The following is a 57,671-nucleotide window of genomic DNA, read 5'->3' as shown; positions in this document are numbered from 1 at the left end:
TGATCTCCTTCTCCCGACCCTCGAACTGGGCGGCGACCTTCTCCGCCGCGAGCCCGCGGACCCGGTCGAGCTCGGCCTCGCGCTCGGTCTTGCCGGCGATACGCAGCGCCGCGCCCAGCTCGTCGCCCACCGCGGCGGACAGCGCGTCGAACACGTCGTCCTGGTGGTCGACGAAGACCGGGAACTCCCGGATCGGCTTGCCGGCGGCCGCGGCCAGTTCGCTCTGCGCCCGGCACAGCTCGCGGATGGCGGGCTTGGCGGCCTCCAGACCCGCGGCGACGACCTCCTCGGTCGGCGCGGGAGCGCCCCCGGCGATCAGCTCCACCGTGCCCGGGGTCGCCTCCGCCTCCACCATCATGATCGCCACATCGCCGCCGTCGACGACCCGGCCGGCGACGACCATGTCGAAGGTGGCCCGGGAGAGCTCCTCGTGCGTCGGGAAGGCGATCCACTCACCGTCGACGTAGCCGACCCGGGTCGCACCGATCGGACCGGAGAACGGCAGACCGGACAGCGTCGTCGACGCGCTCGCCGCGTTGATCGCGACCACGTCGTAGAGGGTGTTCGGGTCCAGGGCGAGCACGGTGGCCACGACCTGGATCTCGTTGCGCAGGCCCTTGGCGAACGACGGGCGCAGCGGCCGGTCGATCAGCCGACAGGTGAGGATCGCGTCCTCGCTGGGCCGGCCCTCACGGCGGAAGAACGAGCCGGGGATGCGCCCGGCGGCGTACATCCGCTCCTCGACGTCCACCGTCAGGGGGAAGAAGTCGAGCTGTTCCTTGGGCTGCTTGCTGAACGTGGTCGCGGACAGCACCATGGTGTCGCCCAGGAAGGCGACCGCCGATCCGGCGGCCTGCCTGGCCAGCCGGCCGGTCTCAAAACGCACCGTGCGGGTACCGGCCGGGGTCGCGATGACCGCCTCTGCCGCATGTGTCGAGTCGTCCACTCGAAGCCACTCCATCCTCGTCGTCGGCCGGGTCCACGCAGCCGATCGTGTGTTCCGGCCGGGTCCGCGTTTCGAGGATGCCGGTGCTCAGTCGAGGCCCCCGGGAGCACGAGCGGAAAGCTCGCACCCGGCGACCACGACCGAGGACCGGCGGATCCCGCCGTCACGGACCCGGTCAGGTCCTTCATCGTGCCGGCGGGAACCCCGCCGGCACCTGCCGCACCAGGTACCTACCCCCCGATGCGGCAGAGGGAGCGTCCCGGGCGGGTCCGCTCCCTCTTGGGCGCTATCGACGTAGCCCGAGTCGCTCGATCAGCGACCGGTACCGGTTGATATCGGTCTTCGACAGGTAGTTCAGCAGCCGGCGCCGGCGCCCGACCAGCAGGAGCAGGCCGCGGCGGCTGTGATGGTCGTGCTTGTGCACCTTGAGGTGCTCGGTCAGGTCGCTGATCCGCCTGGTCAGCATCGCGACCTGGACCTCCGGCGAGCCGGTGTCCCGCTCCACGGTGGCATAGTCCGACATGATCTTCTGCTTGACGTCGCTCGCGAGCGGCACGCTGAACCCTCTCCTCTGCTTCGGGACGGCGTGCGTCCGGGGTCTTCACCACCCGGATCGACAGCCGGTCCGCGGCCACCTCGCCGCTGGATCCGGACACGCCACTCCCGCCTGACCCCGAAGCTTATCAACCGACGGCGAACCCCCCGGTCACCGGCCGGCCATCCGCGCCCGACCGCCCTCGCCCGTCCGACCTGGGCTCCCCCCATCGAGGCTCCCAGCAACCTGGACTCACACCGGCCTGGGCTCCCATCGACCGGGCTCACCGACCGGGCTCACACCGACAGGGTCACCGTCCGGGTCGTCTCGACGTCGGCGGCCATCTGGGTGACCAGTTCGTCCACCGAGTCGAAGCGCAACGTCGGACGCAGCCGATGGGTGAACTCGTACGCCATGTACGCGCCGTAGAGGTCGCCGTCGAAATCGAGCAGAAACGCCTCCACCCGGCGCTCTCGCCCGGCGAAGGTCGGGTTCGTGCCGATGGAGATCGCGGCCGGCTGGCGATGCTCCCCCCAGCAGGCGAACCCGGCGTACACGCCGTCGGCCGGCACCGCGGCCCACGGAGTCGCGTCCATGTTCGCGGTCGGATAGCCGATCGTGCGACCGCGGGCGTCGCCGTGCACGACCTCACCCTCGACCCGGTGCGGGCGACCGAGCGCCGCCGCGGCCGACTCGACGTCACCGGCCGCGACCAGACGGCGGATCTCCGTCGAGGAGAGCACCCGCTCCCCCGCCCGGACCAGCGGCACGCCGCGCACCTCGAACCCGGCGGCCGCGCCGTCGGCGATGAGCGTGCTCAGCCGCCCGGCCGCCCGGTGGCCGTAGCTGAAGTTCTCCCCGACCACCACGACGCTGGCCCGCAGCCGCCGCAGCAGGATCTCGTGGACGAAGTCGGATGCCGACACCTGGCTGAACCCGGCCGTGAACGGCTGCACGCACAGCGCGTCGACACCGATCTCGGCCAGCAGCTCGGTCTTGTACCGCAGGGTGGTCAGCAACGCCGGATGGCTGCCGGGACGCAGCACCTCGCCGGGATGCGGATCGAAGGTCAGCGCCAGCGCCGGCTGGCCGCGATCGTGCGCCCGGGCCACCGCCTCACCGATGATGCGCCGGTGGCCCCGGTGCACGCCGTCGAAGAAACCGATCGTGACCACCCCGCCGCCCCACTCGGCCGGTGTGTTCTCGGCGCCCCGCCACGTATGCACGCAGGGAAGCCTAGGACATTCCCGCGCTGCACCGTCCGGGCGGCACCACCACCGGTGGCGGCACCGGGCCACGCGGCCCTCGGCGCCCCGGTCACCACGACCGGATATCCACCTCAGGCCGGGGCGAACACGACCAGCGAGCGGACGGTGTCGGCGGTCTCCTCCACCAGCGCCAGCACCGTCCCGTCCGGGTCGAACACCCCGTAGGTACCGGGCTGTCCCAGCGGCGTCAGGCGCCGGCCGTGGGTGACGTCGACAGCCTGCGCGCCGGCGACCTCACGGCGGGCGAAGCTGGTCGACACCGCCTCCCCCAGCGGTGTGAGCGCCGCCGCTCCCCGCTGCGCGAAGGTGTCCAGACTCACCGCCGCCGCCAGCGCGAAGGGACCCACCACGGTGCGCCGCAGCGCCACCAGATGCCCCCCGCATCCCAGCGCCGACCCGAGATCACGCGCGAGCGCCCGGATGTAGGTACCGCTGGAGCAGTCCACCACCACGTCGAGGTCGTCGCCGCGGCGCGCCAGCAGGTCGAAGCGGTGCACCGTGACCCGCCGGGCGGCGAGTTCCACCTGCTCCCCGGCGCGGACCCGGGCGTAGGCCCGCACACCGTCGACCTTCACCGCGCTCACGCTCGAGGGCACCTGGTCGATCGCACCGGTGAGCGCGCCCAGCTCCCGGAGCAGCGCCACGTCGTCGACGTCGACCGGCCGGTCCACCAACGGCTCGCCCTGCGCGTCGTCGGTGGTGGTCGTCCGGCCGAGGCGGATCGTCGCCGTGTAGGTCTTGTCCGTCAGCGCGAGATGGCCCAGCAGCCGGGTGGCGCGTCCGGCGCCGAGCAACAGCACCCCGGTGGCCATCGGGTCGAGGGTGCCGGCGTGACCGATCCGGCGCTGCCCCAGAATCCGTCGGGCCCGCGCGACCACGTCATGGGAGGTGCAGCCGGCCGGCTTGTCGAGAACGAGCAGGCCGTCCACCTGCGGGCCGGTGCCGCGTCCGTGCGGACTCACCGGGCGCCCAACGCCGTGGCCGGTGCCAACGCCGCGCGTACCTGGTCCATCAGCGAGACGAGTTCGGCGGTGGAGCGAAAGCCCGCGGCCAGCCGGTGCCCGCCGCCGCCGAGGGTCACGCACACGGCGCCGACGTCGAGGCCACCGCGTGAGCGCACCGACACGTTCCAACCGGTGCTGTCCTGCCGGCAGATCAGCGCGACCTCCGCGTCCGACACCGAGCGCAGGATGTCGATGAACCCCTGGATCTCATCCGGGGCGAGGCCGGCCGCCAGCAGATCCCGCTGCTCACACCAGCTCCAGACCAGGTCGTGCTCGGGTTCGAGGCGGGCCCGCCCGAGCACCGAGCCCAGCAGCTGGACATAGCCGAAGGGATGGTCGTCCCACAGGTCCCGGCCGATCAGGTCGTGGCGGATGCCGGTCTCCAGCAGGCGGGCGGCCAGCCGGTGCTCCGCGGCCGTCGTCGCGGCGGAACGAAACGATCCGGTGTCGGTGACCAGGCCGGCGTAGAGGGCGGCGGCCATGTCGACGTCCAACGGCACGCCGAGCGCGTCGATGACGTCGACGGCCAGCACGCTGGTCGCCGCGGCCGTGCTGTCGACCAGGTTGACGACGCCGAAGCGGGTGTTGGACGGATGATGGTCGATCACCACGGTCCGGGTGCCGGGTGCCGTGGCCGCTGCGGCGAGCCGACCCAGGCGTGCCGGACTGTCGGCGTCCAGGGTGACGACCAGGTAGGGGGCGACGCCGATCGCGGCCGGGTCGACCAGCAGCTCCTGGCCGGCGAGGAAACGCAGCGTGCGGGGCACCGCGAACGGTTCGGCGTCGAAGGACACCCGGACCCGGGCGCCCAGACGGCGCAGCGCCAGTCCCAGGGCCAGCGCCGAACCGAGGCTGTCGGCGTCCGGAGCGACGTGCGCCGCCAGCAGGATCTCCTCGCCGGCGGCGACGGTTTCGCGTAGCAGCCCGACGAGTGCCGTCCGGTCCGCCGCGGGGCCGCTCCGATCGATCATCGCCCGTCTCCCTCGCCGTGCCCGCCGACCCGCGAGCCTTCCTCTAACGGCCTGTCACATCAAGGTCGCCGACTGCGCCGCGATCCCGATCGTCGAGGTACCCTCGGCTGTCGTCGGTACCCTCGTCCACGGGGTCATCATCCTCGAAGGGGCTGTCCTCGAAGGGGCTGTCCTCGAAGGGGCTGTCCTCGAGCGGGTCGTCCTCGTCGATCACCCGCGGACGTCGATAGGGATCGTCCTCGCCGGCTGGGCGCGCGTCCCGACGGACCTCCACCAGCCGGGCGTCCCGTGCCCGCGCCACACTGATCAGATCCTCGAGATGACGGGCGTCATCGGGCAGCCGGTCGTGCACGAAGGTCAGGGTCGGGGTGTTCTTCACCCCGGTGGCCCGGCCCACCTGGCTGCGCAGCAGTCCGCGGGCCGACTCCAGCGCCTCGGCCGAGGCCTGCCGGTCGGCCTCGCCGCCGTAGACGGTGTAGAAGACCGTCGCGTCCACCAGGTCCGGGCTGACCCGGACATCGGTCACCGTGACCATGCCGAGTCGAGGATCCTTGACGCCGCGTTCCAACATGGACGCGACCACCTCACGGATGCGCACCGCCAACCGGCGCGCCCGGGCTGGATCCGCCACCGTCCACCTCCTCGTTCACATGTCCGTCGTCGTTCCCGCGGGCCCTGTCCGCTACCGGACGGCCGGATCCGGGAAGGACGCACCATCCGCGTCGTCCTCGGTGAACACCCGTTCGCGGGCGGCGAGAACGTCGACTTCCGGGCGCTGCGCGACGAGCTGCTCGCAGGCGCGCAGTACCTCCATGCAGTGGCCACGGTCCGCGGCCACGACCGCCACGCCGATCTCGGCGCGACGATGCAGGTCGAGCTGACCGGTCTCGGCCACACTGACCGCGAAGCGACGGCGCAGCTCGGCCACGATCGGCCGCACCACGGACCGCTTCTCCTTCAGGGAGTGCACGTCCCCGAGAAGGAGATCAAGGCTCAGGCTTGCGATCCACATGACATCCCCGTCGGACGGGGCGCCACCACCGCCGGGGCCGGCCGATCCGACCGGCCCCGGCGACGTGTGGTGCCTCAGGTGCGGGGAACCTCCCGCTGCTCGAAGGCCTCGATGATGTCGTCCACCTTGATGTCGTTGAACGACCCGAGCCCGATACCGCACTCGTAGCCCTCGCGCACCTCGGTGGCGTCGTCCTTGAACCGCTTGAGCGACTCGACCGTGAGGTTGTCCGCCACGACCACGCCATCGCGGATGAGGCGGGCCTTGACGTTGCGCCGGATGATCCCGGAGCGGACCAGCGAACCCGCGACGTTGCCGATGCGCGGCACCCGGAAGACCTCCCGGACCTCGGCGGTGCCGAGCTGGGCCTCCTCGTAGACCGGCTTGAGCATGCCCTTGAGCGCGTTCTCGATGTCCTCGATGGCCTGGTAGATCACCGAGTAGTAGCGGACCTCGACGCCCTCGCGGTCGGCCAGCTCCGTCGCCTTGCCCTGCGGCCGGACGTTGAAGCCGATGATCACCGCGTCGGACGCCGATGCCAGCATCACGTTCGTCTCGGTGATCGCGCCGACACCGCGGTCGATGATCCGCAGACCCACCTCGTCGCCCACATCGATCTTGAGCAGGGCGTCCTCGAGGGCCTCGACCGAACCGGAGACATCGCCCTTGAGGATGAGGTTGAGCTGGGTCTTCTCGCCTTCCTTCATCCGCTCGAGGATGTTCTCCAGCGTCGGACGGCCACGGCTGAGCGCGAGCTCGGCGTTGCGCTCGCGGGCCTGACGGCGCTCGGCGATCTGACGGGCCACCCGGTCCTCGGGCACCACGAGGAAGTTGTCCCCGGCGTCGGGAACGCTCGTGAAGCCGAGCACCTGCACCGGACGGGCCGGACCCGCCTCGGTCACCTGGTCGCCATGCTCGTCGAGCATGGCGCGCACCCGGCCGAACGCCTCGCCGGCGACGACCGAGTCACCGACGCGCAGCGTGCCGCGCTGGACGAGCACCGTAGCCACCGGGCCGCGACCACGGTCGAGACGACCTTCGATCGCGACACCCTGGGCCTCGCTGTCCGTCGGCGCCCGCAGGTCCAGCGAGGCGTCGGCGGTGAGCACGATGGCCTCGAGCAGACCGTCGATGTTGACCCGGTTACGGGCGGAGACGTCGACGAACATCGTGTCGCCGCCGTACTCCTCGGCGACCAGGCCGTACTCGGTGAGCTGGCCGCGGACCTTGGCCGGGTCCGCGCCCTCCTTGTCGATCTTGTTGACGGCCACGACGACCGGCACGTTCGCCGCCTGGGCGTGGTTGAGCGCCTCGATGGTCTGCGGCTTCACGCCGTCGTCCGCCGCGACGACCAGGACCACGATGTCGGTGACCTGGGCGCCACGGGCACGCATGGCGGTGAAGGTCTCGTGGCCCGGGGTGTCGATGAAGGTGATCGGCCGGTCGGAACCGTCGACCGTCGCCCGCACCTGGTAGGCACCGATGTGCTGGGTGATGCCACCGGCCTCACCCGCGACCACGTCGGTGAACCGGATGGCGTCGAGCAGCTTCGTCTTACCGTGGTCGACGTGGCCCATGACGGTCACGACCGGCGGCCGGGTGACGAGCTCGACGTCGTCGCCGTACGCCCCACCGAAGGACAGGTCGAAGCTTTCCAGCAGCTCCTTGTCCTCGTCCTCGGGGCTGACGATCTGCACCTCGTAGCCGAGGGTGACACCCAGCAGCTGCAGCGTCTCGTCGGTGCAGGACTGCGTCGCGGTCACCATCTCGCCGAGCTGGGTGAACACGACCTGGACCAGCGCACCGGGATTCGCGTCGATCTTGTCAGCGAAGTCCGCCAGTGAGGCGCCGCGCGGAAGACGAATGGCCTGCCCGTTGCCACGGGGGACCATCGCGCCCATCCGCGGCGCCTCCAGGCCGCTCTCCCATTCCTGCCGCTTCGCCCGCTTGGACTTGCGCTGGCGTCCGGGACGCCCACGCCCACCGGGGCCGAACGCGCCCGCCGTGGTACCGCCGCGACCGCGACCGCCGGCCGCCGGCCGACCGCCACCGCCGCCACCGGGACGACCCGGCGCACCGGCACCGGCACCGCCGCCGCCACCGCCACCGGGACGACCCGGCGCACCGCCACGCCCGGCGAAGCCGCCGGGACGTGCGCCGCCGCCACCGCCACCGGGACGCCCGGGAGCGCCGCCGCCACCGCCACCACCACCGGGACGCCCGGGAGCGCCGCCGGCCGGACGAGGCTGGAACATGTTCGCGTTCGGGCGCGGACCACCGCTGCCACCCGGACGCGGGCCACCGCTGCCACCCGGGCGCGGCGGCATGCCGCTGCCCTGGCCACCGGGGCGCGAACCGGGCCGCGGCGGAACCGAGCCGGGCGAGGGACGAGGCCCACCGGGACCGCCGGGGCCAGCGCCACCGGGACGCGAGCCACCGGGGCGCGGACCCGGCCGCGGACCACCGGCACGCGGCGGCGAGGCCGGGGACTGACCACCGGACTGAGCGCCCGACGGGCGGGGCCCGGCGGACGGTGTCGTGTAGGGGTTGTTACCGGGCGAGCTCGGCCGGGGACCCGGACGCGGGCCTGGCCGGGGCGTGCCACCAGCCGGGGCACCACCGGGCCCGGCCGGAGCCGAGCCACCGGGGCCACCCGGACGGGACCGGCCACCCGGGGCCGCCGGCGTGCCGGGGCGCGGACCTGCCGCCGCCGGAGTCGACGCGGGTGCCGCGGGCGCGGACGGTGCCACGGGTGCCACGGGCGCCACCGGTGCGGCGGGCGCCGCGGCGCTGGCCGCCACGGGACGAGGTGCCGCCACCGGCGCCGGGCTCGGCGGACTCACCGGTGCCACGACGGGGCTGGGCGCGGACTGCACCGACGGCGCGGGCGCCGCGGGCGCGGACGGCCCGGACGCGGGAGCCGGTCGGGCCGGAACGGGACCAGGGCGACCGGGAACCGGCCGGGGGCCGGGACGCGGTGCGGGGCCGGGACGCGGCGGCGGGCCTGGACGGGCTCCGTTGCCGGCGGGCCGGCCACCGGGGCGACCGCCACCGGCGGCACCACCCTCGGCCGGGAACGCCTCCTTGAGCTTGCGCACGACGGGTGCCTCGACAGTGGACGAGGCGGACTTCACGAACTCACCGAGATCTTTCAGCTTGGCGAGAACGGTCTTGCTGTCGACACCAAGCTCCTTGGCGAGCTCGTGTACGCGGGCCTTTCCTGCCACGGTGCTCCTTCTATCGGCCCGCGGTCCGTGCCCGCGTGACCTCGTTACCTGCCGGTCGTGATCATGGCTGGGTGCTCATTGAGCGATCATCGCTGTCTCGACCTGCTTCCATGTCGACGTCATGTGGCGCCGCCTGTGTACCTGGCCGGATGCCGGCTACCGCCGATGCCCGAGCCCTCCCTGCCGACACCCCGCTGCCGCGCGGTGCCCCTCTTTCTTTACCCGATTTCTCGGCCAGCCGGGACCCCGACGGCCGCTCCGGGCGACCAACCCGCGTCACCGGGTCGACTGCCCCGGAACCGAGCTGCTCCAGGTACCGCCTGATCCGCTCCGCCTCCAGTGGACCCGGCACACGCAGGGCCCGCGGGAACGCCTTGCGACGCTCCGCGAGCTCGAGACATGCCTGATCCGGATGCAGGTGCGCACCCCGGCCACGCAGCCGACGACGAGCATCCGGCAGGAGCTCGGCACCGTCCACGACGATACGCAGGAGGTCGGAACTCGGCGCGCGGCTTCGACATCCAATACAGGTACGGATGGGTTCCGCACGGCACGCCATCACCAGTCTATCCCGCCCGCCCCCGGGAGGGGCCGCCCGCCGCGGAAGATCGGCGCACGGCCGGGGCGTCGCCGGTCGGCTCCGCCTCCGCCGTCGGACCTTCCGCGTCGGAGTGGATGTCGATACGCCAGCCGGTCAGCCGGGCGGCGAGCCGGGCGTTCTGCCCTTCTCGACCGATCGCCAGCGACAGCTGGTAGTCGGGAACGACCACCCGGGCCGAGCGACTGGCCAGGTCCGTCACGTCGACCCGGGCCACCCGGGCCGGTGACAGCGCGCTGCCGACGAACGTCGCCGGGTCCGCCGACCAGTCCACGATGTCGATCTTCTCACCGCGCAGTTCGGCCATGACCGCGCGCACCCGGGCGCCCATCGGCCCGATGCACGCCCCCTTCGGGTTCACCCCCGCCACCTTCGACCGCACGGCGATCTTGCTGCGGTGGCCGGCCTCACGGGCGATCGCGGCCAGCTCCACCGTCCCGTCGGCGACTTCGGGGACCTCGAGCCGGAACAGACCCTTGACCAGTTCGGGATGGGTGCGCGACAACGTGACGGTCGGCCCGTGCATGCCCCGGGCGACGTGCACCACATAGCACTTGATCCGGTCACCGTGCTCGAGCCGCTCGCCGGGCACCTGCTCGGCCGGCGGCAGCACGCCCTCGATCGTGCCGAGGTCGACCAGGACCACCTTGGAACCGGCGCGCTGCTCGTGGTGCTGCACCACACCGGAGACGATCTCGTGCTCCCGATCGGCGTACTGGCCGTAGGTCGCCTCCTGGCGAGCCTCCCGCAGCCGCTGCATGATGACCTGCTTGGCGGTCATCGTGGCGATCCGGCCGAAGTCGTCCGGTGTGTCGTCGTACTCCCGGCTGGCGCCGTCGGGCCCCTGCTCGCGGGCGAGCACCGCCACCTCGCCGCTGGTGCGGTCGATGACCACCCGGGCGTCCGGCGCGGAGCCCGGGGTGTGGTGGTAGGCCGTGAGCAGGGCGGTCTCCAGCGCCTGCAGCAGGGTTTCGAAGGAGATCTCCTTCTCCCGCTCGATCCCGCGCAGTGCGGCCACGTCGAGCTTCACCGGGTCATCTCCTCACCGGCCGCGCTCTCGGCGCCGACCTGACGGCCCTCGTTGCTGGTCATCGGATCCGGATCGGCCTGCGGATCGAGATCGTCATCCGGTGCCGAGGACTGCGCATCGGTAAGATCATCGTACTCGGTGGCGGAGAACTCCACCTCGACGGTGGCCCGGGCCACCCGCTCGAACGCGATCCGGTCGATCCGGCGCGGCTGGGGACGACCCCGCCTGGCCGGCCCGACCGCCACCGAGAGCTCTGCCCCGGTCTCGTCGGCGGACACCACCCGACCCGAGACCTCGACGTCCTCGAGGTCCCGCACGGTCACCAGCCGACCCACGGCCCGCCGCCAGTGCCGCGGCCGGGTCAGCGGACGATCCACCCCGGGCGACGTGACCTCGAGCACATAGGCGCCGCCGGTCAGTGGCTCGCCGGCCGCCTCGGCCGCGTCGAGCAGCTCCGAGACGGCCCGGCTGGCCTCGGCCACCGCGTCCAGATCGATGCCGCCGTCGCGGTCCACCACCACCCGGACCACGCTGCGCGCACCGGCCTTGGTCACCACCACATCTTCGAGATCGAAACCCGCCTCGGCCAGGCTGGTCTCCAGCCTGGCCCGCACCTGCGGACGCACCACCGCACCGGAGCGCCGGCCCGCCCCGGCCGCACCCCGCCCTTTCCCCCGCCCGGAACCGGAGTCCCCCGCGCCTGACACCTGCCTTGTCCCTTCCCGCATCCGTTCATCCGATCATCTCGCCGACCCGGCTCACGGACCGCTCGACGCCGTCGACGCCACCGCCGCACAGGGCGGCGGAGCACTCGTGGCGGCCGCACGCCCGGACCGGGACCCGCGCCCCGCCGATACGCCCTGGTTCGTGACGCTCCGCGCCCAGGACCCGCCCAACCGTGCAGGGCGGGTCGCACCGGCACCGTCACAGGGCGCCGCCACGCAGCTCATGTCACGGGACACGGGACGGCCATTGAGGTGACACCCGCGCCTCATGCGCGGTGGTCGGCGTCAACGAATGAGATCCCCAGGGTACGTCCCCCCGCGGACGGGCCATCCGCCGCCCACCCGAGGCGGAGATCGGCCGGCTCACGGGGGCACTCGCGTGGGGTTCGAACACACCATCACGGGTCGCCGACGTCGGCGTGCGCGGGGCATCACCCGTGCGGTGTGCGAAGCTTGCTGACCGTGGACTCCGCGCAGCGCACACCCGCCTCCCGGCGGCGGGTTCTGGCGGGGCTGGGCACGATCGCGCTGGCCGCGGTCGCCGGTGCCGGCTGTTCCCGGACCGGATCGACCGGAGCCGGCGTGCCCGGGCGGGCCCTGTCGGCCGCGGATGTGGCCGCCGCCCGGGCCGCGGTCACCCGCGCGGCGGCGCTCGCGGTCGCCTACGGCGCGGCAGCCCAGCGACATCCGGCGCGGCGCGCCCTGTTCGAGACCCTGCGCGACCATCACGAGGTCGCTGTCACCACCGTCGCCGCGCAGGTCCCTGCGGCCGCCCCCACGACCGCCCCATCCGCCACGGCGACCGGACCCACCGGGCGCCCCACCACCGCGGCGCCGACCCAGGCGAGCGGCGAGGTACCGGCTGACCTGCTGCCGGCCGGCACCGACGACTCGCCCGCCGCGCTCCACGCCACGATCGAGACCCTGTACGGCGCCGAGAGCGCCGCCGCCACCACGGCCCGCGGCGACGCCCTCGAGGTCAGTGGGCTGCTCGCCCCCCTGTTCGCGAGCCTGTTCGCCGCCGGAAACGCCCAGAGCGAACTGCTCGACCGGGACGGCGACCCCGCCCTGGCCACGGCGACGATCACACCGACGGCCTCGCCCGCCGCGACCGCATCGGCGACATCAGCGGCCTCGGCGGCGAACCCGACGGCGGCGCGGGTGGCCGCACCGCCACCGCAGGCAGCCATCCTGCGGGCCCTGACCACCATGCTCGCGGCCAGCCATGGCGCGATCTATGCGACCGCCACGGCCGGCGGGGCGCTCGCCCCACAGGCGGCGACAGCGGCGGGCGCGCTCGCCCGCCAGCGCGCCCGCGAGGGCTGGCTGGCCCATCTGCGGCTACGCGACCAGCTGATCGCCCAGATCGAGGCGCGCGGTGGCGCGCCGGTGCCGGCGCTGGCCGCCTACCGGCTGCCGACCACACCGGTCGACGTGCCCACCGCCCTGCGCCTGCTGAGCCAGGTCGAGGACGTCTGCGCCGCCACCGCCCACGACGCCACCGCGCAGGTCGGCACCGACCTGCGGGCACTCACCGTCGACGCGCTGGCCGGGATGGCGCTGCGGGCCCAGCGGGCCCGGCTGGCCGCCGGCGCGTCGCCGGCCACCGCCAGCCGTGCCCTGCCCGGTGCGACCTGACCGGTGTGACCTGACCGACGGGCCCGGACCACCGCGTCCGCCGCGGTGCGGATCTCACCTGGTCGCGGTCGCGGCTCGGTAGAGGTGCTGGCGCGGGCGTGGTCTCAGCGCGCGCTCCACGCGCCGGGCTCACCGCTGAGCGAGGTGACGATCTCGGGCAGCCGGCCACCGGCGACGTCCGCGAGGGTCACGTTCTCCAGCACCCGGCGCAGGTTCACCCGGACGGCGATCCACACGTCCTGCAGGTTCTTGGCGGCGCCCTCGTAGTGGGCGTCCTCCGGACGTCGGCCACGCACACTGGCCAGCGGACCGTCGGTCACCCGGATCACCGAGGCGATCGTGATCTCGTCGGCGGGACGGCCCAGCTGATAGCCGCCGTCGGCCCCGCGCCGACTCTGGACGAACCCCGCCCGACGCAGGTCGGTGAGGATGTTCTCGAGGAAGCGCAGCGGCAGATCCTGGGCCTGGGCCAGCGACTCGCCCTTGACGAGTTGCCCGTCACTCGCCGCCAACGTCAGGAGTGCGCGCAGCGCGTAGTCGGCGCGAGCGGAGATCTGCATGCAGCCATTGTGCCGGCGACGTGCGCCGACGTGCCGACCGGTCAGGATTGACCGGCGTCACCACCACCATTCGCACCGCCGCCGTCGTGGCCGATCGCGCCCGGGCCAGCCGGCGGGTAACCCGCGGCTGTGGCCTCGGCGGACCCGGGCGCCGCCGTGTCCGCCGTGTTCCTCGACCGGCCGCGCTGCGCGGCGCGCACCGCCGAGTTACCCTCGGCCACCAGCCCACGACGGGCCCGCAGCTGACGATCGGCGGCGTTGAAGGCGGCGTCGACGAGCACACCGATGAAGAAGATGGTGATCATCGAGGCCATCACGCCGACCGCGTCGGTCAGATCGCGGGAGTTCTGCAGGTCCGCCCCGATCGACGGATGCCCGGGCACGATCACCAGGAGCTCACCGGCCATCAGACTGCGCCAGGCGAAGGCCCAGCCCTGCTTGAGCCCGGCCAGCACCGAGGGCAGCGCCGCCGGCGCCACGACGTACCGGTAGAGCGAGAACCCGCGGGCACCCATGCTGCGGCCCACCCGGACCAGCAGCGGCGGCACATAGTCGACGCCGTAGATCACGCCGTTGGCGATCGAGGGGGCCGCGCCGAGGATGACCACGAACAGGATCGCCGACTCGCTCAGCTGGAACAGCAGGATGGCCAGCGGGAACCAGACGACCGAGGGCATCGTCTGCAGTGAGGTGATGAACGATCCGATCGCCGTGCGCAGGATGGTGAACCGGGCGACCGCCAGACCGACCACGCCGCCGATCACCACGGCGAGCGCGTAGCCCTTGAGCGCCCGCACGATGGTGCGGACCAGCGCGTCCCAGAAGTGGCCGGTGCCCAGGCGGCTGCCGAACTCCCGCAACGCCGACACCGGGCCGGGCAGCACGTAGGTGGGCTTCCAGCCCGACCAGACCACCAGCTGCCAGACCAGCAGGAACACGACGAGCGCGCCGATCTTCGGCCAGGCCGCCGCCCAGGCCCGACCCGCCAGCGGTCGGCTCTGCGCGGTCGGGATGTCCAGCGCGTCCAGACCGGCGAGGACACCCGGGTCAAGGTCGTCCGCCGCGGTCCGGGTGTCACCCGGCGCGCTGGTGTCGCCCTTGGTCAGGGAACTCCGGTTGATGCCGATGTCAGTGGCCATGACGGCCGACCTCCTCACGCAGCCGAGTGGTCACCCGGGTGGCGAGTTCGGCCACCTGGGTCGAGTCGATCCGTCGTGGTCGGTCGATGTCGACGTCGAAGACCTCGGCCACCCGCCCGGGCCTGGACGACAGCAGCACGATGCGGTCCCCGAGCCGGACGGCCTCCCGCACGTCGTGGGTCACGAAGATGACCGTGACCCCGGTCTGCCGCCAGATCCGTTCGAGCTCGTCGTGCAACAGGTCCCGGGTCATCGCGTCGAGCGCGCCGAACGGCTCGTCCATGCACAGGATGTCGGCCTCCTGGGCGAAGGCCCGGGCGAGGCTGACCCGTTGGCGCATCCCACCGGAGAGCTCGTGCGGGCGACGGTCCGCCATCCCGGCGAGGCGGACCATCGAGAGCAGCTCGTCCACCCGGGCTCGACGTTCGGCCCGGCGGATGCCGCGCAGCCGCAGCGGTACCTCGACGTTGCCGCCGGCGGTCAGCCACGGCAGCAACGCGGAGTCCTGGAACATCATCCCGGTCCGCCGACCGGCGGTGTCCACCGTGCCGGTCGACGGGGCGTCCAGGCCGGCGATCAGCCCGAGCAGGGTCGACTTACCGCAGCCCGACGCGCCGAGCAGACAGAGGAACTCCCCGGACCGGACGTCCAGGCTCACGTTGTCCAGGGCCTGCACCTGGGCTGCGCCGGTGCCGAAGAACCGGCTGACGCCGTCGATGCGCAGGGCCGTGTCGGGCAGGACTGCGGTCATGGGTTGTTCCCCCGGTCGAACTGGTCGCGGGCCCCGGTGCTGACCGGGGCCCGCCCTACGAATGATCAGGAATCGGCGACGGTGGCCTTGCCCTGCTTGGTCAGGACGTCGTTGAGCGTGGTGAGGTCGAAGATCCCGTCCAGCTTGGCGCCCTTGAGCAGGCCAAGCTCCTCCTGGTGCTGGGCCGACAGCAGCAGCGACTTCGCGATCGGGTCCGGGGTGAAGGTGAGCGACTTCCAGGCCGAGGCGAGCACCTTGTCGGGCAGCGGCTTGCCGGTGAGCTTGCCCAGCGCGGTGTTGGCGACCGTCGCACCCGCGGCCAGGTCGGCGTTGAGCCCGTTGATCGACTCCACGTTCGCCGTGATGAGGCGCCGGACGATCTCCGGGTTCTTCTTGAGGTAGGCGGTGCGCACGATCAGCAGCGTGGTGACGAACTTGCCGTTCGTCTCGGGCCACTGGTCGGCCTCGTTGACGAGCACCTTGCCGCCGACGGCCACCAGCCGGGACGCGGTCGGCTCGGGCACCCAGGCGCCGTCGATCGCCTTGTTCTGGAAGGCGTCCACCGTCAGGGAGTTGTCCTGCGGCTTGATCGAGACGTCACCGCCGCCCTGGGTGTCGGTCCTGAGGCCGTTCTTCTTCAGGAAGTAACGCAGCGCCACGTCCTGCGTGTTGGCCAGACCCGGGGTGGCGATCGTCTTGCCCTTGAGGTCGGCGACCGAGGCGATCTCGGGCCGGACCACCAGGGACGCGCCACCGGAGGTCACCCCGGAGATGATCCGGATCGCGTCACCGTTGGACTTGATGAAGCTGTTGACCGCGGGGTTCGGGCCGATGTAGCCGGCGTCGATCGCGCCGGAGAGGATCGCCTCGGCCTCCTGCGTACCGGAGTTGAACGTCGCGGGCTTCAGCGTGACCCCGGGGCCGAGGTCCTTGGTGAAGATGCCCTTCTCGACCCCGTACAGCGCCGGCGCGTGGGTGAGGTTCGGGAAGTAGCCCAGCCGGAGCGTTCCGCTGACCTGGCCGGGCGTGGAGCTGGTCGAGTCGACCGACGAGCCGTCGCTGCCCGAACTGGAGCAGCCGACCAGCGCAAGCGCCACGGCGCCCACGGTGATCAGTGGCGTCAGAGCACGCCACAAGCGGCTCGATTTCATGTAAACCCCCAGTTCACGCGGGCGACGGCCCGCGCCATGCAAGTCGATCGAAGTCATCGGGATGGTAAGCATGCCAGATGACCCCGATGCTGGCCATGTGCGGCCATCGTCCGGACATGGTTGCGCAACAATTCACACCACATCACCACACATTCAGCGCAAAACGGACGACGCTGGCGGTTCGGGGGGTCGGGCACGGGGTCAGAACAGGAGCGCGGGGTCAGAACAGGATCGAGGCGAAGGTGTCGACCCGCTGGAAACCGACCCGCTCGTAGACCCGCCGGGCGGCATGGTTGAAGTCGTTCACGTACAGGCTGACCTTCGGCGCCAGCGCGGCGCGGGCCAGCGCGACGACACTCGCGGTGCCGGCCGCGCCGAGCCCGCGGCCACGCAGCGCCGGGTCGACCCAGACCCCCTGGATCTGGCAGACGTCCCCGGCGACCGCGCCGACCTCGGCCTTGAACAGCACCCGGCCGTCGACGATGTGGGCGAACGAGCGGCGTTGGCCGATGAACTCGGCGACGCGGGCCCGGTAGAGGGTGCCGCCGTCGGCGAGCACCGGCGACACGCCGATCTCCTCGGTGAACATGGCGATGCAGGCCGGCAGCAGGACATCCAGCTCGTCGGGCCGCACCGGCCGCACGAGCGGATCGGGGGCGACCAGCGGCGGACCGTCGATGACCAGCAGCGGCTGGTCATCGCGGATCTCGCGGGCCCGGCCCCAGACCGGCTCCAGATAGCGCCACATCGTCATGACCGACGAGGAGAGACCGACGACGGAGGAGCATCTCCGGCCCTGGCGGCGGGCCCGTTCGGCGAACAGTCTCGCCGACACCGGACCCGCCGCGACGGGCCAGAGATTGGCTCCGGAGTAACACACCGCGGCCAGATGTCCGTCCACCAGGTGGCCCCACATCTCGGCGCCGAGGCGCCAGGGGTCCAGCCCGGCGGCCTCGACTCGCGAGGCCACGAAGACATCGGCGACGGGATTGCGGGCCAGCAGCTCACGCACCGCGGGAAGATCGCGGTCATCGAGCAGACGCGTCGGCGCGGAACGCAGCGGCAGGCCCATCCGGCGGACCGACTAGCTGACGGAGACGGTGGGCTCGCCGGAGGCGGTGCCCGCGTCCGTCATCTGCTCGGCCAGGCGCATGGCCTCCTCGATGAGGGTCTCCACGATCTGTGCCTCCGGCACCGTCTTGATCACCTCGCCGCGGACGAAGATCTGGCCCTTGCCGTTTCCGGAGGCCACGCCGAGGTCGGCCTCACGCGCCTCGCCCGGCCCGTTCACCACACATCCCATCACGGCGACGCGCAACGGGACCTCCATGCCCTCCAGGCCGGCGCTGACCTGGTTCGCGAGGGTGTAGACATCGACCTGGGCCCGCCCGCAGGACGGGCAGGACACGATCTCGAGCTTACGCTCGCGCAGCCCCAGGGACTCCAGGATGGCGGAGCCGACCTTGACCTCCTCCACCGGCGGTGCGGACAGCGACACCCGGATGGTGTCGCCGATCCCCTCCGACAGCAGCGCGCCGAAGGCCACCGACGACTTGACCGTCCCCTGGAACGCGGGGCCGGCCTCGGTGACACCGAGGTGCAGCGGGTAGTCGCAGGACTGGGCGAGCAGGCGGTAGGCCTGGATCATCACGACCGGGTCGTGGTGCTTCACCGAGATCTTGATCTCGCGGAAGTCGTGCTCCTCGAACAGCGAGCACTCCCACAGCGCCGACTCGGTGAGCGCCTCCGGGGTGGCCTTGCCGTACTTGGCCAGCAGGCGCTTGTCGAGCGAACCGGCGTTGACGCCGATCCGGATCGGGACGCCGGCGCCCTTGGCCGCGCGGGCGATCTCGCCGACCTTGTCATCGAAGGCCTTGATGTTGCCGGGGTTGACGCGGACCGCGGCGCAGCCGGCATCGATCGCGGCGAAGACGTACTTCGGCTGGAAGTGGATGTCGGCGATGATCGGGATCGGTGACTTGCGGGCGATCTCCGGCAGGGCGTCGGCATCGTCCTGGCTTGGTACCGCCACCCGGACGATCTGGCAGCCCGAGGCGGTGAGCTCGGCGATCTGCTGCAGGGTCGCGTTGACGTCCGAGGTCAACGTCGTGCACATGGACTGAACGGAGACCGGAGCGTCACCCCCGACCGGGACGTTGCCCACGTGGATCTGCCGGCTCTTGCGCCGCGTACCGAGCGGTCGCGCCGGAGCGGATGGCATGCCCAGAGTAACGGTCACGTTGTCCTCACTGGCGAATCGAGAAAAGGGATCGACGTTCGACTGATTCGGCCTGTCGACTGCGGGACGCAGGGCAGTAAGACGCAGCGCGGCGGACTGCCCGGGTCGCGTCGGACCCGCGTCGGGCCACTGGTGCGCGTCACTGGTTCAGACGGATGGGATTGATGATGTCGGCGGACAGCAGGAGCAGGCTGAACCCGAACAGGACGACGACCGTGGCGTACGTGGCCGGTAGCAGCTTGGCGAAATCCACCCTTTTGACAGGTCCACGGTATCCCCGCAGCCGGCGCAGGCCATGTCGGGCCTGTTCGAAGCCCAGGACGGCGATGTGGCCGCCGTCCAGCGGGAGCAGTGGCAGCAGGTTGAAGATTCCCACCGCCAGGTTGATCGCGGCGACCAGAACGAGGAACTGACGCAGCCGGTCAACACCGGAACTGTCCGGCGCCGACACGACATCCCCGCCGATGCGAGCCGCGCCCACCACGCTGATGAAACCCTCTGGGTCCCGGTCCTTGTCGAAGATCTTACCCAGGTCGTCGAGGCGATGAGTCAGCGTGTCATACATCCCGGTGAACCCGGAGCCGATCACCGAGAACGTGTGCGGCACCGCAGCGAGCGGGCCGTAGTGCACCGTTTCGGTCCCCGGACGCACACCGAGCGCACCGACCGGATCGTTGCCGGCGGCGCCGGTCAGCCGGTTGCGCCGGACCTCGACGAGGTTCGGGGTGAGCGTGAGGTCGCGCCCGTCGCGGCGGACGACCAGCGTCGCCGGGCCGGCGCCGTGCTCGCGCACCTGGCGGGTGAACTGGGCCCAGCTGTCCACGGCCACGCCGTCGAAGCTGCGCACCCGGTCGCCGGGACGCAGCCCGGCCGCCGCGGCGGGGCCGGGACCCGCGCAGGTCGCCGTCGCCGCCACACAGCTCGTCGACCCGATCTTCGACTCGCTGATCTGCGTGGTCCCCATCGTGACCAACACCCCGTAGATCAGCACCATGGCGATGACGAAGTGCACGAACGACCCGGCTGACATGACCACGAGGCGGGCCCGGGCCGGCGCGTTGTAGAACGCCCGCGGCTCGTCCGCCGGATCGATCTCCTCCAGCGGCGTCATTCCCTCGATCTTCACGAAACCGCCGGCCGGGATGGCCTTGACCCCGTACTCGGTCTCGCCGCGGCGACGTGACCACAACGTCGGACCGAAACCCACGAAGAACTTCGACGCCTTCATGCCGTAGTGCCGCGCGGTCACGAAATGACCGGCCTCGTGCGCCACCACGGACACGAGCAGTGCGGCGGCGAACGCCACGATGCCGAGAATCTCCATCAGGCCGGCCTCCGCCGACAGGGACAGCTCACACTGCCTCCCGCTCGCTGTTGCGCCGGATCAGCCGCTGCGCGGTCTCGCGGGCGTCCCGCTCGGTGGCGAAGACCTCCTCGAGCGAAGGGTGATCGATCACCTGGTGCTCGGAGATCACCTCGGCCACCAGATCGACGATCCGGACGAAGGGCAGGCGACCGGCGAGGAAGGCCGCGACCGCCTCCTCGTTGGCCGCATTGAACACCGCGGGCGCCGTTCCGCCCCGGCGACCGGCCGTACGGGCCAGGTCCACCGCCGGAAAGGCCGTGGTGTCCAGCGGCTCGAAGGTCAGGGCCTGCGCACGGGTCCAGTCCATCGGCGGCTGCGCGTGGGCCACCCGGTCCGGCCAGCCCAGGGCGAGCGCGATCGGCAGGCGCATGTCCGGCGGGGAGACCTGGGCGATGGTGGAACCGTCGGTGAACTCGACCATCGAGTGCACCAGCGACTGGGGGTGCACGACGACCTCGATGTCGTCGTAGGGAACGCCGAAGAACAGGTGGGCCTCGATGAGCTCCAGACCCTTGTTCATCAGGGTGGCCGAGTTGATGGTCACCACCGGCCCCATGTCCCAGGTCGGATGGGCCAGCGCCTGCTCCCGGGTGACCGCGGCGAGCTCGTCGCGCCGACGGCCGCGGAAGGGCCCGCCGCTGGCCGTGAGGACCAGCTTGCGCACCTCCTCCTGCCGGCCGCCGCGCAGGCACTGGGCCAGCGCCGAGTGCTCGGAGTCGACCGGGACCAGCCGGTTCGGGTCGCCGCCGAGCGCGTCGAGCACGAGCGGACCGCCGGCGACCAGCGACTCCTTGTTCGCCAACGCCACCGTGTGCCCCGCGGCCAGCGCCGACAGCGTCGGAGCCAGACCCACCGACCCGGTGATGCCGTTGAGCACCGTGTCGCACGGCCAGGCCGCGATCTCACTGGCCGCGTCCGGCCCGGCGAGGATCTTCGGCACCGCGAACTCGCCCTTGCGGTAACCCCGCCGACTCGCCTCGGCGAAGAAGGCGAGCTGCAGGTCCTGGGCCGCCGATGCCGCGGCCACACCCACCGCCTGCACGCCGAGATCGAGAGCCTGGGCCGCCAGCAGGTCGACCCTGGACCCGCCACCCATCAGCGCCACCACCCGGAAGCGATCCGGATTGCGTCGCACGACGTCTATGGCCTGGGTTCCGATCGAGCCGGTGGACCCGAGCAGAACAACTTCACGCAGGTTCGAAGCCTCCACCACACCCACATTCTCGCAGGCCGCTCGCCGGGCCGGAGCCCCCCTGTTCGGTTCATGACAGGTACCACCCGATGATGCGCAATCGGTCCGAGGGGTAACCGTGATCGTGACGTCCGGGTCCACCCGCCCCTGCCGGTCGGCCCGACCCGTCCGGGCCGACCGGCAGGGGCCCCCTTCGCCGCCTGCCGCCGGCCCCGTTCAGCGGGCGCGCACGGCCCCGTTCTGGACGGCCGTGGTGGGCGTGACCTGCTGCGCGGGGGCGGTGGTCGCGGGTGTCTGCCCGTCGCCGTCCACCGGTGGGGCCGTGGACCCGCTCGCCGTCGGCGCGGGCGCGGTGGGCGGCGCGCTCGCCCCCGCCGGGCCGCTCGGGGCGGTCGGGGTGGGGGCCTGCGGGGCCACCGACGGGCCCGGCACCGTGGTGCCACCACCGGCGGCGGCGTCACCGCCCAGGTCGGCCGCCGTCGGCGTGTAACCGAAGAAGGTGAGCGCGACGATGGTGGCGTTCAGCGCCATCGACGTCGCACCGCGCTCCGGGCGGGCCTGGGCGCCGGGCCAGGTGTGCCCGCCGGCCTGCATGACCAGCAGCCCGACGTCGCGGTCAGCCGGGCAGCCCGACCACACCGTGCGGGACCAGTCAGCGGTGTCGACGGCCGAGGAGCGGGCACCCGAGCAGCCCAGCGCGGAGGCGTACCGGGCCAGCCGGTCGGGCGCCGGCTGGGCGACGCTGCCGGTGTACGGCGCCGCCCGCGCCGGCCCACCACCGTTCAGCGGCGCGATCGGGTCCCCCGCCCCGTGGATCTCCAACAGGCTGGCGGACGGCCGAGCGCACGACGTCGGCAGCACACTCGCCGCCACTGCCACGGCCGCGACGAAGCGACCCGGCAGCCCGCACAGCGCGGTGAGCACCATGTCCGCGCCGTCGGCGTAGCCCACGGCGAAGATCCGCTTGACGTCCAGGCACATCCGGCCGGTCAGATCGTTGAGCAGCAGCCCGCTGAACAGCACGTCGTCGGGCCCGACCGCCGCCGAACGCGGGAAGTTCCACCGGGCGCGCTCCCCGACCGGGAAGGCGACCACGAACCCCGCTCTGGTGCCCTGGTCGGCCAGGTGCGTGTACGCCTCGAGATCGAACGCGCTCTGACCGGTGTCGTGGTAGCCGACGAGCAGCGGCAGCGGCCGGGCCGCGCCACCGGCCGCGCCGGTGGGCACCGCGAGCACGTAGGACCGGGTCACGCCGGCGACCTGCAGCGTGCGGGTACTGACCCCCGAGGGCAGCGTCCGACCGGTCACACAGCCACTGGTCGGCGGCGGGGGAACCGTCGGCGTCGGTGCGGCGGACGACGCCGCGGCCGCCCGCGGACTGTCCGAACCCGCCGGGCCGCCATCGGCCGCGGTCGTCCTCGCCGGGCCCGGCCCGCGCGACATCGCGTACCACAGCAGCACCAGCAGGACGCCCACAGCCGCGACGATCGGCAGCCACACGGTGTTCGTCGTGCGGGTCCGGTGCCGCAGCGCCGCGCGACGTCGGCCCCCCGGCGGACTACCGGAGACCACGGCGCTGGGCCGGTTCGGCGGCCAGTTGGCCGCAGGCGGCAGCGATCTCCCGCCCCCGGGTGTCACGCACCGTCGTGGCGATGCCGCGCTCGCGCAACCGGCGAACGAAGGCCCGCTGTCCGGACTCCGCGCTGGCCCGCCAGGACGAGCCGGCCGTCGGGTTGAGTGGGATCAGGTTCACGTGCGCCAACTGGCCGGAGAGCAGGGTGGCCAGGGCGTCCGCCCGAGGCACGTCGTCGTTGACGCCATCGATCAACGCGTACTCGATGCTGACCCGCCGCCCGGTGCGCTCGGCGTAGGCCCACGCCGCGGCCAGCACCTCGGCCACCGGCCACCGGTTGTTGATCGGGACCAGTTCGTCGCGCAGTTCGTCGTCCGGCGCGTGCAGGGACACCGCGAGCGTCACCGGCAGTCGCTGCTCGGCCAACCGGTGCATCGCCGGTACCAGGCCCACCGTGCTGACCGTGAGGCCACGCGCGGACAGCCCGAGCCCCTCCGGCGGCTCGGCCACCAGACGGTGCAGCGCCGCGAGGAGAGCGCCGAAGTTGGCCAGCGGCTCCCCCATCCCCATGAAGACGACGTTCGACAGCCGCCGGTTGCCCTCGCCGAGGTCGCCGCGGCGCAGCGCCCGCGCCGCGTGGACGACCTGCTCCACGATCTCCCCCGTCGACAGGTTGCGGGTCAGCCCGCCCTGACCGGTGGCGCAGAACGGGCAGCCCATCCCGCAGCCGGCCTGGCTGGAGACACAGACCGTGGCCCGATCCGGATAACGCATGATCACCGACTCGATGAGCGCGCCGTCCCCGGTCCGCCAGGCGATCTTGCGGGTCTGGCCGTCATCGCAGGTCAGCGTCTTGGCCGGGGTGAGCAGCCGCGGCAGCAGCGCCGCGAGCAGCGGCTCACGGATCCGCTCGGGCAGGTCGGTCATCTGCGCGGCCGTGTCGGCGTCGAGCAGCCGGGCGAAGTAATGCCGGGAGAGCTGGTCGGCACGGAAGGCCGGCAGGCCCAACGAGACGGCGACCGCCCGACGATCCTCCCGGGAGAGATCGGCCAGGTGTCGGACGGGCCGCCCCGTCCGCCGCGACAGGGTCAGGCTGACCGACCGGTCGGCTGGTGCGGATGCCTGCGCCGTGGGGGCTGCTGGCGTGGGGGTCGCCGGCCCGGGTTGGGCTGACCCGGGTTGGGCTGACCCGGATGGGGCGGTCGAGGAAGTCATAGCGGCTCCAGTGTGCCAGCCAGCCGCTGCCCAGACGAATACGGTGATTCGCCCCGGACCCGCGGGGCAGCCCGGACGTCCAGGTCAGCCGACGTCAGTGCAGGAAGGCTGTCAGCAACAGCCAGGAGACGGGAGCGGTGCACAACAGCGAGTCCAGCCGGTCCATGATGCCGCCATGGCCGGGTAGCAGACTGCCCATGTCCTTGATACCGATGTCCCGTTTGAGCAGCGATTCGCCGAGATCCCCGACGGTGGCGGTGGCGGCGGTGGCCAGCCCCAGCAGCATCCCCTGCCAGGCATGCGCCCCCAGCGGCCAGGCGACGACCACCGCGGCGACGGTCACACAGGCGAACACGGAACCGGCGAAACCCTCCCAGGACTTCCCCGGTGACACGCTGGGTGCCAGCTTGTGGCGACCGCCGGAGAGCACGCCGGCCGCGTAGCCACCGATGTCGCTGGCCACCACCGTGCCGATGAAGGCCAGCACCCGAAAGCTGCCCTGGGACGCCCCGGTCAGCAGCGCCGCGAACCCGGCGGGGAAGCCCACATAGGCGGCGACGAACACGATGCCGGCCAGATCACGCAGCAGTCCGTCGCTCGGCCCGAGGACCCGCATGACGATCGCGGCCGCGATCGTCACCAGCACCGCGGCCAGCAGGCCGTCCAGCCCACCGAGGAAGGCGACGGGGGGGATCACGAACGCACCCACGGCCAGCGGCACGATCGGGATGCGCCGTCCTGTCAGGCGCAGCGCGCGGATGACCTCGACCGTCCCGATCGCGACCGCGGCACCGACCACGACGGTGAACGCCGCACGGACGGTGAACAGCGTGACCAGGATGATCGCACCCAGCAACGCGCCGACGCCGATCGCCGCCGGTAGGTCGCGTCCCGCTCGGGACCGCCGGGGCGGGGCCGTCATCGGTGCTTCGGGGTTCGCGCTCTGCCCGCCGTCAACCACGGTCGGGCCGTTGACTGCCGTCATGAAGGCTTTCATCCCGACGCAGAAATCCGGTTCGAACAGGGCGACCCGCGCGGATCACACTGACAGCAGATCCGCTTCCTTGAGTCGGAGCAGCTCGTCGACCTGCCCGACATAGCGGTGCGTGGCCTCGTCGAGGTCCTTCTCCCCCCGGCGGCCCTCGTCCTCACCGGCGTCGCCGTCGCGGACGATGCGGTCGATGGCGTCCTTGGCGTGTCGCCGCACGTTACGGATGCTGATCTTGGCGTCCTCGGCCTTGCCGCGCGCGACCTTGACCAGGTCCCGGCGACGCTGCTCGGACAGCTCCGGGAAGACGATCCGGATGATCGTGCCGTCGTTGCTGGGGTTGACGCCCAGATCCGAGTCCCGCACGGCCTTCTCGATCGCCGCCAGTGACGACTTGTCGTACGGCGTGACGATCACCATGCGTGGCTCGGGGATGTGGAACGACGCGAGCTGCTGCACGGGTGTCAGGGCACCGTAGTAGTCCACCACGATCTTGGAGAAGACCGCGGGGGTGATGCGGCCGGTACGGATGTTCGCGAAGTCCTCCTTGGCGACCGTGACGGCCTTCTCCATCTTCTCCTCAGCATCGAGAAGTGTGTCGTCGATCACCGCAGTTCCTTCCGTCCGCTGCTCGCTACGATCACGATGCTCGCACAGCCGTCCGACGCAGTGTCCCGTACCGGCTCACCGCCGGGTGGCCCGGGGTGGCACGCCACGGTCGATGAATCCCACCCGCCGGTGGGTGCCGGCCGGTGCTCCGGCTGGAGGCCCGACCGGAGTACCGGCCAGGGCCCGGCAACGCGAAACCGGCGGGTGGTCAGGTCGACCACCCGCCGGCTGGTCCGGTCTGATCCGATCCGCGGTTCCCCGCGGCCGACCGGATCAGCGCGACCGGTGTGCCCGTGCTCAGGCCTGCCGGATGTTGAACCGGGAGAACCTGGCGATCTCGATCTTCTCGCCCAGTGTCGCGCCGGCCTGGTCGACCATGGCCCGGATCGTGAGCTTTCCGTCCTTCACCCAGGGCTGGTCCAGCAGGACGCTGGCCTTCACGTAGCCGTTGACCCGGCCCTCGACGATCTTCGTGATCGCGGCCTCGGGCTTGCCCTCTTCCCGCGCGGCCGCCTCGTAGATCTTCCGCTCGGCCTCGAGCACCTCGTTGGGGATCTCGTCGGCGTTCACGTACAGCGGGTCAGCCGCCGCGATGTGCTGCGCGAGGTCGCGGGCCAGCTGCTTGAAGCCCTCGGTCTTGGCCACGAAGTCCGTCTCGCAGCGCACCTCGACCAGCACACCGAGGGTCGGCGGGAGCTGCGGGTCGGTCCGGTGCAGGTAGGACTCGACCAGGCCGTTGGCGGCGCTGCGGGCGGCACGCTTGGCGACCTGCGCCTTGCCCTTCTCCCGCAGCCAGGCCTTTGCCTTCTCGAAGTCGCCGTCGTGGTCGACCAGCGCCTTCTTGACGTCGCTCATCCCGGCCCCGGTCAGTTCGCGGAGCTTGCGGATGTCAGCAACGGGGATGTCTGCCATGGTGCTCTTCTCGTCGGTGAGATCGAATGCTGTCGTTGTCCAGACCGGGGCGCGCGGCACCGCGGGGTCGGATCAACGGTCTCACGAGCTGTCCGCCCATGCCGCCGTGGGCCGACCCGCCTCGGAGCCGCCCGGCCCCGAGGGGGATCAGACCGCCGAACCGACCGGGGCCTGGGGCTCGCTCTCGGCGGCCACGGCAGCCGCGTCGTCGACCACGGGCGTCTCGGTGGCCGCGCTCGCCTCGGTGACCGCGGGCGTCTCGGTGGCCGCAGGCGCGTCGCTGGCCGCCTCGGCATCGGTGGCCGGGGCTGCCTCGGCATCGCCGGCCGGGGCCGCGTCGGCCTCCGGCGCCGCGCCCTCACCGCGCAGCACCGCCTGCTCCCACTCGGCCAGCGGCTCGTTGCCCGTCGCCGGCTCGGGCTTGGCGTCCGCCGAGCTCGAGGCCCCGGCCCGGGACATCAGACCATCGGCGACCGCGTCCGCGACCACACGGGTCAGCAGGGCGGCGCTGCGGATGGCGTCGTCGTTGCCCGGGATCGGGTAGTCGACCTCGTCGGGGTCGCAGTTGGTGTCGAGGATGGCGACCACCGGGATACCCAGCTTGCGCGCCTCACCGACCGCGATGTGCTCCTTCTTCGTGTCCACGACCCACACGGCGCTCGGCACCCGGCTCATGTCACGGATACCGCCGAGGGTCCGCTCGAGCTTGGCCTTCTCCCGGCTCAGCACGAGCTGTTCCTTCTTCGTGCGGACCTCGGTGCCGCCGGTGACCTCGATCTCCTCCAGCTCCTTGAGCCGCTGAAGCCGCTTGTAGACGGTGGAGAAGTTGGTCAGCATGCCACCGAGCCAGCGCTCCTTGACATACGGCATCCCGACCCGCGCGGCCTGCTCCTCGATGGCCTCCTGCGCCTGCTTCTTCGTGCCGATGAACAGCACCGTGCCGCCGTGGGCCACGGTCTCCTTGACGAAGTCGTACGCGCGGTCGATGTACGAGAGGGTCTGCTGCAGGTCGATGATGTAGATGCCGTTACGCTCTGTGAAGATGTAACGCTTCATCTTCGGGTTCCAGCGCTTGGTCTGGTGCCCGAAGTGAACGCCGCTCTCCAGCAGCTGCTTCATCGTGACGACGGCCATGGCACGTCGCTCCTCTCCGCCCGGCCGCAGCCGGACGCCTCGGTTGTGACGGCGCCGCCCCGCGGCTGGCGCCCCTGACGCCCGTGGTCATGGCCGTCGCAGGTGCGACGGACCGAGGCGACCCTCCCGAGAACCTGCCCCGCGGGCTGTTCCGCCAGCAGCGATACCGGCGGTCAGACCAGCTGCGGGCCGGTCGGAAGTGGGCGTGCGAACTGGGTTCGGAGACCGATCCCTGTGGTCATGGTACCCGCCCGAGCGCCGAGGTCTCAGCGGCTGTCACCCCACGCCGGGACCCCCGTCACCGGCCGCGCGGACCGGCACGTCGGCGCGGCCGGCGCGACCGTCGAATCGATCTTCGACCCGGCGGCATACCAGCCCCGTCCCCAGTCTCCCCCGGGACGGCGACCCAGCCGCTGTCGCGCAACGGTTCGTCCCACTGTCGCCGCATCGCAGGTCAGCGGCGTGACCGCGGCCTTCCCCGCGCAAATTGTCCACAGCGCGAAACATCGTGCTTTCCAAGCCGTGGAATTACCCGCACCGTGGAACGCGGTCGACCCGCCGCTTCGCGGGTCGACCAGCGGCGGCCGGGAGCACCCCGGACCATCCCGGCCGCCGCGCCTCCCCCGACCCCGGAGGTCGTTGCCCATGCCCCGCACGCCCCGTCCCGATCCGTGGTGGTTCGTCGTGCCGACGTTGGCCATCCTGATCGCCCTGGGCTGGCCTTCGCGCCTGCCGGTCAACCCTCGAGCGGACCCGCGAGCCACCGTCCTGTCCGGGCGGCCGGCACTCGCGGAGGCGCCGGGCGCCGAGGTGGCCCCGCCGGCCCGGCCCGGCCCGCCGCGTGGCGCTGTCGCCGTGGTCGATCCGATCCGTCAGGCCCTCGCGCCGCTGGCCCATCCGGCCGTGCCGAACGCGATGCCAGCCACGATGCCGGTCGCGACGGCCACCCCAGGTGGCTCGATCACCCACCTGACCCCCGATCCTCTCCCCGAGCCGAGTGCCACCAGGCCCGGGGCTTCCAGGCGACCGGCCCTGCCCCCGCCGGTCGCTACCCGTCCGGGCGGCGGCGCGACCTCACCCGCCGCGTCGCCGCCCGGCACCGGGCATCCCCTGGGCGTCACCGCCTCGCCGACGGTCGGGATACCTGCACCGGCCGCGAGCGGCTCGGCTACGGCTGCTGGCGGGTCCCGACCCAGGTTGGGATGGCCGCTACCCGGGCCGGTCGCCGTCAGCCGCGCCTTCGAGCGACCGGCGACGCCGTTCGGGCCCGGGCACCGCGGCGTTGATCTTCCCGCCCCGCCCGGCGGCCCGGTGATCGCGGCCGCCGACGGCACGGTGAGTTTCGCCGGGCCGGTGGCGGGCCGCGGCGTGGTGACGGTCACGCACGGCGAGCTGCGTACGACCTACGAACCCGTGCTTCCCACCGCCCAGGTCGGCGCGGTGCTGCGCGCCGGTGAACCGCTGGGCACCCTGCTGGCCGGTCACGGCGGCTGCCCGGCTCCAGCCTGCCTGCACTGGGGGCTGCTCCGCGGCAGCGAGTACCTGGATCCGCTGGGCATGTTCCGTCGCGTCCCACCCCGCCTGCTACCGCTGGGCGGCGTCAACGCCAGGTAGGAGCACCGCCTCGTCAGGCGGCGCGGAACAGGTCCTCTCATCCCCGGGTCGGTCAGGCCCGGGGATGCGCCTGTTCGAAGGCCGCCCGGAGCCGTTCGGGCGTCACATGGGTGTAGATCTGCGTGGTCGCGAGACTGGCATGGCCGAGAAACTCCTGGACCGAACGCAGGTCGGCGCCCCCCTCGAGCATGTGCGTCGCCGCCGAGTGGCGCAGCCCGTGCGGGGTCAGCCCCGCGGGCAGGGCGGCGTCAGCCATACGTAGCCGCAGCACCCGCCGGACGGCGCGCGGATCGAGGCGTCCACCGCGCTGACCCAGCAGCAGGGCGGCCCCCGCGGCACCGGTCGACAACCACGGTCGCCCGGCCCGCAGCCAGGCGCGCAGGGCCGCCGCGGCTGGCACCCCGAAGGGCACACTGCGTTCCCGGCCGCCCTTGCCCCGCACCCGCAGCAGGCGCCGCTCATCGTCCACGTCGCCGAGGTCGAGGCCACACAGCTCGGAGACCCGCAGCCCGCTGCCGTACAGCAACTCCAGCACCAGGTCATCGCGCAACGCGACAGCGCGCCGGGTCCGCGCCGCCGCCTCACGCTGCTGGCCCACCCCCGCGGCCGATGCCGACGCCGCCGGCGGCGAGGGCGGGGGTGCCGATGCGAGCAGGGTTCTGGCCGCCTCGGCGCTGAGGATCTGCGGGACCTGGCGGACCGTGCGCGCACCGACCAGGCGGGCGGCGACATCCTCGGTGAGGTAGCCACGGCGTGCGGCGAAGGCGCAGAAGACCCGCGCCAGTGAGGCCCGACGCGCCAGCGTGGCCGGGGCGACCCCGGCCACGCGCATGGCGGCCAACCAGCCGCGCAGAAGATTCAGATCCAGCTCGGCGAGATCGGCGGCCCCGGCCCGCGCCGCGTGCGCGCGCAGACCCGCGAGGTCACCCAGATAGGCCCGGACGGTCTGCGGGGACCGGTTGCGCTCGGCGATGAGATGGCGCCGGAAGGCCAGCGTCACCTCGGCCCAGCCCTGGCCGCCGTCACCCGCCTCCGCGGGTTCCTGTCCTGCCGTCACGTCCTGTCCTGCCGTCACGTCCAGGACGGTGCCGGTGCCGGGCATACCCGTCAAGGCCTGCGCGCGGGCCGGCCGAACCTCACGGCCGGCGGGTGGTGGACGGGGCCCGGCCGAGTTCGGTGAGCCGGTATCCCCCGGGCACCGCGTCGACGAGCCCCTCGACGACCAGCGGCCCCAGCATCGCCAGCACGTCCTGGGGTCGCAGGCGCAGCGCACCGGCCAGTGCGGACAGTCCGATCGTGGCCCGGGCGGGCATCGAGTCCAACAGCTCCCGGACGATCGCGGACAGCCCGTCGCGGGCGTCGCGGGCGTTCTCGCGCCCGGCGAACGAACCGACGTCGGCGATCTCCTCGCAGATGTCGTCGGCACTGGTCACGAGGGTGGTCTGTTCCCGGAAGTCGCGTAGCAGCCGATGACAGCCGGCGCTGGTGGAGCTGGTCACCGGACCCGGCACGGCCAGCACCTGACGCCCGAGCCGCCGCGCGTGCGCGACGGTGTTCAGCGCCCCGCTGCGCAGCCCCGCCTCGACGATCACCGTTGCCCGGCACAGCGCGGCGATCACCCGGTTGCGGGTCAGGAAGCGGCGTCGAAACGGCGGTGTGCCCGGCGCGATCTCGCTGATGACGGCGCCGACGTCGGCGATCTCGGCCAGCAGCCGCGCGTGCGCGCCCGGGTAGGGCACATCGACACCACCGGCGAGCACCGCGATCGTGCGGCCGTGGGCGGCCAGCGCCGCCCGGTGGGCGGCGGCGTCGATGCCGAAAGCGGCTCCTGACACGATCGTCCAGCCGCGTTCGGCCAGGTCGAAGGCGATCTCGCCGGCCAGATGGAGCCCGTAGCTCGTCGCCGCCCGACACCCCACCACCGCGACGCTCCTCGCCGCGAGCGCCTGCGGATCCGCCGGACCACGCACCCACAGACACAACGGCGCGCCCGGCAGCGAGCCGCCCCGCTCCCCGGGCAGGCGATCCAGGGCGTCCAGCGAGGTCGGCCACTGCGGATCACCGGGGCACACCAGGCGGGCCCCCACCCGGGCGGCGGCCTCCAGATCGCGGTGTGGGTCGACCCCCGGGTGCGCCGCCCGGGCCCGCTCCCACACGGCCGCGGCACCGAACCGGCCCACCTCGAGAGCCACCGCACGCCGCTCCGGGCCGTAGGCGCGGGACAACGCGACCCGAGCGAGCCGCTCCGGGCTCGACGCGTCGCCACCGGCCGCCTCGATCGGCCCCGGCCGGACCGGGCCCGGCTCGGCGGACTCGCCGCGCGCACTCATCTCGCCCACCCGGGCAGCCGCAGATCGAGGGCCGCCCCGACCTGCTCGGCTCCTGGCTGCGACCGATCGGCGAGATCGGCGAACGTCCAGGCCAGGCGCAGCACGCGGTCGAGCCCGCGCAGGGTCAGCAGGCCCCGTTCAAGGGCCCGTTCGGCCGGCGCGACCACCCCGCGGGGCAGCGGCCAGTCGCGGCGCAGCACCGGACCGGGCACCTGGGCGTTGCACCGCCATGGGGTGTCGGCCCATCGGGTGGCCGCCCGTTCGCGGGCTCGCGCGACCCGGGCGGCCACCGTGGCTGTCGGCTCGCAACGCCGCGCGTCGGCGCGCAGCTCGGCCCGACTCGGCACACTGAGCGCCACCTGGATGTCGATGCGGTCCAGCAACGGCCCGGACAGCCGGGCGAGGTAGCGCCGACGGACCAGGCTCGGGCACTCGCAGGCCGCCGAGCGCGACCCCTGCGCCTTCGCGCACGGACATGGATTGGCCGCGAGAACGAGCTGGAACCGCGCCGGGAAGCGGGCGGTCACCCGGGCCCGGGCGATCTCGATCGTGCCGGTCTCCATCGGCTGGCGCAGCGCGTCGAGGCTTGACCTGCCGAATTCCGGAGCCTCATCGAGGAACAGGACGCCGTGGTGCGCCTGGCTGGCCAGGCCTGGTCGTACCACCGCCACACCCGAGCCGACCAGCGCCGCGGGCGTGGCACTGTGATGCGGGTTGCGATAGGGCGGCCGGGTGATCAGCGGGGCCTCGACCGGAAGCTGCCCGGCCACCGAATGGACCGCGGTGACCTCCAGGGCTGCGCCGCGGTCGAGATCGGGCAGCAGGCCCGGGAGCCGGTCGGCGAGCATCGTCTTGCCGCTGCCGGGTGGGCCCTGCATGTACAGGTGGTGGCCGCCCGCCGCGGCGACCTCCACCGCCAGGCGCCCCCGGCTCTGCCCGACCACCTCGGCCAGGTCACCCGCCTCGTCCACCGGCATGCCGGGTGGGGCCGCCGCGGCCCTCGGGCTGCGCGGTGAAGCCTCCCGGACCGGGACGGGCTCCGCTCCCCGGAGCATGGCGAGCACTCCGGCGAGATCCTCGGCCGGCTCCACCCGGGCGCCAGGCACGAGTGCGGCCTCGGCGGCGTTCGCCGCCGGCACGACCACCCGCTCGATGCCAGCCCGGGCCGCGCGGAGCACCGCTGGCAGCACCCCCGGCACCGCCCGCACCCGCCCGTCAAGGGCCAGTTCCCCCAGGAAGAGCCACTCGCGCAGGGCGTCACGGGGCACCACGGCGGCCGCACCCAGCACCGCGACCGCCATCGCCAGGTCGAACCCGCTGCCCGCCTTGGGCAGGGTCGCGGGAAACAGGCCGATGGTGATGCGCCGGTCCGGCCAACGTTCGCCGGAGTTGACCACGGCGGCACGAATCCGGTCCCGTGCCTCGTGCAGGGCCGCGTCGGGCAGGCCGACCAGGGTGAGGCGGGGCAGGCCGGCGGCCAGATCCGCCTCCACCTCGACCAGGTGACCCTCGACACCCAGGACGGCCACCGCCTGCGTGCGTGCGAGCGCCATCAGAACGCCCCACGCAGGTGCTCGACGCTGACCGGACCCTGCCGCGGCCGGAACACCAGCACCACGTCGAAGCGCACCGGGGACGGCGGATGTGGATGCTCGGCGAGCCAGCGTGCCGCCAGCCGGCGGATCCGGGCGGCCTTGGGGCCCACCACCGCTTCCGCCGCGGACCCGAACCTGGTGCTCGACCTGGTCTTGACCTCGCAGAACACCAGAGCACCACCGTCGCGCACGACGATGTCGAGCTCGCCGTCGCGGCAGCGCCAGTTGCGGTCGAGGATCGCCGCCCCGGCCTGGGCCAGGTGCCGGCAGGCGACCTCCTCGCCGAAGCGACCCAGCTCGTCCTTAGCCCGCATCGTCGCGCTCCCGTCCGCGGCGGGGCATTCGCCCGCCCGTCGGACCTCAGCGTCCGCGCGATCCGGGGGCCGAACCAGCGACGGTCACCCGCCTGTGGACACCGCGACACTGTCCACAGGCCCGCTCCCGGCACACGGACCGCCGCAGGACGAATCCGACCCGCAGAGCCAGATCAGACAGGTGCGACCACCCGCGGGACGACCATCCGCGGGGCGAGCATCGGGAGCGGACGGTTCAGAGCTCCGCCTTGGTCAGCTCCTCGACGTTGATGTCCTTGAACGTCACAACTCGGACGTTCTTCACGAATCGGGCTGGACGGAACATGTCCCAGACCCAGGCGTCACGCAGGGTCAGCTCGAAGAAGACCTCTCCGTCCCCGCTGTTCCTGATCTCGATCTGGTATTCGTTCGCGAGGTAGAACCGACGCTCCGTCTCGATGACGTACGAGAACAGGCCGACGACATCGCGATACTCGCGATAGAGCTGAAGCTCCATCTCGGTCTCGTACTTTTCGAGATCTTCCGCGCTCATGCGTACTCCGTGACGCCGGGCAGGCTGGTCGCAAGCACCGTGTCCTCCAGGCGCGAAGATCGGGCGTCCCCCGTCGGTGTCGCGTGCGCAGCCACGTTCACGTACGACTTCCGATGCTCGTCACACGGCCCGTACCGCGCCAGCGCCGCCGTGTGGGCCGCGGTGACGTATCCCTTGTGTTGCGCGAAATCGTACTCGGCATAACGCGTGTGCAACGCCCGCATGATCCGGTCCCTCGTCACCTTCGCCACGATCGAGGCCGCCGCGACACACGCGGCGACCCGATCCCCCTTCACCACCGCCAACGACTCCGTGCCGAAGCCGGCGACCGGAAACCCGTCGGTAAGGACATAACCGGGCCGCTGGTCCAGGCGGGCGACCGCACGGCGCATGCCGGTGATGTTCGCCGCGTGCACACCGACCTGGTCGATCTCGGCCGCGGAGATCACGATCGCGGCCCAGGAGACCGCTGCGAGCATGATGTCGTCGAACAGCCGCTCCCGCACCGTCTCGGTCAGCAGTTTCGAATCCGCCAGCCGTCCCAGTCGCCGTCCGCCGTCCGCCGGCAGCACCACGGCGGCCACGACCAGCGGGCCGGCACAGGCACCCCGCCCGGCTTCGTCGACTCCCGCCACCGGGCCCAGCCCACGGCGCGTCAGAGCGCGTTCATAGCCGAACAGGCCCGCGTCACGGCGCACCGTGGCCCGCCGCGGTGTCATGGACAACAGCGTCACCCGTCCCGGCCCCGACCTGCGACCTGGGCCGCCTGGTCCCAACGCCGCCGCGAGCGCCATGCCGGCGCCACACCGATGGACAGCGCCACCAGCGTCGGCCCGTCGGCCGAGATCGGCTCCGAGCCGGACGGCTCCGCCGGGCCGGCCGAACCGGCGGCCGGCCCCAGGGCGGCGGGACTGGGCGCGCTCGGCCGCGGCGTGACACGCGAGGACGATGACGTCGCCGCGGCGGGGATGTCGCTGAACGTGCCGGGGACACCCAGGAAACCGAACCGGTTCAGAGGCCAGACCCGCACGAACGCCCGTCCGACGACCTTGCTCTGCGGGATGGGTCCGTTCTGCCGGGCGTCCGAGGACGCGCCGCGATGGTCACCCATCACCCACAGGTAGCCGTCGGGCACCTTCACCGGGCCGAAGCGCTGGTAGTCGTTCTCGTAGACGTAGGACTCGTCGAGGGGATGGCCGTTGACCGTCACCCGGCCCTCCGCGTCACAGCAGGCGACAGTGTCCCCACCCACGCCGATGACCCGTTTGATGAAGTCCGTCTCGCTCGGGGCGCCGAGGCCCAGCAGGCGCTGTACATCCCGAACCAGGCGACTGACGACGTTCGTCGGCTTGGGAACGATCGACTCCTGATGGTCGAATCCGGTGCCCTTGCCGTTGAAGACCACCACCTCGCCCCGATGGACGTCGCGGAAGTGGTACACCACCTTGTTCACCAGGACGCGGTCGTTGATCAGCAACGTCCGTTCCATGGACTCGGACGGGATCCAGAAGGCCTGGACCAGCAGCGCCTTGATGAGCAGCGCCAGCAGGAAGGCCACCAGCACCAGAACCGGCAGCTCGCGCAGGAACGAGCCACGCCCACGCGGACCGGAGCCACGCGGGTCGGAGCCAGGGCGTCGATCCGCGTCGGTCGTACCCGTGTCGCCCGCGCCCGAGCCGCCCGCCTCCGAGCCGCCCGCGGGGGGACGCCCACCTGGGCCAGCCCCGGCGTCGTCGGTGGCGGACAGCGAACCGCTCGGGTGTGGGGGCGCGGGCGCGCCCCAGGTGGGCGCGCTCTGCTCCGGGTCGCGCCGAGCGGCCGACGGCGACGGCAGCTCGGCGGCGAGCGGGTCCACACCCACCCAACCATCGGCGTTCGACTCATCACCGTCCGCATGTGAATGTGGACGGTGACCACCCGGGCTCGCTGCGTTCACTCCGCCACCTCGCTGGTTCGGCCGTCAGAGCTCATCGGACCGGCCGACGTGCCAACAGCCGCCCTCGCGACGACGTTGCGGACCGTGACTCCCATCTTGGTCCAGAAACGAGGTCAACACGCGGACGGAGTGCCGGCAAGTCGCCAACCAGGACCCAGACGGGACACGGAGGATCGAGATCCTCAGCGCGCGATCGGCTCGCGCTTCTCCTTGATCTTCGCGGCCTTGCCGCGCAGCTGGCGAAGGTAGTAGAGCTTGGCGCGCCGCACGTCACCGCGCGACACGATCTCGACCTTGGAGACGATCGGGCTGTGCACCGGGAAGGTGCGCTCCACCCCGACACCGAAGCTCACCTTGCGCACGGTGAAGGTCTCCCGCACGCCACCGCCCTGGCGGCGGATGACGGCCCCCTGGAACACCTGGATGCGCTGACGGTTTCCTTCGACCACCCGCACGTGAACCTTGAGGGTGTCGCCCGGCCAGAACTCGGGCACGTCGGTCCTCAGCGACTCGGCGTCGAGGCTGTCCAGGGTGTGCATGGCAGTCGCTTCCTGAAGAAAGTGGGGGTGGATCGCCCGGCGGCCGATGGCCGCAGCGAACGATCCGTGTTCGAGCCCGACCCGGACCACACGTCGACCTACGCCACCGCGGGCATCCCGCGGGGAGCGACCAAGCAGGGGTCACCGAGCCGGCCACGAACCGGCGGACACTGCATTCTACTGTGCCACACGCGCGGGCGACCCGACCGTGCGACCCAGAGTGGTCGCGCTTCGTGGCGAGGTCAGTCGGCTTCGCGATCGGCCCGGCCGGCGCCGTCACCGGCGGCTCCGGCGGCTCCGGCGACCTCAGCGGCGGCACGGTTCGCTGTCCCGGTCCGGGTGGCCTCGGCCAGCAGGTCCGGGCGGCGCTGGCCGGTACGCGTGAGTGACTGCTCCCGCCGCCAGCGCGCCACCGCGCCGTGATCGCCCGAACGCAGCACGGCGGGAACCTCCATGCCCCGCCAGACCTGCGGCCGGGTGTACACCGGCGCCTCGAGCAGCCCGTCGGAGAACGAGTCCTCGGCGGCCGACGCGCTGTTGCCGAGCACACCGGGCAGCAGCCGAGCCACCGCTTCCAGGATGACCAGGGTCGCCACCTCACCGCCGGCGAGCACGTAGTCCCCGATGGAGATCTCGTCGTCGGCCCAGGCCTCGACCACCCGGGAGTCGATGCCCTCGTAGCGACCGCAGCAGAACACCAGCCACGGCTCCCGCGCCAGCTCCTCGGCCTTGCGCTGGGTGAAGGGCACCCCGGCCGGGGTGGGGACGACGACGCGCGGCCGGGACCCGGGGACGGCAGCGGAGATCTCGGTGAGCGCGGCGTCCCAGGGTTCTGGGCGCATGACCATCCCCGGCCCACCCCCGTAGGGCGCGTCATCGACGGTGCGATGCAGATCGCTGGTCCAGGTGCGCAGGTCGTGCGCCCGCACGTCGAGCGTCCCGCGTTGCTGGGCCCGCCCTACCAGCGACAGCCGCAACGGCTGCAGGTAGTCGGGAAAGATGGTGACCACATCGGCACGCATCACGAGGCTCCGCTGGGACGTGGACTGGCCCGCCAGCCCGGATCAGTCGAGCTCCAACAGACCCGGCGGCGGGTCGACCACGATGCGCCCGGCCACCGGATCCACCGTCGGGACGATCTCTCGAACGAACGGGACGAGATGTTCGCCGCCGCCAGGGCGTGCGATGGCGAGCAGGTCTCCCGCCGGGGAGTGGATGATGTCGGTGACCCGCCCGAGCGGCGCGTCGGTGGTCGTCACGGCCGCGAGGCCGACCAGGTCGCGATCCCACCAGAGATCAGCGGGATCGCCGTCGGCGCCACCGTCGGCATCATCGTCGTCGGCCGGCGATCCGGCGTCGGAGGCGTCGATGGTGAGCAGCACGTTGCGCAGGGTCTCGGCCGCGACACGATCGCCGATGCCCTCGAAGCACAGCAGCAGACGGCCCGAATGCCACCGGGCGTCGGTGACGGTGAGGGCCGCACCGCCGCCCGCACGCCCGAGGACCGCACCGACCGTGAACCGGCGCTGCGGCAGGTCCGTGCGAACCTCGATCGTGACCTCGCCGCGCACGCCGTGCGGTCTACCGACCCGTCCGACGACGATCGGGTCGTCGGCGCCGGCCATCAGCCGGCGCCGATGACAGGACGGGGGGCGCCGCGCGGACGACGGCTAGCGGTCCACATCGACGACGTCGATCCGCAGCCCGCGGCCACCGACACCGCCCATGACGGTGCGCAGGGCGCGGGCGGTGCGCCCGCGCCGACCGATGACCTTGCCGAGGTCATCCGGATGCACCCTGACCTCAAGAGTGCGGCCACGGCGGCCGTTGTTGAGGTCCACGCGGACATCGTCGGGATGCTCGACGATGCCGCGCACGAGATGCTCGAGGGCAGCTTCCAGCACCTACTGCCCCGCGGTCGTCGACGCGTCTGCGGCCGGAGCCTCGGCACCTTCCGCCGGCGCGGCCTTCTTCGCCTTCTTCGGAGTGGTCGCCGGACGGTCCTCGGCACCGGCGGCGGCCCGGGCGGCGGCCTGGAAGACCTCGCGCTTGTCGGGCTTGGGCGCGGCGACCAGCATCGGCGGAGGTGCCGGCAGGCCCTTGAACTTCTGCCAGTCACCGGTGACCTTGAGGATGGCCAGGACCGGCTCGGTGGGCTGGGCACCGACCGACAGCCAGTGCCCGACCCGGTCGGCGTCGACCTTGATGATGCTCGGGTCGGACTTGGGGTGGTACTGCCCGATGGCCTCGATGACCCGACCGTCCCGCTTGGTGCGGGCGTCGGCGACGACGATGCGGTAGTGCGGCTCGCGCATCTTGCCGAGGCGCTGCAATTTGATCTTGGTTGCCACGGTGGTCGTACGACTCCAGACGTATCGGTGACCGCCGGGCCCCACGTGGGTGCGGAGAAATCGGCGGCGGGGAGAGCACCAGCGCCGGAACGGCCACTCGGACGACGTCACCCTACGCGGGGAAGCTCTGCGGGTGGACCAAGGATCATCCACGCAGGGTCATCCACTCAGGGTTCTTCCGGGGCAGCCACACCGACGCTGGTAGGCAGGGCCTGCACTAGAGCTTACAGTCTGCCAGACCTCGTGCGGGTCGGGTGCCACCAGCATCGCGGCACCCGACCCGGGGCACCGTCACGGATGCCACCCGGGCTGGTCAGCGACCGCCACGACGCGAACCTCGCGGCGCCGGTCCACCCGGCCCGCCACCCGGCCCGCCGAGCCCGCCCTGCCCTCGCATGAGGGCGGCGAGATCCGGCATGCCGTCCGGCAGGCCGCCGGGCAGCGCGGCGCCCGGGGCGAACGGGTCGGCCGGGGTCGCCTTCGGGTTCTGCGCCCTGGTGGCCTCGGCCGCGCGCGCCGCCGGGTTGCCCTTGCGGTTGGCCCCCTTGCCCTTCTTGGGCGCCTTGCGTGCCGAGGCCTTGCCCCGGCCCCCCAGCGCCCCGGGCAGGCCCATGCCCCCGGCCATCTGGCGCATCATCTTGCGGGCCTCGGCGAACCGGTCGAGCAGCTGGTTGACCTCGGTCACCGTCACCCCGGAACCACGGGCCACCCGGGCCTTGCGCGACGCCTGCAGAATGCGGGGATCCTGGCGCTCGGCCGGTGTCATCGACCGGATGATGGCCACCACCCGGTCGACGTCACGGTCGTCGACCTGCGCGAGCTGCTCCTTCATCTGCCCCATTCCGGGGAGCATGCCGAGCAGGTTGCCGATCGGACCCATCTTGCGTACGGCGAGCATCTGGTCGAGGAAGTCCTCGAGGGTGAACTCCGAGGCGGCCATCTTGGCCGCCATCGCCTCGGCCTGTTCGACCTCGAAGGCCTTTTCGGCCTGCTCGATCAGGGTGAGGACGTCACCCATGCCGAGGATGCGCGACGCCATCCGCTCCGGGTGGAAGACGTCGAAGTCGTCCAGTGCCTCACCGGTGGAGGCGAACATGATCGGACGGCCCGTCACCTGGGCGACCGACAGCGCCGCGCCACCGCGGGCGTCCCCGTCGAGCTTGGTGAGCACCACACCGGTGAACCCGACCCCGTCGGCGAACGCGCTGGCCGTCGCGACCGCGTCCTGGCCGATCATGGCGTCGAGCACGAAGAGGATCTCGTCCGGGGAGACCGCGTCGCGGATGTCGGCGGCCTGGCGCATCAGCTCCTCGTCGACACCGAGGCGACCGGCCGTGTCGACGACGACCACGTCGAACACGTGTCGGCGGGCGTGCGCGAGGGCGTCCCGGGCGACCCGGACGGGGTCGCCGACGCCGTTGCCGGGCTCCGGGGCGTAGACCTCCACCCCGGCCCGGGAGCCGACCACCTGCAGCTGGTTGACCGCGTTCGGTCGTTGCAGGTCGGCCGCGACCAGCAGCGGGCTGTGCCCCTGGTCCCTGAGCCAGCGGCCGAGCTTGCCGGCCAGGGTCGTCTTACCGGTGCCCTGGAGACCGGCCAACAGAATGACCGTCGGGGGGGTCTTGGCGAAGCGCAGCGTCGTCGTCCCGCCGCCGAGGATCGCGACGAGCTCCTCGTTGACGACCTTGATGACCTGCTGGGCGGGGTTCAGCGACGTGCTGACCTCGGACCCGCGCGCCCGCTCCTTGACCGCCGCCACGAAGGCGCGCACCACGGGCAGGGCGACGTCGGCCTCGAGCAGGGCGATTCTGATCTCGCGGGCGGTCGCGTCGATGTCCGCGTCGGTCAGGCGACCCCGACCACGCAGCGACGTGAAAACCTTGTCGAGGCGGCTGGAAAGGGTGTCGAACACGCGCACACTCCGAGATCGCAGGCGGACCGCAGGCACCAGCGTACGCACCCGACGACGAGGACAACACACCCGCGGCCGATCACCCGTCGCGGACACCGCCGCCGCGGACGCCCGGTCGCCGCGGGACGCGCGCGACCCGGCGAGGCACACCCGCACGGACCCCGACCTGGTCGGCACCGGCCGGATCCGCCCTCTGCGCTGAGGACGGCGAGTCGCCTCGCCGGACGCTGACCCCCCGGCCCGTACCGCGCTGGGGACGCCTGTCGCGACGCGCCGGGAAGCCTCCCGACTGCGCTCCGCGATGAAGCGTAGATCACATCGACGGCGACGGGAAGTCCTTGACCCACGCCACTTTGTGGTCCCCGCGGGTGGCCTGGTCGGCCGGGTTCAGGCGGGGTCGCCGAGCAGGGCGTCCACGAACGCCTCGGGCTCGAACGGCGCCAGGTCGTCCGGACCCTCGCCCAGGCCGATCAGCTTCACCGGCACCCCGAGTTCGCGCTGCACCGCGATGACGATGCCGCCCTTGGCGGTGCCGTCCAGCTTGGTCAGCACGACCCCGGTGAGATCCACCGCCTCGGTGAAGACCCGGGCCTGCACGACCGCGTTCTGCCCGGTGGTGGCGTCCAGCACGAGCAGTACCTCGTCGACCGGACCCTGCTTGCCGACCACTCTTTTGATCTTGGTGAGCTCGTCCATCAGGCCGGCCTTGGTGTGCAGCCGGCCGGCGGTGTCGATCAGGACCGTGTCGGCCCCCGAGGTGATGCCGGTGCGGACCGCGTCGAAGGCGACCGACGCCGGGTCGCCGCCCTCGGCCCCACGCACGGTCCGCGCGCCGACCCGTTCACCCCAGGTCTGCAACTGGTCCGCCGCCGCGGCCCGGAAGGTGTCGGCGGCGCCGAGGACCACCGATCGCCCGTCCGCCACCAGCAGACGGGCGATCTTGCCGCAGGTGGTCGTCTTGCCGGTGCCGTTGACCCCCACCACCAGCACCACGGCCGGCCGGTCGGGCACCGCCGTGAGCAGGGTGCGGTCCATGCTCGTGCCGACCTGGGCCAGCAGTTCGTCGCGCAGCATCTGGCGGGCCTGCGCTGGTGTGCCGGCACCCAGCACCCTGGTCCGTTCGCGCAGGGCCGCCACGAGTTCGGTGGTCGCCGCCACGCCGACGTCCGCACCCAGCAACGTCGCCTCGACGTCCTCCCAGGTCTCCTCGTCCAGCCGGTCGCCGGACAGCAGCGACAACAGACCACGGCCCAGCGCGTTCTGCGACCGGGACAGCCGCAGTCGCAGCCGGACCAGGCGACCCGCGGCCGGCTCCGGAACGTCCGTCGGGGGACGCTGCTGGGGCGGGCCCACCGGCGTGGCCGGCTCGGCCGTCGTCGCGCCACCGCCCGAAGCACCGGAGAGCAGATCAGCGGACGGCGGGGAACCGGCCGCCGCGGGCTGCGCGACATCGGCATCGGCACCGGCACCGGCCTCGGGACCGCTGTCGGGGGGCGCGGTGGCGGATGTCGGTGCCCCCGTGTCCGGCCCGGTCAGCGTCAGGTCGGCGGAATCGGCTCCCGGTCGCGTCAGAAGGTCCGGTCCGGAACCGGTCACCCCCGGCCGCCGACGGGGGCGCCTGCGCACCGCGCTGCCCACCGCGAGCCCCGCGGTGGCCACCACGACGACGGCGAGAACGACGATCAGGATGAGGAGCTCCACACCCCGATCCTGACAGATCCGCGGACCGACCCGGCACGCTCACCCGGGTGGGACACCCGCCCGGGTGGCCTCAGACCGTGGCTCGCTCCCGCAACCGCTGACTGATCACCGTGGTCACACCGTCGCCACGCATCGCCACGCCGTACAGGGCGTCGGCGATCTCCATCGTGCGTTTCTGGTGCGTGATGATGATGAGCTGGGACTTCTGCCGCAGCCCTTCGAGGGCTTCCAGGAGCCGACCGAGGTTGCGGTCGTCGAGCGCGGCCTCGACCTCGTCGAGCACGTAGAACGGCGACGGGCGCGCCCGAAAGATCGCCAGCAGCAGGGCGAGCGCGGTCAACGACCGTTCGCCGCCGGACAGCAGGGACAGCCGTTTCACCTTCTTTCCCGGCGGGCGCGCCTCCACCTCGATGCCGGTGGTCAGCATGTCGTCCGGCTGGGTGAGGATCAGTCGGCCCTCCCCACCGGGGAACAGCGTGGCGAAGACGATCTCGAACTCCCGAGCCGTGTCCGCGAACGCGGCCTCGAACACCTCCCGCACGCGGAGATCAACCTCCTCGACCACCTGCAGCAGGTCCCGACGGGTGGATCGGATGTCCTCCAGCTGGGTGCTGAGGAAGGCCGCGCGTTCCTGCAACGCGGCGAACTCCTCCAGGGCCAGCGGGTTCACCCGGCCGAGGCGGGCCAGCTGCTTGTCCGCGGTGGCGGCCCGGGCGGCCTGCTCCGCACGGACATAGGGGACGGCCGCACCCGGTGGGTCGCCGGGCACCTCGTCCGGCGGTACCAGCTGGTCTGGTCCGAACTCGGCGACGAGGTCGTCGGCGGTGATCCCGAAGTCCTCCATCGCCTTCGCCTCGAGCGTCTCCACCCGCAGTCGCTTCTCGGCGCGAGCCAGCTCCTCGCGATGGGCGCTGTCCTGCAGCGCGGTGAGCGCGGCGGCGAGTGTGCGGCCGAGCTCCCGGGCCGTGGCGAGATCCGCCTCGGTGGTGCGGCGCAGGGCGTCGGCCTGCTCGCGTTCCGTCGCCGCGCGGGCCAGGGACAGGTCGAGCCGGTCCAGGGTGCACCCCGCCGCGTCGCCCAGGGCGGCGGCCACAGCGGCCTGTCGATCACGCACCTCCCGGCGGCGGGCCGCGGCGGCCCGGGCGGCCCGCTCCCCCGCCGCCGCCCGGATCAGGCCCTCGGCCCGGCCCTGCAGCGCCCGCGCACGTTCCTCACTGGTCCGCACCGCCAGCCGGGCCTCGACCTCGGCTGCCCGTACCGCCGAGGTGGCGGCCACCAGCCGGTCACGCTCCGCGGAGGGTCGTTCGTCCACCTCCGGACGGGCCGAGGCCGCCGCCAGGGCCGCCTCCAGTTCGTGCAGCGCGCCGTAGGTCCGGTCCCGGGTGCTCTCGGCGCGGGTGCGGACCTGCTCCAGGCGGACCACCTCGGTGCCGGCGTTACCCCTGGCCCGTTCGAGTTTCGCCATCTGCTCGCGGAAGGCACGGGACCGCGCGTCGGCGCTGTGCAGCGCCGCGGAGGCGGCGTCGATCGCCGCCCGGGTTCGGCTGACCTCCATCCGGGCCGGTTCCAGCGCCTCATGGGCGAGTTCGGCGCGGCGGGTCGACTCGTCCACCCCGGCCTGCGCCTCCTGCGCCGCGGCGGTCAGTTCGATCGCGCTGGGTGGATGGGCGCTGCCGCCGACCGAGACGGCCGGACCCAGCAGATCGCCCTGGCGGGTGACCACCCGAAGCCGCGGACGGCTCTCGAGGACCGCGCCCGCGCTCGGCAGGTCCTCGACCAGAACGGTGCCGGCCAGCAGGGCCCGCACCGGAACCGAGAACCGTTCATCGACGATCTCGACCAGGTCGACAAGCGGCACGCAACCGGATGGAAGCGTCCCGCCGACGCCGGAGGCGTCGCTGTCGGTGTCGCTGGCGGCACCGCTGGTCACCGCATCCGCGGTGACCAGGGTGGCGCGGCCGGCGTCGGCCGCACGCAGCCAGGCGAAGGCCAGGCGCACGTCGCCCGCCGCCGCCACCAGCAACGCGTCCGCGGCGGGTCCAAGCGCGGCGGACACGGCGACCTCGGCGCCGGGCCGCACCCGCAGTACGGCCGAGAGCCGTCCGAGGGCCGTGAACGCCGGGTCAAGCGGCGGCGGTGGGCCGGCTTCGGTCGCCGCCCCGGTCCCGCCGACCGCGGATCGCTGGGCGCGGTCCCCGCGCCGGGCGGAGCGCCCACCGGGGCGATCCGCCTCGGTGGGCGGCGCGATCGCGGCCGTACCCGGGCCGGATCGCACGTCCTGATCGTCCCTGGCGCCCTGCTGTGCCCGACTGGCCGCCTCGAGCAGGGCCGCCACCCCGTCGGCGGGGGCCAGCGACAGCCGCAGCGCGTCCCGGCGCGCGGCCCAGGACGCCCGGTCCCGCTCCGCGGAGCGTTCTTCGGTCCGCAGCGTCTCCAGTCGCTCGTTGGCGGTGCTGTGGACGGCGACAGCCGCGGTGTGGGCCTCGGCGAGTTCGGCGCGGGCGCCGTCCATCTGCTCGAGTTCGACCTCGAGATCGGTGTGGGAGCGGGTCGTCTCGGCATCGCGCTCCTGGGCGGCCCGGACAGCCTCGGTCGCCTGGGTGATCTCGTTCTCGGCCGCGCTGGCTCGCGATCTGGCCACCTCGACCTGGCCCGCCAGCCGGGCGATCTCCTCTCGGCGAGACGACGCCGCCCGGGCCGCCGCGATCAGTTCCCGCTCCTCGTGGGCGAGGGTCGCCTCCAGCTCGGCCCGTCGGGTGACCACCTCCTCGAGGCGCTCACGGTCGAGTTCCAGGCGTTCGGTCAGGACCATCTCCTGCTCCCGAACGGCGGTGGCCTCCTGCTCCAGCTCCTCGGGATCGCGCCGGCCGGCCAGGTCGTCGCCGCCCGCGCGCAGCAGCCGGACCCGTTCGGTGGCAAGCGATCGGGTGCCAAGCAGCCGCTCCCGCAGGGAGGCCAGCGCGTACCAGGTCTCCTGCGCGGCGGCAGCCCGTGGGACGGCGGCGGCCAGGGCGGCCTGTAGTCGTTCCTCGCCGGTGACGGCGTCCCGATGCCGGGTCTGGGTCTCGGCCAGGCGGCGGCGCAGCGCGTCCTCGTCGGCGGCGTCGACGGACAGGGTGGAGCGGGCGATGCTCAGATCATCGGCGAGCAGGCGCAGCCGCGCATCGCGCAGGGCGGCCTGGATCGCTCCGGCCTTGCGGGCGATCTCCGCCTGACGCCCGAGCGGGCCGAGTTGGCGGCGTAGCTCGGCGGAGAGGTCGGTCAGCCGGGTGAGGTTCGCCGACATCGCCTCGAGCTTGCGCAGCGCCTTTTCCTTGCGCTTGCGATGTTTCAGGACGCCGGCGGCCTCCTCCACGAAGGCGCGACGATCTTCCGGCCGGGCCTGCAGTACCGCGTCCAGCTGCCCCTGGCCGACGATCACGTGCAACTCACGCCCGATTCCGGAATCGCTCATGAGCTCCTGGATGTCGAGCAGCCGGCAGGTCGTGCCGTTGATCGTGTATTCGCTCTCACCGCTACGGAAGAGGATGCGACCGACAGTGACCTCGGTGTACTCGATAGGCAGCGCACCATCGGAATTGTCGATCGTCAGAAGAACCTCGGCCCGGCCAAGAGCGGGGCGAGCGGGGGTACCCGCGAAAATGACGTCCGACATGGCACCACCGCGCAACGCCTTCGCGCCCTGTTCGCCCAGGACCCAGGCGATGGCGTCGACGACGTTGCTCTTACCGGAGCCGTTCGGCCCGACCACACAGGTGATTCCCGGCTCGAGATGCAGCGCCGTCGAGCTGGCGAAGGACTTGAAACCCCGCAGGGTGAGGCTCTTGAGATGCACCGGACTCCGGAGCAGCGGTGAGGAGGACGCGCCGGACTGGCGACAGATCTCTCTGGGCAGTCGGCCAGGACATGGACATCCTAGCGAGCAGCGGAGCGTAGCTGAAACGCTACACTCCGCCTATACCCCTACACCGACGGATCGGTCTCACACCCGTATGTGGGCGGTGCTGGTCATGTGATCCATCCGTGCGCCGCTGCGCACGGGACCGCCACTCGAGATCACAAGCCCGACACCCTCACCAGCCCGCGCTCACCCGGAAACCGAATAAACACATAGAGTGAGGAATGCCGAGATAGTAGTTCGCTGAACATTGAGAACCGGTAGTACTCGGTACCTACTGGGAGTCACCGGAACCTGCCCCCGGCAACCGACTCCCCGCCAGATCAGCTGTAGGCCGGCTCCGCGTCGAGCGCCCGGACATCTTCCGGCACGTCGACACCACCAACCAGAGCCTCGTTGACGTCGCGTACTCGAGCCAGTTCCGCCTCAAGCTCCGCAACCCGGGCGCGAAGCCGGCGCACCTCATAAGAGAGGCGCAGATCGTTGCCGGATCCGACGTGGCCGAAAAGGGCCTTCGCCATAGTGATGGTCCTCCACGATGAGTGACCTAGTGGGCGTTGGACAACACCAGACCCAAAAAGATCAAAGTGCGCCCCCAACAATGGCTCCAGAGTCCCACGCCGGAGGGTCGAAAGTCAAGAGCATGCCACATGCCCAGCTGACTGATCCGGTGAACACGCAAATCCCGGTCGTCATGCTGGCGACATGATGACCAGCGCAGCGTCCACAAGCCGTCACGTGCGGCGAAAGCCGACCAGATTGCCCTGTGCGCTCCGCCACAGAAGTTCGACCCGATCTGTGCGGCCCGGAGTATGACCGGTCACCAGCAGACGCGCCAGCTCCTGACACGCCGCGACCGCGCCTTCCGCAATCACCTCGACCGTGCCATCGGACACATTCGTCGCGGAACCCACCAAGCCGAGTCTGCGAGCGCGAGTACGCGCATAGTCGCGAAATCCAACCCCCTGCACGCGGCCACATACGCGGGCGGTGAAGCGGACCACCGTCGGGCCACCTGCCACTGACGTCAGGCGTTCGTCGGTCATCAGCGAGGTAGGGTACTGGCCATCGTGGACACCTCATCATTCTCAGACATGGCAGGCCGGCCGAGCGCGCCGCGGCGGTCTGCGGACCCGGTGCGCGCCCGCCCGCGCGCGTACCGCAGGTCGACCTCCGCGGCACTGATCGCCCTGGCCGCCGGAGCCGCCCTCGCACTGAGCGGCTGCGGACAGGACTTCCACCAGGACGGCGGCGCCCTGCCCGTACCCAGCCCAAGCGCGAACGGCGACCGGCACGTCACACCAGAGCCGGTCGACAACCAGGAAGCGATCATAGGCCCTGGCTACGCCCCGCCGCGGACCGCCGGCCCGACCCAGACCGCTGTTCCGAACCTGCCCGGTGGCAAGGCCTGATCCGCCACCTTCCGACCATTACGTCCGCGAGCCGATCGCGGGTGTGACCCTACCGGCCAGCCGGCCGCCACACCCAAGATCGGCTCGCTCACCGGCCCGGTATCCGGCGCCGACCCCACTGCCGCAGAGCTGACGGGCTCGCGGCGAGCGCAGCCGGCACAGACCGCGGCGAGACGCTGATCCGCCTGACGGTCCCGCCCCGGGATTCTCCCGCCGCGGCGACGGCAAGCTCGATCCCCTACTACCACCGTGGGTGGCGGGGTGGGGGCTGGCAGGTCGGGCACGTGAAGCTGGAGCGGTTCATGAAGGCATCGCGGCGGATCGTGCCCCCGCAACGCGCGCACGACTCCCCCGCCCGCCCGTAGACCTGCAGCGATCGCTCGAACAGACCGCTGACGCCCTCGACCGACACGTACAGGCGGTCAAAGGAGGTACCCCCCGCGTCCAGCGCGGCCGACATCACCGTGGTGGCGGCGGTCAGCACGCGGTGCGCCTGCTCCCGGGTCATCGTCTCGGTCGGGCGGGCGTAGTGCAGCTGCGCCGCCCACAGCGCCTCGTCCGCGTAGATGTTCCCGATGCCGCTGACCAGTGTCTGGTCGAGCAGGGCCCGCTTCAGGCCGGTACGTCGCGCGCGAAGGCGCCGGATGGCCTGATCCAGGTCGAAGACGGGGTCGAGGGGGTCGAGCGCGATGTGGGCGACCGGCGCGGGCAGCTCGGCACCGCCGACGGCCACCGCGAGACCACCGAAGGTCCGCTGGTCGACGAAGCGGAGCTCACGACCACCATCGGCGAAGGTGAACCGGACACGCAGATGTGTCTGGTCCGGACTGTTCGATGGCACCACCAGCAACTGTCCGCTCATCCCCAGATGGGCGAGCAGCGCGTCCCCGTCCGCCGGCGCGTCGGCGGACGGCGTCGGCACCCGCAGGGCCAGCCACAGGAACTTGCCCCGGCGACGCGCGGCCATGATCCGTTGGCCGATCAGTGCGGCCCGGAAGTCCTCGGCTCCGAGGGTGTGCCGGCGGATGGCCCGAGGATGGTGGACGTCCACGCCGGCGATGACCCGGCCGACGACGCCGCGCTCCAGACCGCGCCGGACCACCTCCACCTCGGGCAGCTCAGGCATGATCCACCATCCGCGGGCTCAGGTGCTGGACGACTCGCCGACGCCAGAAGTCGAGGTCGGGGCAGCGGTCGAGGTCGGGGTAGCAGGCGAGGTCGAAGGCGCGGCACGATCGTGCCGGCTGGCGGAACCGGGACCGGACCCGAAGGTGGCGGCCACGCCGGTGGCGGCCGCCTTCGCCTCCTGCGCCAGCTTCGCCGCCGCTGCCACCCGACCTTCCAGTACCGCGAAGGCCGCCTCGGCGGCACGCTGCTCCGCTTCCTTCTTGCTGCCGCCTTCGCCTTCGCCCAGCGACTCGCCGGCGATCCGGGCGTACGCGGTGAACCGCTTCGCGTGATCGGGGCCGTCCTGGTCGACGGTGTACTCCGGCGGGCCGAGCGAGAGCAGCGCGGTCTGTTCCTGCAGGGACGTCTTCCAGTCGAGACCCGCACCACGGCCGGCGGCCTCGTCCAGCAGCGGATCGAAGAGCCGGTGGACGAAGCGGGAGGCGACCTCGAGCCCACCGGACAGGTAGACGGCACCGATGATCGCCTCGAGGGTGTCGGCGAGGATGCTCGCCTTGTCCCGTCCGCCCGTGGTCTCCTCGCCGCGGCCGAGCAGCAGATACGGCCCGAGCCCGATCGGCCCGATGGTCCTTGCGACGTCCGCCAGCGCCCGCATGTTCACCACGGAGGCGCGCTGCTTGGCCAGCTGCCCCTCGGCCAGGTCGGGATGACGCACGAACAGGGCCGTGGTGACCACGAGGCCCAACACCGCGTCGCCGAGGAACTCGAGGCGCTCGTTGGTGGGCAGGCCGCCCTTCTCGTAGGCGTAGGAGCGGTGCGTCAGGGCGCGGTCGAGCAGCTCGGTGTCGATCGCCGAGTCCAGCACCTTGATCAGGTCGCCGCGCGGGGGCGGCGGCGGCAGGTGGCGGGTCATCCGGGCATCCCGGCCAGCGCACGACGCCGCGAGACCAGCGCCGCCATCGCGGCCCGGGTGCGGTCGACCAGGTCACCACGCACCGCGAGCGAGGCGGTCTGCACCGCCGTCACCAGTGCGCTGCCAGCGGCATCCACGGATCCTCCTCCGGACCGACCGGCGTGGGTCACGACAGCGTCAACCCCCAGCACGATCGTTCCTCCCAGCACGTCATGATCCTCATGTGTCATCCTCGCCGGCTCCCCCTCGGGACCTCGGCGCAAGCTCGCCGCCGCGGGCCGCAGGGCCCGGACCACCGAAAGAAGCATGGCCCCGGCGCGGCCCTCGGCGACAACGACATCGATCCTGCCCTCGTCGGTCACCCGGGACGGCGCGGACACCTGGGCCGTTCGGACGACATCGCCGCCCGGCTGGTCCGGTTGGCCGTTGAGCTGGCCACCGTGCTGGCCGCTGAGCCCGGCGGCGGTCAGCACGCGACCGGCCGTCCAGGGCCCGACGAAGTCCACGTCCAGAGCGCGAAGCTGGGTGGCCACGGCGTCGTGCACGGGGTCGGCCAACGCGGGGCCGGGCGAGAGCAGCCCGACCTTCGGTCGTCCGGACGCGCCTCGCACCCGCGCGTGGACGGCGGCGAGCAGTGCGGCCTGAACCAGTTCGTCGGATGTCGCACCCGCCGCCGCACCGGCATCGCACAGCGTAACCACATCACGGTGGACGGCGTCGCAGTCGGGTGTGCACCCGAAATCCGCGGCCAGCACCGCCCGGGTCGCCCCGGGCAGCAGCCCGTAGGTGAACTGGGCCGCGGCCACGACCGCTTCGGCGGGTGCGACGGACACCAGGGCGTCCGCCTGCCCGTCCCGCACGAGGCGGGCCGCGACGCGCACGCCGCAGTCCCGCCGGGCACGCACGACGCGCACGGCCTCGGGACCCGACGGCACGCTCCGGGCGGCGGGACGGACCTGCACCCGGGCTCCGGGAGTGATCCCGAGCCGGGCAAGGTCGTCCGCCACACCGTCCGCACCGGTCACCAGGATCAGTGTCAGGTGCGGATCGGCGTCCAGAGCGATCGGCAGGGCCTCGAGGAGGTCGGCGGTCGGCCGCCCCTCTCCCAGCAGGTCAAGGGCGATCCGGGTCACACCGAACTCAGACGTCCAGCACCTGACGATCGTTGTAGCGACCGCAGGTGGTGCACACCGTGTGCGGACGGACCGTGTGCCCGCGGGAGCACTTCGACAGTGTCGGCACCTTGGCCTTCCACTGCGAACGGCGGGAACGGGTGTTGCTGCGCGACGTGCGCCGCTTCGGGACGGCCACTGTGCCCTCTCCTTCGTACTTCAGGGGTGTGACGATCTCGCCAGGATGGCGAGCGTGTCAGGGTCGAACGTCGTCACCGCGATCGGCTCCCCGACCAGAGGTGTCGATCGCGGGATCGGGCCCGGTCGAGGTGTCCCGCGCCAGGCCGGACAGCGCCGCCCACCGGGGGTCGGCGCTGTCGTGGGTGTGGTCGGACCCCACGTCGTCCAGGCGGACGCCGCAGTCGACGCACAGGCCCGCGCAGTCCGGCCGGCAGACCGGGGACAACGGCAGGTCGACCACGAGCGCGTCGCGCAGCGCGGGTTCAAGATCAGCCCGGTCGTCGACGAGGACTCGCTCGTCCTCGTCCTCACCGGCCTCCACCGCGCGGTCAGCGTAGTAGAACAGCTCGCGGAGCTCGACCGTCACGGTGTCGGACACCGGATCGAGGCAGCGCGCGCACTCCCCCGTCAACGGCGCGATCACCGTCCCGCTGACCAGGACACCTTCGATCACCGACTCGAGACGCAGGTCCAGCTCCGCTGGCGCGCCCGAGGCGATCCAGATCATCTCGGTGCCCAGGCCCGCAGGAACCTCCACCCGGGCCTGGACACGCAGCAGCGAACCGGGCCGCCGGCCCAGCTCCCTGGTGTCAAGCACAAGCGGGCCCCGGGGGGTCCGGCGGCGGGGGTGGGATCCACTCATGGCGGCAGTCGCGTTCACGTCTAGGTCCGGCTCAGGAAGCCCACCGGGGTGGGTTCAGCATGGATGCGGGGTCGTACGGCGAAGGCCGGCGATAGGGGCCAGACGACGACTGTCCCCAGCCTATCCGATCGCGCCGTCCAACGACCGGGGCGCCCGCCGACCAGCACGCACGGACGCCCCGGAGCACGCACGGACACACGGAGCACGCACGGACACACGGGAGCACGCGCCGGCGGGAGCCTGAGGTCGGCCGGGGGCCCTACGCCCGATCCCGCAGCTGCTTGAGCACGACGTCGGGCACGAGACCCGAGACGTCGCCGCCGTAGCGGGCGACTTCCTTCACCAGGCTCGACGACAGAAATGCATATTGTGGATTCGTGCTCATGAACAGCGTCTCGACGCCGGCCAGAGAATTGTTCATCTGCGCCATCTGCAGCTCGTAGTCGAAGTCGCTGACCGCCCGCAGGCCCTTGACTATCGACTGGATTCCCCGGGACCGGCAGAAATCGACAACCAGCCCCTGGGACGAGTCCACGATCACGTTGTCCGGCGCGGACGGATGATCGCGCAGTGCTTCGCGGATGAGATCGATCCGCTCTTCCACGGTGAACAGAGTGGCCTTGTTCTTGTTGATCAAAACTGCGACAACGACCTCGTCGAAGAGCCGGCTAGCCCGGATGACGACGTCGAGATGGCCGTTGGTGATCGGATCAAATGAACCGGGACAGACTGCCCTTCTCATGATCGTGTACCGTACCAGAGGACACCCTCTCCGTACCTCCGTTCACGGAGCGCACACAGACCATCCGGCCAGACCACCGGCGCCGAGCGGTGCGACCGCTCGACCACACAGACACCGTCCGCGGCCAGCCAGGCGCCGTCGCGTAGTTGTTGCAGCACCTCACCGAGCTCAGGATCGCCCAGCGCGTAGGGCGGATCGAGGAATATCACCTCGTAAGGCTTCCCCGGAGTGTTCTGCACCACACGCGACACCGGCGACTGGCAGATCTCCGCGCCGCAAAGGCCCAAAGCCTCGACGTTGCGGCGCAAGGTCCGGATCGCGCCGGTATCCCGCTCGACCAGCAGGGCATGGGATGCTCCCCGGGACAGCGCCTCCAAGCCGACCGCACCAGAACCCGCATAAAGGTCGGCAATGCGAGCCCCGGCGAGATCGACACATGTCGCGAGCGTGTTGAACAGACCTTCACGGGCTCGGTCGGATGTCGGGCGGGTCGATTTTCCGGGCGGCACGATAATCTGCCGTCCACCGGCCGTACCGCCGATGATCCGAGTCATCGGAACGCTGTCATCCCTTCTCCAGAAAAGCCGCGCTCTCCTCGTCGAGCACGGTCGCGAGCAGGCGGCGCAGAGCGGGATGGTCGGTCAGAGCCGGGTCCGCGTCCACCAGCTGGAACGCTTCTGTCCGGGCCTCCCGGATGAGTTTCTCATCGCGCAGCAACGCGAGCAGACGCAGCGATCGGCGACCACCGGACTGCGCGGCTCCGAGCACATCGCCCTCCCGGCGCTGGACGAGGTCGAGACGGGCCAGTTCGGCGCCGTCGGTGGTGGCGGCCACCGCGCTGAGCCGCTGCCAGGCCGGGGTGTCCTGGTCCGCCGCGGTGTGCAGCAGACACCAGCCGGCCGCTTCGCCGCGGCCGACCCGCCCGCGCAGCTGGTGCAGCTGGGAGACCCCGAACCGGTCGGCGTCCAGCACCACCATCACGGTCGCGTTCTGCACGTTCACCCCCACCTCGATGACCGTGGTCGCCACCAGGACGTCCAGCTCGCCGGCCGCGAACCGGTTCATCACCGTCTCCCGCTGAGCCGACGGCAGACGGCCGTGCAGGCATTCCACCCGCAGGCCGGCGAGTTCACCGCCGACGAGCTGCGGGAGCACCTCGGTCACGGTCGCGGTCGGTCGATCCTCGGTGTCGGCGCCGTCCTCGGGACCGGCGCCACCGATCCGGGGGCACACCACATAGGCCTGCCGGCCGGCGGCCACCTCGTCCCGGATGCGCCCCCACATCCGGTCGGTCCACGAACTCACCATCGCCGGGACGACGAAGGTGGCCACCGGTGAGCGGCCGCTGGGCAGTTCGGTGAGCTCCGACACCTCGAGGTCGCCGAAGACCGTCATCGCGACGGTCCGCGGGATGGGCGTCGCGGTCATCACGAGCAGGTGCGGCGGCCGACGGCCCCGGGCGCGCAGGGCGTCGCGCTGCTCGACCCCGAAACGGTGCTGCTCATCCACGATGACCAGGCCCAGATCGGCGAACTGGACGTCCTCCTGCAACAGGGCGTGGGTACCGACCACGAGACCGGCCGACCCGTCCGCGATCGCGGTGAGCGCCTCGCGGCGTGCCCGCGCGCCCAGCGACCCGGTGACAAGAGTGATCCGGGTGGCCCGCTCGGCACCGTCGAGCTCCCCGGCCCGAGCCAGGTCACCGAGCATCTCGCGCAGGCTGCGCTCGTGCTGGGCGGCCAGCGTCTCGGTCGGCGCCAACAGCACCGCCTGCCCGCCGGAGTCGACGACGGCGAGCATCGCCCGCAGCGCCACGACCGTCTTGCCCGAGCCGACCTCGCCCTGCAGCAGTCGGTGCATCGGCACCGGACGGCCCAGATCCGCGGTGATGGCCTCGCCGACCGCGCGCTGCCCGGCGGTCAGCTCGAAGGGCAGGCTGGCCTCGAAGGCGGCCAGCAGACCATCCGGACGGCCGGGTCGCGCCACCGTCGCCAGCGCCTCCACCTCGCGGCGACGCCGGGCGAGGGCGACCTGCAGCACCAGCGCCTCGTCCCAGCTCAGCCGGGTGCGCCCGAGGTGCACGTCGCCGCGGTTCGCCGGCTGGTGCACCTTGCGATACGCCTCGAGCAGACCCGGCAGCCGGCGACGGTGACGCAGGTCCGCCGGCAGGGGGTCGGTGACGGGGTCGAGCGAGTCCAGGGCCAGGCGCACGCATCGGGCCACCGTCCAGCTCGGCACCTTCGCCGCCGCCGGATAGATCGGCACCAGCGCGTTCACGAACTCCGCGCCAGCCCCGTCTCCTGTCCCGCCCGGGCTCTGCGCGCCAGCCAGGACATCCACCTCCGCGGCGCCCCCGCCCCCCGCACCGCTCCCGCCGGGTTCGCCGGGGTCGGCCTCGAGCAGGTGCACCTCGGGATTGGTCAGCTGGACCCGACCGCGGTACTCCTCCACCTTGCCGGCGAACAGCGCCGTCACGCCACGGCGAAGATCCCGTTCGCGCCAGGTCTGGTTGAAGAACGTCAACGTCAGCAGCTGCCGGCCGTCGGTCACGGTGACCCGCAGCATCGACCGCCCGGAGCGGATCGGTCGACGCTCGATCTTCTCCACCCGCGCGGCCACGGTGGCGGACTCGCCGACGACCAGATCGGCGAGATCGGTGAGTTCACCCCGCTCGTGGTAGCGGCGCGGGAGGTGATCCAACAGGTCACCCACCGACCGCAGCTCGAGCCCGTCGGCCAGCAGGGTGGCAGCACGGGCCCCCAACAGCGTCTTCAACGGAGTGTCAAGGTCGACCACACCTCCGATACTGCACTGCGGCACCGACAGAACCGTGCCCGCACACCCCGAGCGTCCGTCCGGGACCACGGGGCGCGCGGTTCCCCGGGACCGCCGGACGGCTCCGCCCGGCCAGCTCCACGAGGCCGCCCGGCCGGCACCGCGCGGCCGGCTCGGCCGCATCCGCGGGGATCGCGTCGGCCGATAGCCCGGCGGCTGAGGTAGGCTCGGACCGGTTTCCGCTGTGCGCGTTCTCCCGATCATGCCGTCAGGCCACTGGGATGAGTACGATCGCGGTTCCGACCGCCCGATATCCCGGAGTTCGACCCCGGGCCTGCGACTATTTCGACGGAGTGTTTCTCGTGTCTTCGGTGTGCGACGTCTGCGGCAAGGGACCGGGCTTCGGCATGTCGGTCTCTCACTCCCACCGACGCACTCGCCGTCGCTGGAACCCGAACATCCAGACGGTCCGGGGCATCGTCGGCGGTACCCGGCGGCGGATGAACGTCTGCACCTCCTGCATCAAGGCCGGCAAGGTCACCCGCGGCTGAGGTTCCCGCCCGGCTGGCCGCCTGGTCAGGCACCCCGATCCGCTAGGGTCCCCGCATGCCAGGAACCCGGGGCCGGATCCGTATTGCCGTTGTGTTCGGTGGCCGTAGCACCGAACACGCGATCTCCTGTGTGTCGGCCGGTGGCGTGGTGCGTGCGCTCGACCGCCACGGCTATGACGTGGTCCCGATCGGCATCGATGTGGATGGCCGCTGGATCGTGTTCGCGACCGATGCCGACGTCCTGCGGGCGGACGGTGAGCAGCTGCCCGCCGTGCGCGCCGCCGCCGGTCGCCAGGTGGTCCTCACCGCCGACCCGACCGCGCCCCGGCTCGTCCTGCGCGATCCCACGGACGCCCCCCTGGGCGAACTCGCCGACATCGACGTGATCTTCCCCGTCCTGCACGGCCCGTTCGGGGAGGACGGCACGGTGCAGGGCCTGTTCGAACTGGCCGGGGTCCCCTATGTGGGCTCCGGGGTGTTCGCCAGCGCCGCGGCCATGGACAAGGAACACATGAAGGCGCAGCTCGCGGCCGCCGGTCTCCCGGTCGGGCCGTATGTCGTGCTGCGTGCCGGCGAGAGCCTCACCGAGACCGATCGGCAGCGACTGGGCCTGCCGGTGTTCGTGAAACCCGCGCGCGGTGGCTCGAGCATCGGCATCAGCCGGGTGGACGCCTGGGCGGACCTGGACACCGCCGTCAAGACGGCACGCACCCACGATCCCAAGGTGCTCATCGAGGCGGGCATCGTCGGCCGGGAGATCGAGTGCGGTGTCCTCGGCCGTGTCGACGCGCCCGGTGCGCAGGCGAGCCTGCCCGCTGAGATCACCGTTGACTCCCCGACCGGTTTCTACGACTTCGACGCGAAGTACGTGACTGACCGCACCCGGTTCGACGTTCCCGCCGTGCTTTCCCCGGACATCCTCGAGGAGGTCCAGGCCGTGGCGGTGCGGGCCTTCGAAGCCCTGGACTGCGCCGGACTCGCCCGGGTCGACGTGTTCCTCACTCCACGGAACAAAGTGGTGGTGAACGAGGTGAACACCATGCCCGGTTTCACCCCGACGTCGATGTTCCCCCGCATGTGGGCGGCCAGCGGCCTCGATTTCCCGGCATTGGTCGACCGGCTGGTGCGCTCGGCCCTCGGCGCCGGCTCCGGCCTGCGCTGAGGCCGCACGGCTTTCTCGAACCGGCTCCGCTCGGGTGGCCGGGTGGGGCGGGGTCAGGCCGTGGTGGCCCTGGTGTGCGCCCGGACCGCGGCGCCGACCGTGACGAGGACGTCGAAGGGCTGGACATCGGCCAGGGTGGTCGCGGGCAGGGAGAGCACCACGTGCGGGGAACGGGTCGGCGTCGAGAACCGCAGACCGTCGCCGATCCGCTCGCTGAACCAGCCGACGTCGTCGACGAAGGACAACGTCGCGTCGGGCCGGTAGCTCGCCGGCACCCCGGCCGCGCCACAGGTGAGCACCGCGGGACCACGCCCGTAGGCGACCGCGGTGGCCTGTGCCGGCTTCAGCGTGCGCCGATCCAGGTGGGCGCCCAGCGATGACGGCAGCGCCCGCACCAGGGCCTCGCAGGCCGCTCCCAGCGAAGCCGCCGGCACCGGGACGTTGGTCAACCGGACCGGACCGGGACCGCCACAGGCCGCGCCCAGCAG

General features: G+C 72.2%; 56 protein-coding genes (2 of these 56 cut by a window edge). 5 read left to right on the top strand and 51 right to left on the bottom strand.

The window, feature by feature from the left end; all coding sequences use genetic code 11:
• From MXD59_RS10540 to rimP, 11 genes are all read right to left on the bottom strand, one after another.
• Positions 1–946, bottom strand: the 5' portion of a protein-coding gene (locus tag MXD59_RS10540; protein WP_163546980.1) for a polyribonucleotide nucleotidyltransferase. It extends 1,238 nt beyond the left edge of the window; the window shows 946 of its 2,184 coding nt (coding positions 1–946); the start codon lies at positions 944–946; its stop codon lies beyond the left edge, outside the window.
• A gap of 286 nt (positions 947–1,232) precedes the next feature.
• The gene (rpsO, locus tag MXD59_RS10535) at positions 1,233–1,502 is read right to left on the bottom strand and encodes a 30S ribosomal protein S15 (RefSeq protein WP_248812770.1); all 270 of its coding nucleotides are present in this window, start codon (positions 1,500–1,502) and stop codon (positions 1,233–1,235) included.
• Positions 1,503–1,777: 275 nt separating this feature from the next.
• The gene (locus MXD59_RS10530; protein ID WP_248824519.1) at positions 1,778–2,707 is read right to left on the bottom strand and encodes a bifunctional riboflavin kinase/FAD synthetase; all 930 of its coding nucleotides are present in this window, start codon (positions 2,705–2,707) and stop codon (positions 1,778–1,780) included.
• A gap of 113 nt (positions 2,708–2,820) precedes the next feature.
• A complete protein-coding gene (gene truB / locus MXD59_RS10525) occupies positions 2,821–3,711 on the bottom strand; it encodes a tRNA pseudouridine(55) synthase TruB (RefSeq protein WP_248824518.1) in 891 nt (296 codons plus the stop codon).
• On the bottom strand, positions 3,708–4,724 hold the full coding sequence (locus tag MXD59_RS10520) for a DHH family phosphoesterase (RefSeq protein WP_248824517.1): 1,017 nt from the start codon (positions 4,722–4,724) through the stop codon (positions 3,708–3,710). The genes truB and MXD59_RS10520 overlap by 4 nt, the downstream gene beginning before the upstream one ends.
• A 43-nt stretch (positions 4,725–4,767) precedes the next feature.
• Complete coding sequence (gene rbfA, locus MXD59_RS10515; protein ID WP_248824516.1) at positions 4,768–5,355, bottom strand: 30S ribosome-binding factor RbfA; 588 nt, start codon at positions 5,353–5,355, stop codon at positions 4,768–4,770.
• A 51-nt stretch (positions 5,356–5,406) separates the two neighbouring features.
• Entirely contained in the window at positions 5,407–5,736 is a 330-nt protein-coding gene (locus MXD59_RS10510; protein ID WP_248812765.1) for a DUF503 domain-containing protein, read from the bottom strand.
• A 74-nt stretch (positions 5,737–5,810) separates the two neighbouring features.
• Positions 5,811–8,963: a translation initiation factor IF-2 gene (gene infB / locus MXD59_RS10505; RefSeq protein ID WP_248824515.1), complete on the bottom strand. Its 3,153-nt coding sequence runs from the start codon at positions 8,961–8,963 to the stop codon at positions 5,811–5,813.
• 61 nt (positions 8,964–9,024) lie between these two features.
• Positions 9,025–9,522 (bottom strand): YlxR family protein, encoded by a 498-nt coding sequence (locus MXD59_RS10500; RefSeq protein WP_248824514.1) that lies wholly within the window; start codon positions 9,520–9,522, stop codon positions 9,025–9,027.
• 7 nt (positions 9,523–9,529) lie between these two features.
• The gene (gene nusA / locus MXD59_RS10495) at positions 9,530–10,591 is read right to left on the bottom strand and encodes a transcription termination factor NusA (RefSeq protein ID WP_248824513.1); all 1,062 of its coding nucleotides are present in this window, start codon (positions 10,589–10,591) and stop codon (positions 9,530–9,532) included.
• Complete coding sequence (rimP, locus tag MXD59_RS10490) at positions 10,588–11,298, bottom strand: ribosome maturation factor RimP (protein ID WP_248824512.1); 711 nt, start codon at positions 11,296–11,298, stop codon at positions 10,588–10,590. Before rimP ends, nusA begins: the two co-directional genes overlap by 4 nt.
• A gap of 480 nt (positions 11,299–11,778) precedes the next feature.
• On the opposite strand from rimP, the gene MXD59_RS26930 reads away from it, so the two are divergent.
• Positions 11,779–12,954 (top strand): DUF4439 domain-containing protein, encoded by a 1,176-nt coding sequence (locus MXD59_RS26930; protein WP_248824511.1) that lies wholly within the window; start codon positions 11,779–11,781, stop codon positions 12,952–12,954.
• Positions 12,955–13,058: 104 nt separating this feature from the next.
• On the opposite strand, the gene MXD59_RS10480 is transcribed toward MXD59_RS26930, so the two are convergent.
• The 14 genes from MXD59_RS10480 to rpsB form a co-directional block, all read right to left on the bottom strand.
• On the bottom strand, positions 13,059–13,514 hold the full coding sequence (locus MXD59_RS10480; RefSeq protein ID WP_248812759.1) for an RrF2 family transcriptional regulator: 456 nt from the start codon (positions 13,512–13,514) through the stop codon (positions 13,059–13,061).
• Between the two features lie 41 nt (positions 13,515–13,555).
• Complete coding sequence (locus MXD59_RS10475; protein ID WP_248824510.1) at positions 13,556–14,653, bottom strand: ABC transporter permease; 1,098 nt, start codon at positions 14,651–14,653, stop codon at positions 13,556–13,558.
• Complete coding sequence (locus MXD59_RS10470) at positions 14,643–15,404, bottom strand: ABC transporter ATP-binding protein (RefSeq protein ID WP_163547003.1); 762 nt, start codon at positions 15,402–15,404, stop codon at positions 14,643–14,645. The genes MXD59_RS10475 and MXD59_RS10470 overlap by 11 nt, the downstream gene beginning before the upstream one ends.
• 65 nt (positions 15,405–15,469) lie before the next feature.
• Positions 15,470–16,555: an ABC transporter substrate-binding protein gene (locus MXD59_RS10465; protein WP_248812756.1), complete on the bottom strand. Its 1,086-nt coding sequence runs from the start codon at positions 16,553–16,555 to the stop codon at positions 15,470–15,472.
• A 220-nt stretch (positions 16,556–16,775) separates the two neighbouring features.
• A complete protein-coding gene (locus MXD59_RS10460; protein WP_163547007.1) occupies positions 16,776–17,627 on the bottom strand; it encodes a GNAT family N-acetyltransferase in 852 nt (283 codons plus the stop codon).
• A gap of 12 nt (positions 17,628–17,639) precedes the next feature.
• A complete protein-coding gene (gene ispG, locus MXD59_RS10455) occupies positions 17,640–18,794 on the bottom strand; it encodes a flavodoxin-dependent (E)-4-hydroxy-3-methylbut-2-enyl-diphosphate synthase (protein WP_248824509.1) in 1,155 nt (384 codons plus the stop codon).
• A 139-nt stretch (positions 18,795–18,933) separates the two neighbouring features.
• Positions 18,934–20,118 (bottom strand): M50 family metallopeptidase, encoded by a 1,185-nt coding sequence (locus MXD59_RS10450; RefSeq protein ID WP_248824508.1) that lies wholly within the window; start codon positions 20,116–20,118, stop codon positions 18,934–18,936.
• 28 nt (positions 20,119–20,146) lie between these two features.
• A complete protein-coding gene (gene dxr / locus MXD59_RS10445) occupies positions 20,147–21,370 on the bottom strand; it encodes a 1-deoxy-D-xylulose-5-phosphate reductoisomerase (RefSeq protein ID WP_248824596.1) in 1,224 nt (407 codons plus the stop codon).
• Between the two features lie 198 nt (positions 21,371–21,568).
• The gene (locus MXD59_RS10440) at positions 21,569–22,852 is read right to left on the bottom strand and encodes a CE1 family esterase (protein WP_248824507.1); all 1,284 of its coding nucleotides are present in this window, start codon (positions 22,850–22,852) and stop codon (positions 21,569–21,571) included.
• Positions 22,853–22,910: 58 nt separating this feature from the next.
• Positions 22,911–24,140 carry a dual-specificity RNA methyltransferase RlmN gene (gene rlmN / locus MXD59_RS10435; protein WP_248824506.1) on the bottom strand — a complete coding sequence of 410 codons (1,230 nt, stop codon included), beginning with the start codon at positions 24,138–24,140 and terminating at the stop codon, positions 22,911–22,913.
• A gap of 94 nt (positions 24,141–24,234) precedes the next feature.
• The gene (locus MXD59_RS10430) at positions 24,235–25,125 is read right to left on the bottom strand and encodes a phosphatidate cytidylyltransferase (RefSeq protein WP_248824505.1); all 891 of its coding nucleotides are present in this window, start codon (positions 25,123–25,125) and stop codon (positions 24,235–24,237) included.
• 54 nt (positions 25,126–25,179) lie between these two features.
• Positions 25,180–25,737: a ribosome recycling factor gene (gene frr / locus MXD59_RS10425; protein ID WP_163547021.1), complete on the bottom strand. Its 558-nt coding sequence runs from the start codon at positions 25,735–25,737 to the stop codon at positions 25,180–25,182.
• A gap of 297 nt (positions 25,738–26,034) precedes the next feature.
• Positions 26,035–26,649: a translation elongation factor Ts gene (locus MXD59_RS10420; RefSeq protein ID WP_163547023.1), complete on the bottom strand. Its 615-nt coding sequence runs from the start codon at positions 26,647–26,649 to the stop codon at positions 26,035–26,037.
• 147 nt (positions 26,650–26,796) lie between these two features.
• The gene (gene rpsB / locus MXD59_RS10415; protein ID WP_248824504.1) at positions 26,797–27,783 is read right to left on the bottom strand and encodes a 30S ribosomal protein S2; all 987 of its coding nucleotides are present in this window, start codon (positions 27,781–27,783) and stop codon (positions 26,797–26,799) included.
• Between the two features lie 645 nt (positions 27,784–28,428).
• Here rpsB and MXD59_RS10410 point away from each other — a divergent pair.
• Positions 28,429–29,397: a murein hydrolase activator EnvC family protein gene (locus MXD59_RS10410; protein ID WP_248824503.1), complete on the top strand. Its 969-nt coding sequence runs from the start codon at positions 28,429–28,431 to the stop codon at positions 29,395–29,397.
• 52 nt (positions 29,398–29,449) lie between these two features.
• Here the strand turns inward: MXD59_RS10410 and MXD59_RS10405 are convergent, their stop codons facing one another.
• From MXD59_RS10405 to MXD59_RS10325, 17 genes are all read right to left on the bottom strand, one after another.
• The gene (locus MXD59_RS10405) at positions 29,450–30,454 is read right to left on the bottom strand and encodes a tyrosine-type recombinase/integrase (protein WP_372512023.1); all 1,005 of its coding nucleotides are present in this window, start codon (positions 30,452–30,454) and stop codon (positions 29,450–29,452) included.
• Between the two features lie 79 nt (positions 30,455–30,533).
• A complete protein-coding gene (dprA, locus tag MXD59_RS10400) occupies positions 30,534–31,727 on the bottom strand; it encodes a DNA-processing protein DprA (protein WP_248824502.1) in 1,194 nt (397 codons plus the stop codon).
• On the bottom strand, positions 31,724–33,280 hold the full coding sequence (locus MXD59_RS10395) for a YifB family Mg chelatase-like AAA ATPase (RefSeq protein ID WP_248824501.1): 1,557 nt from the start codon (positions 33,278–33,280) through the stop codon (positions 31,724–31,726). The genes dprA and MXD59_RS10395 overlap by 4 nt, the downstream gene beginning before the upstream one ends.
• On the bottom strand, positions 33,280–33,636 hold the full coding sequence (locus MXD59_RS10390) for a YraN family protein (protein WP_248813233.1): 357 nt from the start codon (positions 33,634–33,636) through the stop codon (positions 33,280–33,282). The genes MXD59_RS10395 and MXD59_RS10390 overlap by 1 nt, the downstream gene beginning before the upstream one ends.
• Positions 33,637–33,871: 235 nt before the next feature.
• The gene (locus tag MXD59_RS10385) at positions 33,872–34,168 is read right to left on the bottom strand and encodes a DUF2469 domain-containing protein (protein WP_163547032.1); all 297 of its coding nucleotides are present in this window, start codon (positions 34,166–34,168) and stop codon (positions 33,872–33,874) included.
• Positions 34,165–34,887: a ribonuclease HII gene (locus tag MXD59_RS10380; RefSeq protein ID WP_248824500.1), complete on the bottom strand. Its 723-nt coding sequence runs from the start codon at positions 34,885–34,887 to the stop codon at positions 34,165–34,167. The genes MXD59_RS10385 and MXD59_RS10380 overlap by 4 nt, the downstream gene beginning before the upstream one ends.
• 11 nt (positions 34,888–34,898) lie before the next feature.
• The gene (gene lepB / locus MXD59_RS10375) at positions 34,899–36,029 is read right to left on the bottom strand and encodes a signal peptidase I (RefSeq protein ID WP_248824499.1); all 1,131 of its coding nucleotides are present in this window, start codon (positions 36,027–36,029) and stop codon (positions 34,899–34,901) included.
• A 257-nt stretch (positions 36,030–36,286) separates the two neighbouring features.
• On the bottom strand, positions 36,287–36,643 hold the full coding sequence (rplS, locus tag MXD59_RS10370) for a 50S ribosomal protein L19 (RefSeq protein WP_163547035.1): 357 nt from the start codon (positions 36,641–36,643) through the stop codon (positions 36,287–36,289).
• Between the two features lie 242 nt (positions 36,644–36,885).
• A complete protein-coding gene (gene trmD / locus MXD59_RS10365; protein ID WP_248824498.1) occupies positions 36,886–37,665 on the bottom strand; it encodes a tRNA (guanosine(37)-N1)-methyltransferase TrmD in 780 nt (259 codons plus the stop codon).
• Between the two features lie 42 nt (positions 37,666–37,707).
• Positions 37,708–38,268, bottom strand: a complete 561-nt coding sequence (rimM, locus tag MXD59_RS10360) for a ribosome maturation factor RimM (RefSeq protein WP_248824497.1) — start codon at positions 38,266–38,268, stop codon at positions 37,708–37,710.
• Between the two features lie 45 nt (positions 38,269–38,313).
• Complete coding sequence (locus MXD59_RS10355) at positions 38,314–38,547, bottom strand: RNA-binding protein (RefSeq protein WP_163547041.1); 234 nt, start codon at positions 38,545–38,547, stop codon at positions 38,314–38,316.
• The gene (gene rpsP, locus MXD59_RS10350; protein ID WP_248824496.1) at positions 38,548–38,994 is read right to left on the bottom strand and encodes a 30S ribosomal protein S16; all 447 of its coding nucleotides are present in this window, start codon (positions 38,992–38,994) and stop codon (positions 38,548–38,550) included. It lies immediately after the preceding gene.
• A 313-nt stretch (positions 38,995–39,307) separates the two neighbouring features.
• Positions 39,308–40,906 (bottom strand): signal recognition particle protein, encoded by a 1,599-nt coding sequence (ffh, locus tag MXD59_RS10345; protein ID WP_248824495.1) that lies wholly within the window; start codon positions 40,904–40,906, stop codon positions 39,308–39,310.
• Between the two features lie 387 nt (positions 40,907–41,293).
• A complete protein-coding gene (gene ftsY, locus MXD59_RS10340) occupies positions 41,294–42,607 on the bottom strand; it encodes a signal recognition particle-docking protein FtsY (protein ID WP_248824494.1) in 1,314 nt (437 codons plus the stop codon).
• Positions 42,608–42,677: 70 nt separating this feature from the next.
• On the bottom strand, positions 42,678–46,442 hold the full coding sequence (locus tag MXD59_RS10335; protein WP_248824493.1) for an SMC hinge domain-related protein: 3,765 nt from the start codon (positions 46,440–46,442) through the stop codon (positions 42,678–42,680).
• Positions 46,443–46,828: 386 nt separating this feature from the next.
• Positions 46,829–47,026, bottom strand: coding sequence for a hypothetical protein (locus tag MXD59_RS10330; protein WP_163547050.1), 198 nt, complete (start codon positions 47,024–47,026; stop codon positions 46,829–46,831).
• Positions 47,027–47,239: 213 nt separating this feature from the next.
• Positions 47,240–47,551: an acylphosphatase gene (locus MXD59_RS10325; RefSeq protein WP_248824492.1), complete on the bottom strand. Its 312-nt coding sequence runs from the start codon at positions 47,549–47,551 to the stop codon at positions 47,240–47,242.
• Between the two features lie 48 nt (positions 47,552–47,599).
• On the opposite strand from MXD59_RS10325, the gene MXD59_RS10320 reads away from it, so the two are divergent.
• Positions 47,600–47,917 (top strand): hypothetical protein, encoded by a 318-nt coding sequence (locus MXD59_RS10320; protein ID WP_248824491.1) that lies wholly within the window; start codon positions 47,600–47,602, stop codon positions 47,915–47,917.
• Between the two features lie 241 nt (positions 47,918–48,158).
• Here MXD59_RS10320 and mutM read toward each other — a convergent pair whose 3' ends face one another.
• The 8 genes from mutM to recG all read right to left on the bottom strand — a co-directional run bounded on the left by mutM (position 48,159) and on the right by recG (position 55,491).
• On the bottom strand, positions 48,159–49,043 hold the full coding sequence (mutM, locus tag MXD59_RS10310) for a bifunctional DNA-formamidopyrimidine glycosylase/DNA-(apurinic or apyrimidinic site) lyase (RefSeq protein WP_248824490.1): 885 nt from the start codon (positions 49,041–49,043) through the stop codon (positions 48,159–48,161).
• Positions 49,044–49,061: 18 nt separating this feature from the next.
• Complete coding sequence (rnc, locus tag MXD59_RS10305) at positions 49,062–49,958, bottom strand: ribonuclease III (RefSeq protein ID WP_248824489.1); 897 nt, start codon at positions 49,956–49,958, stop codon at positions 49,062–49,064.
• On the bottom strand, positions 49,955–51,091 hold the full coding sequence (locus MXD59_RS10300) for a phosphate starvation-inducible protein PhoH (protein ID WP_248824488.1): 1,137 nt from the start codon (positions 51,089–51,091) through the stop codon (positions 49,955–49,957). Before MXD59_RS10300 ends, rnc begins: the two co-directional genes overlap by 4 nt.
• 7 nt (positions 51,092–51,098) lie before the next feature.
• Positions 51,099–51,269 (bottom strand): 50S ribosomal protein L32, encoded by a 171-nt coding sequence (gene rpmF / locus MXD59_RS10295; protein WP_163547060.1) that lies wholly within the window; start codon positions 51,267–51,269, stop codon positions 51,099–51,101.
• Between the two features lie 57 nt (positions 51,270–51,326).
• The gene (locus tag MXD59_RS10290; RefSeq protein ID WP_248824487.1) at positions 51,327–51,953 is read right to left on the bottom strand and encodes a YceD family protein; all 627 of its coding nucleotides are present in this window, start codon (positions 51,951–51,953) and stop codon (positions 51,327–51,329) included.
• Between the two features lie 259 nt (positions 51,954–52,212).
• The gene (coaD, locus tag MXD59_RS10285) at positions 52,213–52,695 is read right to left on the bottom strand and encodes a pantetheine-phosphate adenylyltransferase (RefSeq protein WP_163547064.1); all 483 of its coding nucleotides are present in this window, start codon (positions 52,693–52,695) and stop codon (positions 52,213–52,215) included.
• On the bottom strand, positions 52,692–53,249 hold the full coding sequence (gene rsmD, locus MXD59_RS10280; RefSeq protein WP_248824486.1) for a 16S rRNA (guanine(966)-N(2))-methyltransferase RsmD: 558 nt from the start codon (positions 53,247–53,249) through the stop codon (positions 52,692–52,694). The genes coaD and rsmD overlap by 4 nt, the downstream gene beginning before the upstream one ends.
• A gap of 10 nt (positions 53,250–53,259) precedes the next feature.
• Positions 53,260–55,491: an ATP-dependent DNA helicase RecG gene (gene recG, locus MXD59_RS10275; RefSeq protein ID WP_248824485.1), complete on the bottom strand. Its 2,232-nt coding sequence runs from the start codon at positions 55,489–55,491 to the stop codon at positions 53,260–53,262.
• 341 nt (positions 55,492–55,832) lie between these two features.
• On the opposite strand from recG, the gene rpmB reads away from it, so the two are divergent.
• Complete coding sequence (gene rpmB / locus MXD59_RS10270; RefSeq protein WP_163547068.1) at positions 55,833–56,021, top strand: 50S ribosomal protein L28; 189 nt, start codon at positions 55,833–55,835, stop codon at positions 56,019–56,021.
• A gap of 55 nt (positions 56,022–56,076) precedes the next feature.
• Positions 56,077–57,183, top strand: a complete 1,107-nt coding sequence (locus tag MXD59_RS10265; RefSeq protein WP_248824484.1) for a D-alanine--D-alanine ligase family protein — start codon at positions 56,077–56,079, stop codon at positions 57,181–57,183.
• A gap of 53 nt (positions 57,184–57,236) precedes the next feature.
• Here the strand turns inward: MXD59_RS10265 and MXD59_RS10260 are convergent, their stop codons facing one another.
• On the bottom strand, positions 57,237–57,671 hold the 3' portion of the coding sequence (locus tag MXD59_RS10260) for a DUF3515 family protein (protein WP_248824483.1). Its footprint extends 9 nt past the window's final position; the window shows 435 of its 444 coding nt (coding positions 10–444); its start codon lies beyond the right edge, outside the window — the gene reads right to left on this strand; the stop codon is at positions 57,237–57,239.

Source organism: Frankia umida, from assembly GCF_023242945.1.
In the GTDB taxonomy this organism is placed as follows: domain Bacteria; phylum Actinomycetota; class Actinomycetes; order Frankiales; family Frankiaceae; genus Frankia; species Frankia umida.
This window is presented reverse-complemented; position numbering and strand designations above follow the sequence as displayed.

Excerpts from the sequence above, each read along its gene's own strand:
- mutM (WP_248824490.1), bottom strand. The coding sequence starts at position 49,043 with ATGCCTGAGCTGCCCGAGGTGGAGGTGGTCCGGCGCGGTCTGGAGCGC.
- rimM (WP_248824497.1), bottom strand. The coding sequence starts at position 38,268 with ATGGCCGGCGCCGACGACCCGATCGTCGTCGGACGGGTCGGTAGACCG.
- MXD59_RS10290 (WP_248824487.1), bottom strand. The coding sequence starts at position 51,953 with ATGAGTGGATCCCACCCCCGCCGCCGGACCCCCCGGGGCCCGCTTGTG.
- trmD (WP_248824498.1), bottom strand. The coding sequence starts at position 37,665 with ATGCGTGCCGATGTGGTCACCATCTTTCCCGACTACCTGCAGCCGTTG.
- MXD59_RS10330 (WP_163547050.1), bottom strand. The coding sequence starts at position 47,026 with ATGGCGAAGGCCCTTTTCGGCCACGTCGGATCCGGCAACGATCTGCGC.
- MXD59_RS10460 (WP_163547007.1), bottom strand. The coding sequence starts at position 17,627 with ATGGGCCTGCCGCTGCGTTCCGCGCCGACGCGTCTGCTCGATGACCGC.
- coaD (WP_163547064.1), bottom strand. The coding sequence starts at position 52,695 with ATGAGAAGGGCAGTCTGTCCCGGTTCATTTGATCCGATCACCAACGGC.
- MXD59_RS10465 (WP_248812756.1), bottom strand. The coding sequence starts at position 16,555 with ATGAAATCGAGCCGCTTGTGGCGTGCTCTGACGCCACTGATCACCGTG.
- MXD59_RS10410 (WP_248824503.1), top strand. The coding sequence starts at position 28,429 with ATGCCCCGCACGCCCCGTCCCGATCCGTGGTGGTTCGTCGTGCCGACG.
- MXD59_RS10320 (WP_248824491.1), top strand. The coding sequence starts at position 47,600 with ATGGCAGGCCGGCCGAGCGCGCCGCGGCGGTCTGCGGACCCGGTGCGC.
- MXD59_RS10500 (WP_248824514.1), bottom strand. The coding sequence starts at position 9,522 with ATGGCGTGCCGTGCGGAACCCATCCGTACCTGTATTGGATGTCGAAGC.
- rpsB (WP_248824504.1), bottom strand. The coding sequence starts at position 27,783 with ATGGCCGTCGTCACGATGAAGCAGCTGCTGGAGAGCGGCGTTCACTTC.
- MXD59_RS10475 (WP_248824510.1), bottom strand. The coding sequence starts at position 14,653 with ATGGCCACTGACATCGGCATCAACCGGAGTTCCCTGACCAAGGGCGAC.
- MXD59_RS10420 (WP_163547023.1), bottom strand. The coding sequence starts at position 26,649 with ATGGCAGACATCCCCGTTGCTGACATCCGCAAGCTCCGCGAACTGACC.
- rplS (WP_163547035.1), bottom strand. The coding sequence starts at position 36,643 with ATGCACACCCTGGACAGCCTCGACGCCGAGTCGCTGAGGACCGACGTG.
- MXD59_RS10450 (WP_248824508.1), bottom strand. The coding sequence starts at position 20,118 with ATGGAGATTCTCGGCATCGTGGCGTTCGCCGCCGCACTGCTCGTGTCC.
- MXD59_RS10520 (WP_248824517.1), bottom strand. The coding sequence starts at position 4,724 with ATGATCGATCGGAGCGGCCCCGCGGCGGACCGGACGGCACTCGTCGGG.
- MXD59_RS10480 (WP_248812759.1), bottom strand. The coding sequence starts at position 13,514 with ATGCAGATCTCCGCTCGCGCCGACTACGCGCTGCGCGCACTCCTGACG.
- MXD59_RS10510 (WP_248812765.1), bottom strand. The coding sequence starts at position 5,736 with ATGTGGATCGCAAGCCTGAGCCTTGATCTCCTTCTCGGGGACGTGCAC.
- MXD59_RS10385 (WP_163547032.1), bottom strand. The coding sequence starts at position 34,168 with ATGAGCGCGGAAGATCTCGAAAAGTACGAGACCGAGATGGAGCTTCAG.
- rnc (WP_248824489.1), bottom strand. The coding sequence starts at position 49,958 with ATGACCCGCCACCTGCCGCCGCCGCCCCCGCGCGGCGACCTGATCAAG.
- dprA (WP_248824502.1), bottom strand. The coding sequence starts at position 31,727 with ATGAGTGCGCGCGGCGAGTCCGCCGAGCCGGGCCCGGTCCGGCCGGGG.
- MXD59_RS10390 (WP_248813233.1), bottom strand. The coding sequence starts at position 33,636 with ATGCGGGCTAAGGACGAGCTGGGTCGCTTCGGCGAGGAGGTCGCCTGC.
- MXD59_RS10470 (WP_163547003.1), bottom strand. The coding sequence starts at position 15,404 with ATGACCGCAGTCCTGCCCGACACGGCCCTGCGCATCGACGGCGTCAGC.
- MXD59_RS10325 (WP_248824492.1), bottom strand. The coding sequence starts at position 47,551 with ATGACCGACGAACGCCTGACGTCAGTGGCAGGTGGCCCGACGGTGGTC.
- rlmN (WP_248824506.1), bottom strand. The coding sequence starts at position 24,140 with ATGACTTCCTCGACCGCCCCATCCGGGTCAGCCCAACCCGGGTCAGCC.
- MXD59_RS10265 (WP_248824484.1), top strand. The coding sequence starts at position 56,077 with ATGCCAGGAACCCGGGGCCGGATCCGTATTGCCGTTGTGTTCGGTGGC.
- rsmD (WP_248824486.1), bottom strand. The coding sequence starts at position 53,249 with ATGACTCGGATCATCGGCGGTACGGCCGGTGGACGGCAGATTATCGTG.
- MXD59_RS10430 (WP_248824505.1), bottom strand. The coding sequence starts at position 25,125 with ATGACGGCAGTCAACGGCCCGACCGTGGTTGACGGCGGGCAGAGCGCG.
- MXD59_RS10395 (WP_248824501.1), bottom strand. The coding sequence starts at position 33,280 with ATGGCGCTCGCACGCACGCAGGCGGTGGCCGTCCTGGGTGTCGAGGGT.
- MXD59_RS10380 (WP_248824500.1), bottom strand. The coding sequence starts at position 34,887 with ATGACACCGCGGCGGGCCACGGTGCGCCGTGACGCGGGCCTGTTCGGC.